Source organism: Gillisella terrae (assembly GCF_004801395.1).
GTDB lineage: Bacteria > Pseudomonadota > Alphaproteobacteria > Rhizobiales > Rhizobiaceae > Allorhizobium > Allorhizobium terrae.
Genome location: NZ_SSOA01000012.1, coordinates 1 through 57,671, shown reverse-complemented (window position 1 = coordinate 57,671; position 57,671 = coordinate 1). Strand labels below are relative to the sequence as shown.

Sequence of the window (57,671 nt, the reverse complement as noted above, 5' to 3'; positions counted from 1 at the left end):
GCGCATGGCCCATGCCTTTGAGCAGATCTCCATTGGTCTCGATGCGCTGTCTCACGGCGATCTCACCGTTCGTATCGGTGCTGTTGATGCCCGCTACGCAGAAATTCGCGATCATTTCAACAAATCTGTTGCAACGCTTGAAGAAGCCATGGGCTCTGTTATCGGCGCGGTTGCCACCATCCGTTCCGGCTTGACCGAAATTTCTTCGGCCTCCCACGACTTGGCACGGCGCACCGAACAGCAGGCCGCATCGCTGGAAGAAACCATTGCAGCGCTGGGCGATGTGTCGCGCGGCGTCAATGGCACAGCCGAAGGGGCTGGCCGCGCCCAACAGGCCGTGACTGCCGCCCGTGACAACGCCACCAAGGGCGGTGATATTGTCGCCCGTGCTGTGGAAGCCATGACCGCCATTCAGGGATCGTCTGAAAAAATCGGCAATATCATCAGCGTGATTGATGAAATTGCCTTCCAGACCAACCTTCTGGCGCTGAATGCAGGCGTTGAAGCCGCGCGTGCTGGCGAAGCGGGCAAGGGCTTCGCCGTGGTTGCGCAGGAAGTGCGCGAACTGGCCCAGCGGTCTGCCAATGCGGCCAAGGAAATCAAGACCCTGATTTCCACCTCCAGCGCGCAAGTGGATACCGGCGTTGGCCTTGTCACTGCCTCTGGCGCGTCTTTGCGCGAAATTGTCGAGCAAGTGGTTGAAATGAGCGCCACCATCACCGACATCGCCAATGCCGCCCGCGAACAGGCCACATCCTTGCGCGAAGTGACGGCCGCTGGCGACCAAATGGACAAGGTGACCCAGCAAAACGCCGCTATGGTGGAGCAGACAACGGCAGCCGCCCAAAACCTGACGCAGGAAACCGAAAATCTGGCCCACATGGTGCAGCGTTTCCGCACCAGCACCGGCCAGCACAGTCACTATCAGCGCTCTGCAGCGGCGTAATTGCTGACCTTAGAGTCTGTCAGGTTCAAATTGAACCAGACAGACTCTCGCTTTCTTTGTTTGAGTTTGTCTGATCAGAAAAACCGGTTTCCACGTTTCCCGGACAAACTCTATGCCTGCTTTCTGTGTGCGGTGCGATTGCATTAGAATTTCGTTAGAAAATCTGTGGCACTATCGCACAATTATAACACCTAGGGGTAGGCACTGAATATGCGGATCAAAACCGTTTCTGGAAAGCTTATACTCGCAGCCGGTGCTGCGATGGCGCTTATTATTGCGTCTCACACCGCATTAACTGGCTGGCAAACCAGCGAACGCGTCAATAGAGAAGTTCTGGAACTGGCTGGCGAAAAAGCGGCATCTGTTTCCAATCAAGTTGCAGTGCAAATTTCCAGCCTGGTGTCGGCAGGAACAACCTTGGCAGGTAGCATTTCAGGCCTGATCGAGAATGGCTCCCACAATCGCACCGACGTGATTGCCCTGCTGAAGGGTGTACCAACCCAATACAAAAACATGTTTGGCGCATGGATGACTGAAGTGCCAGACGTGCCGCAGGATTTGAAACTGCAAGGCACCGAGGGCACCAACAAGGTTGGCATTTTTGCGGCCTACTGGACCAAGGATGACAGCGGCGCACTCGGTTTTTCCACTTGGGTCACCAAGGTCGAAGAACAGTGGTATGCAGAGCCGCTCGCCAAGAATAAAGGCATGATCTCCCAGCCTTATATTTCGACCACGGGCAAGCTTCTGACCTCGATTTCCATCCCTGTTGTGGTCAAGGGCAAGACGGTTGGTCTGGCCGGTGTTGATATCAAGCTCGACGACCTCTCCAACTCCATTACTGCCATGACGCCGTTTGAAGGCGGCCACGTGATGCTGCTGGCAGACAATGGCAATTGGCTGGTCAACACCAATAAAGACAATCTGATGAAGCCCTACGCCGATGTCGGTGCCGCCGATGTCAAGGCCGCCCTTGCTGATGGCAAAATGCGGGTGATCCATGGTTTGCCGGATGGCTCAACACGCCTGGTCTATCCTTTCACGGCTCCGGGCATGAACAAGACATGGGCTGCCGTTCTTGATGTGCCTGGTCAGGTCTTCACCGGTCCCGTCATGAAAGAAGTGACATCAACCGCCACTGGTGGCGTGCTGGTTTTGATTATTGCCCTGGTGATGATTTACGGCGTCTCTATTCTGGTTGTTCGTCGTCCACTGGCCGATGTTGTTGCCAATGTCGAGACGATGGCAGGCGGCAATTATCAGACACCGGTATCGGGCACAGAACGCAGCGACGAATTTGGCGCTCTGGCACTTGCTCTGGATAAATTCCGCCACGATCTGGCTCATGGCCGCACCGTGCAGGCCGAGCAGGAAGCGCTGCGCGCCAGCGTGGAAAGCCAAAGAGAGCAGCAAGCCGCACTGGAAAACAGCAAGGCAGAAGATCTGCGCCATTTTGTGCAACAGGTTCAGGCTGGTTTCGACGGCTTGGCCGCTGGCGATTTGACGGTCCGCATGACCCAGAATGTCGCTCCGGAATTTGAATCGATCCGCCAAAACTTCAACACCTCTGTGGCTGCTCTTGAAGAAGCCATGGGCTCGGTCGTGATCACTGTGGGCACCATCCGTTCAGGTTTGAGCGAAATTTCGCAAGCTTCCAACGACTTGGCACGGCGCACCGAACAGCAGGCCGCATCACTGGAAGAAACCATTGCGGCGCTGGGCGATGTGTCGCGCGGTGTCAATGGTACCGCTGAAGGCGCTGGCCGTGCGCAGCATGCTGTCGCTGCTGCCCGTGACAACGCCGCCAAGGGTGGTGATATCGTGGCCCGTGCCGTGGAAGCCATGACTGCCATTCAGGGATCGTCTGAGAAAATCGGCAACATCATCGGCGTGATTGATGAAATTGCCTTCCAGACCAACCTTCTGGCGCTGAACGCAGGCGTTGAAGCGGCGCGTGCCGGTGAAGCGGGCAAGGGCTTTGCCGTGGTTGCGCAGGAAGTGCGCGAACTGGCCCAGCGTTCGGCCAATGCCGCCAAGGAAATCAAGACGCTGATTTCCACCTCCAGCGCGCAGGTGGATACCGGCGTGGGCTTGGTGACGGCGTCTGGTGAATCGCTGAAGGAAATTGTCGATCAGGTTGTGGCCATGAGCACCACCATCACCGACATCGCCAATGCCGCCCGCGAACAGGCCACATCCCTGCGCGAAGTGACAGCCGCTGGCGACCAAATGGACAAGGTGACCCAGCAAAACGCCGCCATGGTGGAGCAGACCACGGCAGCGGCGCAAAGCCTGACGCAGGAAACCGAAAATCTGGCCCATATGGTGCAGCGCTTCCGCACCAGCACCGGCCAACACGGTCACTATCACCGCTCTGCGGCTTAAACGTCATGACAATAGAATACCAAAAGGCCGGGATCGCTCCCGGCCTTTTGCATTGAAACAAGAGCAAATTACGCAAGCGTTGCCGACACTTCGGTGGAAGTGCGCATGGCGTGGCTGTAAGGGCAGACGATATGGGCGGCGGCGACCAGCTTTTCGCCGGTTTCGCGGTCAATACCGGGCAGATCAACGCTGATCGACACTTCGATGCCAAAGCCCTTGCCATCATCACGCGGACCAATACCAACCGTTGCGGTCACCTTGGCGTCTTCCGGCACCTTCACCTTCTGCTGACCGGCCGCGAACTTCAATGCGCCAAGGAAGCAGGCCGAATAACCGGCAGCAAACAGCTGCTCAGGGTTGGTGCCGGTGGCACCATTGCCGCCCAGTTCCTTTGGCGTGGTCAAGGTGACGTCCAGAACGCCGTTTTCAGAGATTGCGCGACCTTCGCGGCCACCCGTTGCAGAAGCTTTCGTGGTGTAAAGAATAGACATGGCTTTCTCCTTCTCGGTTGAACTCTTTTAGTTGTGAACCTGTGCGGCAGTGCGGTGCCGTTGGCATTTTTAATATCGCACAATTAAATTGCGCGCAACTGTTTTTTGCACATTGCATTTTTTTATCTTTCCATGACAATAACGATCAAAGATGACAATCGTTCCGCCACAGTGAGACCTGTGGTTGGCAACAAGGCTTGTTTAGGGCCAGGCTTAAGGCGGGGCTTGTTGCAGATAGACCAGCAGGATCAGGCAATGGAAGATCATGACGCGTTGAAGAAAGACCTGATATTGGACAAGCAGCTATGCTTTGCGCTTTACGGCGCATCGCTGGCGCTGACGCGCACCTACAAGCCTCTGCTGGAGCCGCTTGGCCTTACCTATCCGCAATATCTGGTGATGATGGTGTTGTGGGAAGAGGACCATCTGGCCGTCAAGTCGTTGGGGCAAAAGCTGGGGCTGGACAGTGGCACGCTCTCCCCCCTGCTCAAGCGTCTGGAACAGGCGGATTACGTCAAACGGCAGCGCGATGCAAAAGATGAGCGGCAGGTCACCGTGTCGCTGACCCCAAAGGGCCGCGAGCTGCAAGATCAGGCTGTCAATGTCATGGCAGAGGTGGGCCATGCTCTGGGATGCAGCCTTGACGAGGTGGCTGCCCTGCGCGAGCAATTGCAAGCCTTGCGCGGCAGGTTGAATGCCGCCGCGCAAGAGTAGTTTTACTGAAGCACAATGATGCGGGCCTTTTCTGGCACGCGGTCATAAAGATCAATAATATCCTGGTTCATCAGGCGCACACAGCCTGATGACATGGCCTTGCCGATGGAGTTCCATTCTGGTGAGCCATGCAGGCGATAGAGCGTGTCTTTGCCATTTTGGAAAATATACAAGGCGCGCGCACCCAAGGGATTCATCAAACCGGGAGCCATACCGCCATTGGCGGCGGAATATTTGGCCAATTGCGGCTGACGAGCCACCATTTCATCCGGCGGTGTCCATTTTGGCCATTTCTGACGCCATTGAATAACCCCCTCGCCCTGCCATGCAAAGCCTTCGCGGCCAATGCCAACGCCGTAGCGCATGGCCGTGCCGCCGCGCTCAATGAGATAGAGAAAGCGGTTTGGTGTATCGACCACAATGGTACCGACCGGATAACCGGCTGGTGCTGTAACCCGCTGACGATAATAACGCGGCGGAATCCGCTCATAGGGAATGGCGGGAATAACGAAACCGCCATCCACCATCTGCCCATACATGGCATCCAGTTCTGCCTTTGAGGGTGCCATAGGCCCCGCCCCCGCACCCGATTGCGACAACGCACCCCCAAGGGTGGGTTCTGCATAGACCGGTGGGCGATAGGGAGAAACGCAACTGGAGAGGAGAGTAGCGGCCCCAAGGCCACCAAGCGACAACAAGCCGCGGCGGGAAAGTTCAGAACGATTCATAAAGGCAACAATATCCTGCTGATCAGAGACACTTATAACATAGAGCAGGCGATTTAGTTCCGCCAAGTTAATTTTAACCAAAACTGCTTGATAATTGTCAATTTAGGCTCGATATCGATCACGTTTACGCCATCACTGGCGACCCGCGGCATAACGTCACAAAACGACAATTTCAGCCTTTGGCGACACACGCTCATACAAATCAATCACATCCTGATTGAACATGCGCACACAGCCCGACGACACCGCCTTGCCCACCGATTGCCAATCCGGCGTGCCATGCACACGATAGAGCGTATCCTTGCCATTTTGGAAAATATACATGGCGCGCGCACCCAATGGATTGCGCAAGCCCGGCTCCAACCCACCTTCTGCTGCCGAATAGGCGCGCAAATCCGGTGAGCGCGCCACCATATCATCGCTGGGTGTCCAGCGCGGCCAGGCTTTTTTGAACTGAATGACGCCACGGCCTTTCCAGGCAAAGCCTTGCTTGCCAAGCCCCACGCCATAGCGAATTGCCTTGCCGTTGCGCTCCACCAGATAAAGATAATGAGCCTGCGTATCGACCACGATGGTGCCGGGGCGCTCATTGGTGGGATAATCCACTTCCTGACGCAGAAAACGGCGATTGACCCGCTCCAGCGGAATGGCGTTCAACGTATGGCCGTCATCAACCATCTGGCCGTAAATTGCCTTTTGCATCGGCGTGGCAAAGGGCGAAGCATACGAGGTTTCATAAAGCTGATCTGGAGATTGACCCGGATATTGGCCCGAGGATTGCTCCAAAGACTGGCTCCGATCCCGGCCAGCAAACGCCGCCTGCGCCGCAGGCCCCCAGACGGGTGCCGTTTCGGCGGCAAAAACCGCAGGATTGACCGGCCGAACGCCCCGCTCAGACTGACAGCCTCCCAACAAAGCAAGCGCACAGGCTGCCACCATCAAGGAGGATGGGCGCAAACTCGCGCTTTGAGCGACAAAGGACTTCAACGACATCAAGCAACCCGCACGGATGACTGCATAATTCTTTAAATCCGAGTGGATTCAAGGCGAAAATTATGCAGCAGATTTAAAGCACGACAGCGAGTTTTGTGTGCCATATCTGGCAACCAATGCTGTCGTTATGCCGCAAGCATGGCAGCTGCGACTGGTGTCAGACTGGACAAGGCGAGAGCCCTATCGGCTGGCCATGTTGGAAACCGGATTTGCAGGGGCCTGCATGCCATAAGTCTGGTGAAACTGTGTCTGATACAGATTGCCAAGACCACTGGGCCTTTGCGGCAAAGGCCTCTCAACGGCGGGGCGATCCCAGACCGGGGCCGTTTGAGCGGCAAACACATCCGGGTCCGTCAGGGTGGTATCGGTGACAAACAAGCAGCCACCCAAGGCGAAAAGCGCCAGCCCCGTCAAAACCAGCAGAGCCGGACGGGCCAGCGCAGACAGGAAGCGAGAGAAAATTTTCAACGACATTGCCTCAATCCAGTTCGAACAGGCTCCCACCATGCCAAAGCCGACTGGCGCGAAGCTGGAGGATTTTCACAAATGCCTACCGCTTAAAAGTGCTACCGCGTCCTTTGTGCGCCATATTTGGTGAGAGGCTCTGTAAGCCAGTTTATCACAGGGTGATATTTCCTGAACACAGTGTTCATCAGAGCGAATATTTTTATTGTGCGCTGCGATTGCCGATTTCAATGGCGCTCCTTACATGGGGCTCATCGACATTTCCACGAAAGGTATTATTCGTGCTTCTTGAAAAATTGAACTGGCGTTATGCCGCAAAGAAAATGGACCCTTCCAAGGCCGTGCCAGAAGACAAGGTAGAGCGCATCGTTGAAGCTGCTCGCCTTGCGCCCACATCCAGCGGATTGCAGCCCTTCACGCTGTTGGTGGTGACCAACAAGGAAATCCGCGAAAAGATCAAGCCGATTGCGTGGAATCAGGGTCAGATTACCGATTGCTCGCATCTTCTGGTCTTTGCAGCCTGGGACAATTACACCGCAGAGCGCATCAACACCATGTTTGATCTGGTCAATGCTGAGCGTAATTTCACCAGCGAGGGCTGGGAAAACTACCGCAAAATGCTGCTGGATACCTATCCGCCCCGCGATGCGCAGGTGAATTTCGAACACGCCGCCCGTCAGGCCTATATTGCGCTTGGTCTGGCCATCACGGCTGCTGCCTTTGAAGGCGTTGATGCCACCCCGATGGAAGGCTTTGACCCGACAGCACTTGACGAGATTCTCGACCTGCGCGCCAAGGGTCTGCGCTCGGTTGCCATTTTGCCGCTTGGCTATCGTGAGCCGGAAAACGACTGGCTGGTCAACCTGAAAAAGGTGCGCCGCGCCCGCGAAGACTTCGTGATCGAGGTAAAGTAAGACAGAAGAACCGCCCCCTTACGGGGCGGTTTTTTTATGCATTGTTGGCAATTGCACGTTCTGCAACAGGCAAGCCGCGACAAAGCCACAGAAAATCAACATCGACATGCTCAGAAACACCGGGCTAAAGGCGTGAGCGTAAGTTTGCGCCACCAGTGCACGGGTATGCTCATCCAGTTGCGCCATGGCGGCCGGTGTCAGCTTTTCAATATCGGTGACGCCGGGGATGGCAGCGCTTTTCGCAATAAAGGCCGAGAGCACTGCGCCATAAATCGACATGGCCAGCGACGCACCACCCATGCGCGTCAGGGTGACTGTGCCGGTCGCGGCACCAAGATCACGCGGCTGGGCTGCATTTTGCACCCCGATAACCGGCACCTGCTGACCGATTCCCACACTGATGCCCTGCATGAGCATCAACATCGCATAGACAAAAATCGGCATGCCGACCGGCAATTGGCTGAAGATGAAAAAGGCAAGGCAACTGCCGCCCGCGCTGATCATGCCGAAGATCTTGTAGCGGCCTGTGCGCGCGATCAGCCTTCCGCTGTTGAGCGAGCCAATGGCAATGCCGCCGGTGACGGCAATGAACAAAAGCCCCGCCATGCTGGGTGACAGGCCGGTGGTGGATTGCAAAAACAGCGCGACATAATTGACCGAGCCAATGCCAACAGATCCGGAGCAAATAGACAGCACCCACAACAGGCAAACCGTGCGGCTTTTGAACAGGCTGAGCGGCACCACCGGCTCAGGCGCGCGCTTTTCCACCTGCACCCACAAGGTTGCACAGACGATGCCAAAACCCACAACGCCGAGACTGGCGGGCGCAAACATTGAGCCGAAAATCTGGCCGCTATCGGCCCAAAAGACCACGCTTGTGACAGCACCGGCCAGCAGCAAAACGCCAGCATAGTCAATTTTTGGGCGGCGCATTGGTTTGCGATAGGGCAGGAAAAAGGCAAGTCCTGCCAGCACGATAATACCTATGGGCAGATTGACCAGAAAGATCGACCGCCAGCCGATTGTATCACTCAAGAACCCGCCGAGCGTTGGACCAATGGCCCCGGAGGCCACCAGCACCAGGCTGGAATAGCTTTGATAACGCGCCCGCACCCGTGGCTCAAACAAATCGGCATTGATGGAAAAGATCGACACCATGATGCCACCGCCGCCAAGACCTTGCAGCACGCGTGCCGCAATCAGCGTGTTCATCGATACCGCCAGCCCGCAGACCAGCGAACCAATGGTGAAGATGAAAATTGCTGCCATCATCACATATTTTCGGCCAAACAGATCACCCAGCTTGCCATAAAGCGGCATGACGGCGGATGTTGCCAGCAGATAGGCCGATCCCACCCAGCCAAAGCGCTCAAGCTCGCCAAACTCACCGACAATGGTGGGCAAAGCGGTTGAGACAATCTGATTGTCCAGCGTTGCCATAAACAACGCCGTCATCAAAAAGCAATAAAGCACCACGCGCAGGCGCGCATCGGGCACCAGCGACTGAAATTCCGGCGCGGCAGGCGCTTTGGCCGCCGCGTGTGTGTGGCTATTGGTATCCATGGGAAAATCTCTCAAGTTGCAGATGCAAAATGCGCAGAGAAAAAATATTTGTCAATTGCATATATATGCTAAAAGCACATATTTTCTTGAACAGATCTTTGTGCTAGGCAGACAGAATGAACGCTGATGATTTGAACACCGAAACCTCACCTGCGCTGGATGCCTCGATTGATGGCATTGCCAACACCATGGGCCATCTGCGCATGATGATGGGCCGCAGGTTTATGTCGCGCATTGCGCTCAGCCAGTTGGCTGAGGGCCACGGTATGGAGTTGTCGCATTTTGATATCGTCAAAATCGTGGCCCACACCGGGCTATATCAGGAGGTCACGGTTGGCTCTGTGGCCGAGCAGATGCGGATTGACCCATCGCGCGCCAGCCGCATTGTGGCTGATCTGGTGCGACAGGGCATGTTGCAACGCGGTGTTTCCCAACAGGATGCCAGACGCGCTATTGTTACGCTGACCAAGCGCGGCCAGGAGTTGAACGCGCACTTTGAGCGGGTTCGCCGAGAGGTTTTGGGCCATACGCTGCAAGACTGGAGCGTAGAAGACATCCATCAGTTTGAGCAACTCTTCAGCCGCTTCATACGCGATCTTGATTGCCGCACCCCAAAGCTGTTCAAGGATATGGGATCAAAAGAACTGCAGAGCGACGAATAGAGCAGACCAGCCATTCTGCCTGAGGCAGCGTGGCCAAAACCTGTCAAACTTGAAATTGATTCCGATTTCCAGAATTATGCCGTAGGAATGACATCGTGGGACCGCGAAGAGATTGGCGCATCCCTCATCATAAAAATACTCGGGGTTCAAAATATAGTCTGGAGACCTTTCGATATGGCTTTTTCCACTGCCAGAACTGCATTTCGCTTCACCTGTTTCAGCCTGACCCTCCTTCCCCTCTCGCCGCTTTATGCCGCCTCCCCTGCCCCGGTGCAGGGCGACAATGGCATGGTGGTCACGGCCCAGCATCTGGCAACCGATGTGGGTGTGGATGTGTTGAAACATGGTGGCAATGCCGTGGATGCGGCTGTGGCCGTGGGTTATGCGCTGGCGGTGGTTTACCCAACAGCGGGCAATATCGGCGGTGGCGGCTTTATGACGCTGCGCCTCAAGGATGGCACAACGGATTTCATTGATTTTCGCGAAAAAGCCCCGCTGGCCGCCACCAAAAACATGTATCTCGATGACAAAGGCAATGTTGTGCCGCGTGCGAGCCTGGATGGTTATCTGGCCGTCGGTGTGCCCGGCACCGTCAAAGGGCTGGAGCTGGCGCGCGAAAAATACGGCACCAAAGACCGTGAGGACTTGTTGGCACCAGCCATTCAACTGGCCAAGGACGGATTTACTCTCAATCAGGGTGATGCCAGCATTTTGGCAGGCGGTGCCGCCCGCTTAGTGAAAGATCCAGAGGCAAAGAAAATATTCCTAAAGGCCGACGGCGCTCCTTATGGTGCTGGCGAAGTGCTGAAACAGCCCGATCTGGCCAAGGTGCTGGAAAGCATTTCCGCCAAAGGGCCGGATGCGTTTTATAAAGGCATGCCAGCCGAGGCCATTGCCAAGGCAAGCGAGGCTGGCAAGGGCATTTTGAGCGTTGAGGATTTTCACACCTATGCAGCGCGTGAATTAAAGCCGGTTGAGTGCGATTATCATGGCTATCACATTATTTCCTCGCCACCGCCCTCGTCTGGCGGGGTGATCATTTGCGAAATCCTCAATATTCTCGAGGCCTATCCGCTGCGTGAACAGGGTTATGGCGCGGCCAGCACGGTCAGCGAGATGGTTGAGGCCATGCGCTATGCCTATGTGGACCGCAATTCGGCCTTGGGCGATCCGGATTTCATCCAAAATCCGCTGTCAAAAATGCTCTCTAAAGATTACGCCGACGAAATCCGCGCCAAGATCACCCCCGGCGAGGCTGGAAAGTCGGCCGACCTCAAACCCTTTGGCGGCAAAGAGAGCACGGAAACCACCCATTATTCGATCATTGATAAGGATGGCAACGCCGTATCGGTGACCTATACGCTCAACGGCTCGTTTGGCGCGGGCGTTGTTGCCCCCGGCACCGGCATTTTGCTCAACAATGAGATGGATGATTTTACCTCCAAGCCGGGTGTGGCAAATCTCTATGGTCTTGTGCAGGGCGAGGCCAATGCGATTGCGCCAAAGAAGGCTCCGCTTTCCTCCATGAGCCCCACCATTGTCACCAAGGATGGCAAGCCCTTTATGGTGATTGGCAGCCCCGGCGGCTCACGCATCATCACCATCACGCTGGAAGCGATTTTGAACGTGGTGGATTTTGGCATGAACATTTCAGAAGCCGTCAATGCGCCGCGCATTCACCATCAATGGCAGCCAGACAAAGTGTATTACGAGCCCTGTGCCCTCTCGCCCGACACAATCGCCAAGCTGAAAGACATGGGCTATACGCTTGATGGCGGTGTTGGCGGCCCGGTTTGGGGTCAGGCCGCCGGTATTCTGGTGGGTGGCAAGAGCCTTGCTGACATTGTCGATGGCAAAGGCCATGGCTATTATGGAGCCATTGACAGCCGTGCGGTTGCTGGTTCTGCCAAGGGCTATTAAGCGTGAAGAACCCCTCCCCAACCCTCCCCACAAGGGGGAGGTAGCACCTCGAATACGTCGTTCAGTTCGTGCTTCTGAATGATTTGTGGTGAGAACTCATGCGCTGGCGCGGGATGCGACAGACTCCCTCCCCCTTGTGGGGAGGGTGGGGAGGGGCCATTCTTTTTGCCCGTGCACGGTTGAGCGCAACCGAACGCCGCGGCAGGCTGAGCGGTGTCATGCCGCGGCCTGCCCGGCTCTGCCCGTTACCGCGGTGCCTTTACTCGTGCCAACAGCGCCAGCGCCTCTGGCGGCGGGCGTTGCTCAACGCGGCGATAAAGACGGCAATCGGTTGAGCGCGACAGCAGCCTGTTGTTGACCATTTCGCGACGCAAAAGCACATGATCACCAAAGCCATTCAGGGCTTTCAATTGCGCATTGACCGCGCTTTCCAAAAGGTCACACTCGGCCGGAAAACCCGCCCACAGCCGCCACAGGCTTAAACGCTGGTGCGAGGTTTTTGACGGCCAGCGCAACAGCACACCGGCATCATCAAAGCAGCGCAACACCGCTTCAACCAGCCGGAAATCGACATTTTGCACCTGGGGTGCAAGCGTCAGCAACCGGCTCTGGGCCGTGCTGGAAGCGCGAAAATGCTGAAAATTGCGATAACCGACCGAGCGGGACAGAATATTCAACATCTGCACATGGCCCGGCTTTTCCGGAGCTTTTTCCAGCTCCCGCGTGATCAGCTTGGCCAGAGCCGAAATATCGGCGGCATGAAAGGGATGGATGGTGCGCGACATAGCTTTCCTCCGTAAGGGACTTGCCCTTCGATAAGCGTCCAATGCCATGCTGGAGGTTACCGGCTTTCCAAGCGGACGCCAAAGCTAGCCGTTGAAAATCATCTATGCAGGTTTAGCTCTCAAAGCCGAGCGGTAACGCCTGGGTGAACTGCTGACCCTTTCAAGATTGATAGTGGCAAATGCATTTTGATGTCAATCCCGTGCTTCCAAAGGCCCCGCGATAGCGCTAACCTGCCCGAACAGGATCACTCTTGGGAGAGCACCATGTTGAAAATTTACGGCTGCTATAAGTCGCGCGCCACTCGGGTTTTGTGGCTAACGGAGGAGCTGGAGCTGGCCTATGAGCATGTGCCGGTCATTCAGGCGGGCAAGCTGGACAATCCGCTGGCGGCAGATGCGCCGATCAACACCCAATCGCCCGCCTTTTTGGCCGTAAACCCGTTTGGGGCCATTCCCGCTCTTGAAGATGACGGCTTGGTGCTGTTTGAATCGCTGGCCATCACCCTTTATCTCGCCAAGCAATATGGCGGCGAAATGGGGCCGAAGGATTTGGAAGAAGATGCGTTGATGATGCAATGGGCGCTGTTTGCCGCAACCGAAATCGAGAGCAACGCGCTGAAAATCTCACGCATTGCTGCCGATGGCCGTCTGGACAGTGAAGCAGGCAAGAGCGAAGCCGCTGCCGCTGCCCGGCTTTTGAAACGCCCGATTGCTGTGCTTGAAAATCATTTTGCCAAAAACGAATTTACGGTGTCGGATCGCTTCACCGTTGCCGATATCAATCTGGCCGAGATTGTGCGTTATGCCCAACCCTATGCGCCGCTTCTGGACGCCAACCCCAATCTCAAGGCATGGCTGGAGCGCTGCCAGAGCCGCCCCGCGTTCAAGACCATGTGGGCGACACGGGCTGCCGAAAAGTGATGACCTATGCCAGCGAACACATCTTCAGACCTTCAGCTCTCGCCCCTTTCAAAGGGCGAGACCATGCCCGTGTTACATCTGGCCCTGCTGCCGGAACAGAGCCAGTTTGTTGCCCCGATTGACCAGATGATCGGTGAGACGGACCCAACCGTGGATTTTCACGTCGGTACCGTGGCGGGCGAAGCTGTCGCCTTTTTCAAGATTGATCGGGATTATAAAAGCAAAATCAGCACGGCACCTCTCGACGCCTGCGGCTTTGAGCCCAATGATCTGGGCCTGCGGGGCATGCTCGTTGGCGCTCAATTTCAAGGGCGGGGTTATGGCAAGGCCGTGATGGCAAAGCTCAAATCCTATTTGTGCAGCCGTTATCAGGCCCGGCATGTGTTCTTGACGGTCAATTGCCGCAACCTCGCAGCCATTCACCTCTACAGAGCCGGTGGATGGGAAGATACCGGCCAGCTCTATCTGGGCGGCAAATCCGGGCCGCAGCATATTTTCAGGCTAACACTCAGATAATGATCCGCCGCTCACCATTGCGTGTTCGGCCTTGAAATTTTGGTGGCGATTTCGATGTTTCTCCATAACTGGTGCTGTCATGATGGTGGTGCCAAAACAGGAAACATTGTCATGACCTCACGTTTGAAACGGACCTCCTCTCTTCTCGTCACCGGCTTCCTGGCTTTAAGCACCGGCATCGCCGCCCATGCGGCAGATAATGTGCGCGTGCGCGGCAAGATCGAGAGTTTTAAAGGCTCGACCCTTGTGGTCAAAACCCGCGAGGGCGACACCGCGACAATCAAGCTGAAACAAGGCTGGAAACCGTCCAGCCTTGCCAAATCATCGGTGGATGCCATCAAGCCCGGCGATTTTGTTGGCGTCACCTCCATTCCCACCGCGGACGGCAAAAACGGAGCGGTGGAAGTGCTGATTTTCCCGGCCGCCATGAAGGGCACCGGCGAAGGCAGCTACGCCTGGGATTTGCAGCCCAACAGCACCATGACCAATGCAACCGTTGCCAAAGCCGTAAAATCGGTCAATGGCCACAGCCTCACCCTCACCTATAAAGGCGGCGAAAAGGTCATTTCCATTGCCGATAGTACGCCGATTGTGACCACAGCCCCGGCAACGGAAGCAGACCTCAAGCCCGGTGCCACCGTGTTTGTGCCCTCCCAAAAAGCGGCTGATGGCAGCCTGACCAGCGGGCGCGTGGTGGTGGGCAAAAACGGCGTTGAGCCGCCGATGTAACAGGGGCGTTATGCCACGCCCGGCACATCACTGAGCGCGTACCACACCGGAATGCCGCGCTCAGTGGCGATTTTCACATCATTGTCGGCACCCTTGGAAGCGCCGGGCAAGCGCAGAACCCCTTCGCATAATTGCAACAGGCGATGGGCAACCGGATGGAAAATTTCCTCGTAAAGGTCATCACCAATGGTCTGCCCGCCGGCTGCATTCCACACCGGCAGTGCCACCCATTCGCCAATCATCGGTACATGCCCCGCCTTGAACAAGGCATAGGATGGCGCTTCCAGCGCCTTCAGGTTGGCCGCCATTTTCACCGGGTCATCACCCGTGCCAGAACGATAAGGCCCCGCAATCAAAATCAGCATTTCTCTCTCCTCAGATATGCATGCCCCCTTTGGCCATGCACGGACATGCGTGAATCTGCACGAAATCACTTGAGAGTCGAGTCATTTTCTTTTACTCATGCATTATCGTAAATTTTCATGCGGTTTCGTGCAATGCTCACCAGCCAACGCAAATCCCTCATCCTCTCCCGCTTGCAGCGAGATGGCCGCGTGCTGGCCAAGGATATCGCCCTTGAACTTGAGGTGTCTGAGGACACAATCCGGCGCGACATGCGCGATATGGCAGCCGCCGGACTTTTAAGTCGTGTGCATGGCGGTGCGCTGCCGATCGCGCCGGATTTGCCAGATTTTTCGACCCGCAAAAGCTTTGCCACCGCCGAAAAGCGCGCTCTCGCAGCAGCGGCCGTGACGCTCATTCAGCCCCAGCAGATGATTTTTCTGGATGGTGGCACCACAAATGCGGAAATAGCCCGGCTGCTGCCGCAAAACGTCGGCCTGACCATTGTGACCCACAGCCCAACCATTGCCATGGAGCTGGAAAATCGCAGCGACATTGAGGTCATTCTGATTGGCGGGCGGCTCTATCGTCACTCCATGGTGGCGGTGGGCGCACTCGCTTCTGAAGCTATTGCAAGGCTGCGACCAGACTTGTTTTTTCTCGGTGCCACCGCCCTGCACCCCCAGCATGGTGCCACCACCGGCGACGCCGAAGAAGCCGCCATCAAACGGCTGATCACATCCATCAGCGCCGAAACCTGGCTTTGCCTGACCACCGATAAACTGGACATGCTCTCGCCGTGTCAGATCGTGCCGCTGAGCGGGCTGTCTGGGGTGATGGTGAAAGACGTGGGCGAAGAACGGCTGATCTCTTATCGGCAGACGGGCCTCGAGATCATGCTGATTTAACCAAACAGCACATCCGTGACCCGAACATCGCCCACATGGCGGCCGTTCCAGTTGTGCATGGGTTTGTTGGTCATGGCCATCAGGGCGGCATGTTCAGTGCTGTCCTTTTCGAAATAGCGGGAAAGCAATGCTGTGACCATGGCTTCAGCGGCGCGGGTGGCTCCGTCTTCGGCTTTCACGGCAATGGACAGGCCTTGTTCGGGAAGGACTGCGCAGAACACGCCTTCGGCTCCGGTTTTGGCAAAGATTTTGCCGGGTGCGGCCTGCATGATCGCTGTGCAGGCGCGTTTGGTGCCAGCCACATAGAAGGGCTCTGCCATGCAGGCATCCATCAGGCGTTTGGAGGCTTTGGCGCGCAAGGGCGCAAGCCCCTGCCCCGTGCCCATTTTGGCAAAGCCATGCGCCAAAGCCTTCAGCGGCACGGCATAGGTGGGAATGGAGCAGCCATCGGTGCCGCAAGTGTCATGATCCAGCACGGCACCTGTCAGGCTCTGCATGGTGTCGCGAATGTCTTGCTGCAAAGGGTGGTCGTATTCCACATAGCCTTTGGGGTCATACCCCATATGGACACACGTGCAGATAAAGCCGCAATGCTTGCCGGAGCAATTGTTATGCAGGGCATTTGGCTTTTCCAGTGTTCTGGCCTGATGAATCAATGTTTGCTGGTGGGACGACCAATGCGCGCCGCATTCCAGCACGGTTTCATCGCGCCCCGCTTTGGCCAGCATGGCCGCCGCTGTTGCCACATGCTCATCCTCGCCGGAATGTGACGAGCAGGCCAGCGCCAGCTGTTGATCACTCAAGCCAAAAGCATCCGCCGCACCGCTCTCAATCAGCGGCAGCGCCTGCATGGCCTTGCAGGCCGAGCGCGGAAAGGTAAGCGCATCGATGTCGCCTGCGGAAAACACAATCTTGCCATCGCCATCAACCACCACGACTGTGCCGCGATGACGGCTTTCCACACGATTGCCACGGGTGACTTCAACGGTGACGGGATTGTTCATGGCTGGCCTCGGCAAAAGGAAGGATGATGCGGGTGTGATAAACGCCTCAACGCCGTTTGCCAATCATCTTCACATAAATGGAGTCTGTCTTGGCGGCAAAGCCGGAACATCCATATGATCAGGCGTAAGCTCTGCCCGCGCCCGCTCCGCCATCATCTCATAGGCCGTTTCCAGATGGCGCGTGAAGCGATCGGTGTCAAACAGCGGCGCTTTGAAACGATGCTCCTCCAACCGCTGCTTTACTGCTTGCAACTGTGCAGGATTGGTTGCCAAGTGTGCCGCCAGCGCCACAAACGCATCGTCATCCTCCGCCACCAGATCACCAAGGTCGATAGCGCGCAGCAGGCTTTCAGATACTCTTGCTGCAAAGCAATTGCCCTTTTTGGTCACCACCGGCAGGCCAGTCCACAGCATATCGGAGGTTGTGGTGTGGCCGTTGTAAGGAAAACTGTCGAGTGCAAGATCGGCCAGCGGCAGGCGGTTGACGTGCAAAGCGTAATCCTGCTTGTCAGCAAAATGCAGCCGCTTGGGATCAACACCATGGGCTTGAAACGCGGCGCGCAAACTCTTTCTGGCAAAGGCATCCCAGCACATGATCCACAACAGGCTTTCTGGCACGGCCAGCAAAATGCGCGCCCATAAGTCCAGAGTCTGAGGGCTTATTTTTTGCACGCCATTAAAGGATGCAAACACAAATGCATCCTGTGGCAGGCCATATTGCTTGCGGCTTAAAGGCCGCGCTTTGGGTCGGCTTGAGGTGCTGTTGGGCTGATAGGTTTCTGGCAGGCGGCAGAATTTTTCACCAAAGAAAGCAGAGGAACTGGCTGGCGTGACAACGGGATCGGAGATCACATAATCCAGATCAACACCGGCAACCGTGCCCGGAAAGCCAAGCCATGTGGCTTTTATCGGCGCGCTGGACAGGTTGACAATGCCCAACCGCGCACCGGGGGTGTGGCCTTTCAGATCGACCAGAATATCAACGCCTCGCCGGTCAATTTCTGCCGCAGCATCGGCATCGGAGAGGTCGCGCACAGAGACAATCTCGCTTTGCAACAGCGCTGGCATCTGGGCTTGGGCGGCTGCGGCCTTGGCATCGGTGTGGCAAAACAGGGTGATATCAAAGCGCGTCCGGTCATGGGCCACAAGGCCATCCAGCATCAGCATCATGGTAGCATGGGCTGAAAAATCACTGGAAAGATAGCCAATATGCAGTCTTTCACCTTTTGGTCGGCAGCGTCGCCGCGTGTTGGGGCGTTGCGCATAGCTTGCCGCCAAAAAACGGCTTTGCAGGTTTGGAGAGGCCAAAAGCGCCTCATTCTCGCACCACAACAGGCGATTCAGGGCATCTTCGCGCTCCAGCACGTCGCGGTTGAAGGGTGAATCGAGATTTTGCATCATCTGCTGATGGCGCGAAATCGTGGCAAAATCGGCCCGCACATGGGCCGAGGCAAGGCGCACACCTTCAATCACCACGTCATCTGCCAACGTCTGCTCAATCTCGCGCAGCAAGCCATCCAACGCCTCCAGCTCGCCATGGAGTTGCAAAAGATTGGCGGCAAAAAACATCGCCGGACCACTTTTGCGATCCATAAACGGCACCAGACTGCACGCCGCCTTTCGCGCGGCCGCATCCCATGGCTCCACCACCACCTGCGCCATGCTCAACACAAATTCGGCATCATCGCGATTGGCAAGCGCTGCTTTCAGGCCAATGCGGCGCAAAGGCTCAATCGCGCTGGCCTGCTGGCACAGGGTTGCCGCCAGTTTGAGAAAGACAGAAGCCTGTGCGGGATTGCCTGCTGCCGCCTGTTCAAAAGCCAATGCAGCCCCCAAGGCATCGCCGCGTTTGGCATATATATTGCCAATCAAAGCCTGGGCCATGGCGTGTTCCGCACGATTTTTGCTGGGCACAGCCTGCGCCGTTTTGAGGGCTTCATCGAGATGGCCCGCCTGATAGGCCTGCACTGCCGCCTGCACTTTGCTCACACCTGTTCCGCCCTTTTCCCTGATCACATTTGCTCAACCGCGTGTAAACCAGAGACTTTGCTTGAAACTGGCGTTGCCAGACCATGCGGGACTTTCGCATGGACGATCCGCTTTGCCGCGTAAATTCGTGCCCGCGTAAATTCGTGATTGTTTAACAACATCTTAAACAGCTCTTCGGCACCGCAGCAGCGAATTGCGGTTGACATTTTTGCGCAATAAGTGAGTATTTGCCCACTGACGAGGCGATTGCTCATTTCAGGCAAGGCGAACGCTCAGGAAAAGCGCGATGAGGATCGTGCGGTATCGGTTGATTGAATTGCCTTTTTTCTTCTGGGAGGAAGATATGACATTGAAAGCTATTCTGCTGGGCGCGTGCTCGGTTTTGGCCATCGCGGGCGTGGCGAGAGCCGAAACGCTCACCATCGCCACAGTGAACAACGGCGACATGATCCGTATGCAAAAGCTGACGGATGATTTCACCAAGAAGAACCCGGGCATTGACGTGAAATGGGTGACACTGGAAGAAAATGTTCTGCGCCAGAAAGTGACCACTGATGTCGCCACCAAGGGCGGCCAATATGACGTGATGACCATCGGCATCTATGAAGCCCCCATCTGGGGCAAGCAGGGCTGGCTGGCCCCGCTGGACAAATTGAGTGCCGACAAAGCTTATGATGTGGACGATCTTCTGCCGCCAATCCGCTCTGGCCTCACGGTCAATGGCAAGCTTTATGCAGCACCTTTCTATGGCGAAAGCTCGATGGTGATGTATCGCAAGGATCTGTTTGAAAAAGCAGGCCTGAAAATGCCGGACGCCCCAACGTGGGATTTCATCAAGCAGGCCGCCGACAAGATCACCGATAAATCCAAGGAAGTCTATGGCATCTGCTTGCGCGGCAAGGCTGGCTGGGGCGAGAACATGGCGTTCCTGACCGCCATGTCCAATTCCTTTGGCGCACGCTGGTTTGATGAAAACTGGAAACCGCAGTTCGATACGCCCGAGTGGAAAAAGACCCTTCAGTTCTACGTCGATCTGATGAAGAAAGACGGCCCTCCCGGCGCATCCTCCAACGGCTTTAACGAAAACCTCGCCCTGTTCCAGACCGGCAAATGCGGCATGTGGATTGATGCCACCGTGGCAGCATCCTTCGTGACCAACCCGAAGGAATCCAAGGTTGCTGATCAGGTCGGCTTTGCTTTGGCTCCTGATAACGGTCTTGGCAAGCGCGGCAACTGGCTGTGGTCGTGGAACCTCGCCATCCCCGCTGGCTCCAAAAAGGTCGAAGCCGCTGAAAAGTTCATCGCCTGGGCAACCAGCAAGGATTATTTGAAGCTGGTGGCTGAGAAAGACGGCTGGGCCAACGTTCCTCCGGGCACGCGCACTTCGCTCTATGCCAATGCTGATTATCAAAAGGCTGCCCCTTTTGCCAAAATGACGCTGGACAGCATCAACTCGGCAGACCCCAAGCATCCGACCGTCAAGCCCGTGCCTTACGAGGGCGTGCAATATGTGGCGATCCCGGAATTTCAGGGCATCGGCACCGCCGTTGGCCAGCAATTCTCGGCAGCTCTTGCTGGCCAGAGCACGGTGGATCAGGCTTTGAAAAATGCCCAGAGCCTGACCGAACGTGAGATGAAGAAGGCGGGTTATCCGAAGAAGTAAGGGAAAAAGACCCTCTCTTCCCTCGCAATACCCCCTCTGGCTGCCGCCATCTCCCCCACAAGGGGGGAGAAACCGATCCGTTAGCCTACAATTCCAGACACGCCGTTTCGCTGTGTCTCATCAGAGCTTGGATAGGGAGCGGGGGATTTCATCCCGGTCTCTCCCCCCTTGTGGGGGAGATGCCCGGCAGGGCAGAGGGGGTATCCCCCCACCACAACATTTCAATTTCCAACACCCCAAGAGGCGCGGCAGACATGGCGACGACCCATACCCATTCCTCGGCGAGACTGATGATGGCCCCTTCCGTTATCCTGCTGTTTGCATGGATGATTGTGCCGCTGGCAATGACCATCTACTTTTCCGTGCTGAACTATAATCTGCTGATGCCGGGCAGTCATGATTTCATCGGCCTGCTGAATTATCAATATTTCCTCACCGATCCGGCCTTCTTTGCGGCGTTGACCAACACACTCTTGCTGGTGGGCGGCGTGCTGGCCATTTCCATCATTGGCGGTATTGCGCTGGCGCTGCTGCTGGATCAGCCGATGTTTGGTCAGGGCATTGTCCGCATTCTGGTGATTTCGCCGTTTTTCATCATGCCAACCGTGGCGGCACTGGTGTGGAAAAACATGCTGATGAACCCGGTGAACGGCTTGTTTGCTTTCGCCTTCCGCGCCGTCGGGTTGCAGCCGCTGGACTGGCTTTCCACCATTCCGCTGCTGTCCATCATCATCATTGTCGCATGGCAATGGCTGCCGTTTGCAACGCTGATCCTGCTCACCGCCCTGCAATCACTGGACGAAGAGCAAAAGGAAGCCGCCGAGATGGATGGCGCAGGGCCGATCTCGAAATTCATCTATATCACTCTGCCCCATATGTCGCGGGCGATTACTGTGGTGGTGCTGATCGAGACCATCTTCCTTCTGTCCGTCTTTGCCGAAATTCTCGTGACCACCAATGGCGGCCCCGGCACCGACAGCACCAACCTGACCTATCTGATTTACAATCAGGCCCTGCTGCAATTTGACATTGGTGGCGCATCCGCAGGCGGCATTGTCGCCGTGGTGCTGGCCAATATCGTTGCCCTTTTCCTGATCCGCCTCATCGGCAAGAACCTGGAGAGCTGATCAATGGCCCGCGCAATTTCAACCAAACGCAAACTGACATTCACGGCCATCGCCTGGATCATCGGTCTTTTGATGTTCTTCCCGATCCTGTGGACCTTTCTCACCAGTTTCAAAAGCGAGGGTGATGCCATCGCCTCGCCGCCGGTGTTTTTGTTCTTCCATTGGACCACGGAAAACTATGTCGAGGTTCAGGGGCGCTCGGATTATTTCGCCCATTTCATGAACTCGGTGGTGATCTCGTTTGGCTCCACGCTTCTGGGGCTGGCCATTGCCATTCCCTCCGCCTGGGCCATGGCGTTTTCACCCACCAAGCGCACCAAGGATGTGCTGATGTGGATGCTGTCCACCAAGATGATGCCACCAGTGGGCGCGCTGATTCCGATCTATCTGCTGTTTCGCGATGGTGGCTTGCTCGATAGCCGCATTGGTCTGGTGGGCGTGCTGACCATGATCAATCTGCCGATCATCATCTGGATGCTCTACACCTATTTCAAGGAAATCCCCGGCGAAATTCTCGAAGCCGCCCGCATGGATGGCGCATCCCTGATCAAGGAAATCATCTATGTGCTGACGCCCATGGCGGTGCCGGGCATTGCCTCGACCATGCTGCTTAACATCATTCTGTCATGGAACGAGGCTTTCTGGACCCTCAACCTCACCACGTCCGTTGCGGCACCGCTGACCACCTTCATCGCCTCCTATTCCAGCCCCGAAGGCCTGTTTTACGCCAAGCTCTCGGCTGCCTCCACCATGGCGATTGCCCCGATCGTCGTGCTCGGATGGTTCAGCCAGAAACAGCTGGTGCGCGGTCTCACCTTCGGCGCTGTGAAATAATAAGGATCAAATATCATGGGCAGTATTCAGCTTAAAAACGTCTCGAAATCCTTTGCCGAGCACAAGGTTATTCCCGGCATTGATCTGGAGATCAACAATGGCGAATTCGTTGTCTTCGTCGGTCCCTCCGGCTGCGGCAAATCCACCCTGCTACGGCTGATTGCCGGGCTGGAAGATACATCCGGTGGCAAGATCTTCATTGATGGAGCTGACGCCACAGATCGCAAACCGTCTGAACGCGGCCTTGCCATGGTGTTTCAGTCCTATGCGCTGTATCCGCATATGAGCGTGCGCTCCAACATTGGCTTTCCGCTAAAAATGGCGGGCGTGGACAAGGGCGAGATTGACAAGAAGGTCACGGATGCGGCCCGCATCCTCAACCTCACAGATTATCTTGACCGTAAACCGCGCCAGCTTTCTGGCGGTCAGCGCCAGCGCGTGGCGATTGGCCGGGCGATTGTGCGCTCGCCCTCGTGCTTTTTGTTTGATGAGCCACTGTCCAATCTTGATGCCGCGCTGCGCGTCAACATGCGCCTCGAAATTACCGAGTTGCACCAGAAGCTGGGTGCCACATCGATCTACGTCACCCACGATCAGGTGGAAGCCATGACCATGGCCGACAAGATTGTGGTTTTGAACAAGGGCAATATCGAGCAGGTTGGCTCGCCGATGGAGCTATATCACAAACCGGCCAATCTGTTTGTCGCGGGTTTTATCGGTTCGCCGAAGATGAACCTGATTTCCGGTGCGACAGCGCAAAAATATGGGGCCGCCACCATTGGTATTCGCCCCGAGCATGTGGCGCTTTCCACCAGTGACGGCGCATGGAAAGGCAAGGTGACAATTGCCGAGCACCTTGGCTCCGACACCCATTTGCATGTTGAGGTCGATGGTGTTGGCACCCTGACCGCCCGCGCTGACGGTGACTTCATGGCCCGCCATGGGGCGACCGTGTTTCTCACCCCCGACGAGAGCCGCATGCATCGCTTTAACGAGCAAGGATTGACACAATGACGTCAGACCGATTGAGCGGAAAATCCGCGCTGATCACCGGCTCTGCCCGCGGCATTGGCCGGGCCTTTGCGGAAGCTTACGTGCGCGAAGGCGCAACCGTTGCCATTGCCGACATCAACATGGAGCGGGCGACCGACACCGCAAATGCCATTGGTGAGCGCGCCTATGCCCTGCATCTGGATGTGACCCACCAAGCCTCCATCGATGCTGCCATCAAGACGGTGGAAGAGCGCACTGGCGGCTTGGACATTCTCATCAACAATGCCGCGCTGTTTGATCTCGCGCCGATCGTCGAGATCACCCGCGAGAGCTATGACCGGCTGTTTTCCATCAATGTCGCAGGCTCGCTCTTCATGCTGCAAGCAGCGGCAAAATCGATGATTGCCCGTGGCAAGGGCGGCAAGATTATCAATATGGCCAGCCAGGCCGGACGGCGCGGCGAAGCGCTGGTTGCGGTCTATTGCGCCACCAAGGCAGCCATCATCTCACTCACCCAATCGGCCGGGCTGGACCTGATCAAGCATGGCATCAATGTCAATGCCATTGCCCCCGGCGTGGTCGATGGTGAGCATTGGGATGGCGTCGATGCGCTGTTTGCCAAACATGAAAACCGCGCGCCCGGCGAGAAGAAAAAGCTGGTGGGTGAGGCTGTTCCGTTTGGCCGCATGGGCACAGCACAGGATCTCACCGGCATGGCGATTTTTCTGGCTTCAAACGAGGCCGATTATGTGGTGGCCCAGACGTACAATGTCGATGGCGGCAATTGGATGAGCTGAGATGGGTGGGGAGTTGTGGAGTGTGGACCCAAAAGAAGCGCTTCGCTTACCCCCTCTGGCTGCCGCCATCTCCCCCACAAGGGGGGAGAAAGCAGGTGGCAATCCTCTCGCTCCTCCTCAACCATTCGCAATATGCGGGGTGGCGGTTGCTGGTAGAGCCGCACGTCAGCCGCACGGCCTCTCCCCCCCTGTGGGGGAGATGGCGGCAGCCAGAGGGGGTATCCCCACGGCCCATTTCCCAAAATTCATTCAGGACAGAACCCAATGACCGTAAAACTTTCTCTTTCAACCCTTCCCGAGGCAGCCGCAAAAGCCGCGGTCCCCACTTATGCCCGCGAAAGCCTCACCCCCGGCATCGTGCATTTTGGCGTTGGCAATTTCCACCGCGCCCATCAGGCCATCTATCTGCATGAGCTGTTCAACCTCGGCAAAGACCTCGATTTTGCCATTGTCGGCGCAGGCGTCTTGCCTTCTGACGCCACCATGAAAGAAAAGCTCGCCGCTCAGGATTATCTGACCACCGTAGTGGAGCAGGATGTGGCCAAAAGTGCAGCCACCGTCACCGGCCCGATGGTGGATATGATCGCGGCACCAGATTTTGACGGCATGATTGCCAAGCTGGCAGACCCCGCCATTCGCATCGTCTCCATGACCATCACCGAAGGCGGCTATTTCATCGATCCCGCCACCGGCCATTTTGACCCCAAGCACCCGGCCATCGTGGCGGATGCGCAAAACCCAACCCAGCCCAAAACCGTCTTCGGCCTGATCATCGCAGGCCTCAAGGCCCGCCGTGCCGCCAATATTCCGCCGTTTACGGTGATGTGCTGCGACAACATTCCCGGCAATGGCGAGGTGACAGAAGCGACCGTGATTGGCCTTGCCAAACTGTCTGATCCCGAATTTGCCGATTGGATTCACCACCACGTCGCCTTCCCCAATTCCATGGTGGATCGCATCACCCCAGCCACCGGCCCGCGCGAGATTGACATTACCCACGACACTTACGGCATTGATGATGCATGGCCGGTGTTTTGCGAGGAGTTCAAGCAATGGGTGTTGGAGGATAAATTCCCGCTGGGTCGCCCTGCCTTTGAAGAGGTTGGCGTCACCTTTGTGGAGGATGTCGCCCCCTATGAGCTGATGAAGCTGCGGATTCTCAACGGCGGTCATGCGGCCATTGCCTATCCGGCAGCACTGATGGACATTCACTTTGTCCATGAAGCCATGGAAAATCCGCTGATCCGCGCTTTCCTTGCCAAGCTGACCCATGATGAAATCATTCCCGTGGTGCCACCCGTGCCCAACACCAGCTTGCAGGATTACGCGACACTGATCGAGAACCGCTTCTCCAACCCCAAAATCGGCGACACCATTCCGCGCCTCGCTCAGGATGGCTCCAACCGTCAGCCAAAATTCATTCTGCCATCGACTGCGGATCGGCTCGCCAAGGGGCTGGATGTTGTCGGGCTTTCGTTGGTGTCTGCTCTGTGGTGCCATTATTTTGAAGGCACAACGGATAGCGGCAAGCCGATTGTGTTTAACGACGCCAGCGCCGAGCGTTTGCAAAAAACCGCCATTGCCTCGCGCCAAGATCCGCTGCTATTCCTGACATTGGATGATATTTTTGGCAGTGTTGGCAAAAACGAGGTTTTCAAAAAGCGCTTTAGCCAAGCGCTCTCCTCGCTTCTCGCTCACGGCACAGCCCAGACACTGCAACGCTATCTGGATGGACAGCTCGCGGCAGGATAAAGGATGACACCATGCAGGATGCGGCCACCAAGCTGGTGATTTTCGATTGCGACGGCGTGCTGGTGGACAGCGAGCCGATTTCGGTTGAGGTCATGGTGGCCGAGTTTGAAAAAGCGGGCGTGGCGATTGATGCCGATTATGTCTATCGCCATTTCCTCGGTCGCAGCATGGCAACCGTGGTGGAAACGGCCCACAAGGAGTTTTCCTTCGCGATTGGCGAGGCCTTTCTGACCGGCCTGCGCACCCATCTCTATGAGCGCTTTCGGAAGGATTTAAAGCCGATTTCCGGCCTGCATGCGGCCTTGGATGATCTGGAAAAAGCAGGCATCCGCTGGTGTGTCGCCTCCTCCAGCCAGCCGGAGCGCATTGCTTTATCACTCAGTGTCACCGGGCTGATCGAGCGTTTTCAGCCGCATATTTTCAGCGCCACCATGGTTCAAAATGGCAAGCCCGCCCCCGATCTGTTTCTCTATGCCGCTGAAAAAATGGCAATCCCTGCGCACCAATGCGTGGTGGTGGAAGACAGCCCCGCAGGTCTTGCAGCCGCCCGCGCCGCAAACATGACAGCCCTTGCCTTTACCGGCGGTGGCCACGCCCTGGGTGAGACGTATGAAAGCCGAATTGCCGCCCAAAATCCCCACGCCCGGTTTGACGCCATGGCCGAATTGATACACCTTGTGCCCTAAGGATGATCCGTTCATCAGGACTTGAGAAACAGGATTTGGGGCGGAAATAAAAACGCATGAGAGATCACGTCATTTCGGTGGATGTTGGCACCGGCAGTGCCCGCGCAGGCGTTGTCTCCAGCACCGGGCAGTTGCTGGCGCGCTGCGAACACCCCATTACCCTGTCACGGCCACGGGATGATCAGGGCGAGCATAGCTCGGAAGAAATCTGGAACGCCTGCTGCATTGCCGTGAAAGCCGCCTTGCGGCAGGCCGCCATTGCCCCGTCTGCCATTGCCGCCATCGGCTTCGATGCCACCTGCTCGCTGGTGCTGCGCGATAAGCAAGGAGAGCCGCTATACCTGCGTGAAGACGATGGCCAAGGCTATGATACCATCGCCTGGCTGGATCACCGCGCAAGCGCTGAAGCTGCCGAATGCTCGGAGCTTGACCATCCCGTCCTGCTCCATCACGGCCGGGCCATGTCGCCAGAGGCGGAAATTCCCAAACTCATGTGGCTCAAAGGGCATAGACCGGATCTCTGGGCCAGACTTGGCCATGCTTTTGATCTGGCTGATTTTCTCACCTGGAAAGCCACCGGCAGCACCGCCCGCTCACTCTGCACCCTCACCTCCAAATGGAGTTTTTTCGGCCACACAAAACCGGGATGGCAGCGGGATTTCCTTGCCGATCTGGGCCTTGAAGACCTGATTGTGCGCGCCAACCTGCCGGAGGTGGCAGTCCATGTCGGGCAAAGCATTGGCCCGCTCTCGCATTCTGCTGCCGAGGCCTTGGGGCTGGAGCCAGGCATTGCGGTGGCGGCTGGCATGGTGGATGCTTATGCGGGCGCGCTTGGCGTCTTGGGGGCTGCCGATCTCACCAATCCCGATAGCCAGCCGATTGCGCTGATTGGTGGCACATCAAGCTGCCTGATTGCGCTCAACTCGAAGCCATATCACGGCTTTAGCCTTTGGGGGCCTTATTTCGAGGCCATTTTACCCGATATGTGGCTGGTCGAGGCAGGCCAATCCGCCACCGGTGCCTTGCTCAACCACCTGCTCCGCAGCCACGCACAGGGTGGAGAGCCGAGCATTGACAATCATCGTCGGGTCATTCAGCGCATTGGAGAATTGCGCGCGCACGAAGGCGCTTCTTTTGGCCATAAAATCAATATCCTGCCGGATTTTCATGGCAATCGCTCGCCCTTTGCTGATCCAAACCTGACGGGCACGATCAGCGGATTGACGCTGGATGCCAGTTTTGATGGCCTGTGCCGCATCTATTGGCGCGCCTGCGTCAGCATTGCCCTTGGCCTGCGGCAAATTCTGGAAGGGATGATTGTCGATCAGCATGGCCCAACCCGGCTGCATCTGACCGGCGGGCATGTTAAAAATCCGCTTTTGGTCGAGCTTTATCGCGATGCCACCGGTTGCGAATTGATGGTCGCAGACGAGACCGACGCCGTGCTGGTTGGCACAGCCATCAATGCCGCAACCGCGGCAAAGCTTTATCCAAACCTTATGACAGCGGGTGCCGCCATGGCAGCCAAGGGACGGCTGGCACCACCCGCCCCTCACGCAAGTGTTGATTTCGAGCGCGATTACCGTCGCTTTCTCGCCATGCAGCGCCACCGGGCCGAGCTGGACAGTCTGTAAGGCTCGCCATCTATGCGACCGCAATGACAGGCACCAACAGCACCTGTTGTGCACTGGTCTTGCATCAGCGGCCAATCCTTTCTATATCCATGTCTAACAGACCGGATGAGACAAGGTGCCTTGTGCAGACACTGCACAGGCGATGATGATGAAGAGCATCGCGGTCTTCTCGCACGTTTTAAGAGATAGAAGCCCCGTGAACACGCTGGATTTTGACAAGAGACCGGAAGATACACGCATTGTCGTTGCCATGTCTGGCGGCGTTGATAGCTCGGTTGTGGCCGGGATTTTGAAACGCGAAGGCTATGATGTGCTGGGCATTACGCTTCAGCTTTACGATCATGGGGCCGCCGTGCATCGGGCAGGTTCCTGCTGTGCCGGACAAGATATTGATGATGCGCGGCGCGTGTGTGAAACCTTGGGCATTCCTCATTACGTGCTGGATTACGAGCAGCGTTTTCGCGATACCGTGATCAATCCATTCATGGAAAGCTATATTGCTGGCGAAACCCCCATTCCCTGCGTGGCCTGCAACCAGACCGTAAAATTTGCCGATCTTCTGGCCACCGCCAAGGAGTTGGGCGCAGATGCGCTGGCCACAGGCCATTATATTCGCTCCAAGGCCATGCCCCTGCCCAATGACCCCGGCCACCGCGCCCTGTTTCGCCCGATTGATAGTGAGCGCGACCAGAGCTATTTCCTGTTTGCCACAACGCAGGAACAGATTGATTATCTGCGTTTTCCGCTGGGTGGCCTTTCCAAGGCCGAAACCCGCGAATTGGCCAAGGAAATGGGTCTTGTGGTGGCGCAAAAGGCCGACAGCCAGGACATCTGTTTTGTGCCGCAGGGCAAATATGCCGATATCATCACCAAATTGAAGCCAAACTCGGCTTTGGCCGGTGATATCGTGCATCTTGATGGCCGGGTCTTGGGCCAACACGATGGCATTTTGCATTACACCATCGGCCAGCGCAAAGGCTTAGGGGTTGCTACCGGCGATCCGCTTTATGTGGTTTATCTCGATGCGCGCTCGCGCCGGGTGATTGTAGGGCCAAAGGAAGCGCTGGAAACCCGCCGCGTCTATTTGCGCGACATCAACTGGCTGGGCGATTATTCGATTGAAGAAGAAGCCGCAGGCGGCCTTGCCTGCTTTGCCAAGGTGCGCTCCACCCGCCCGCCGACACCCGCTACACTCTATGTTGACCACACCGGAATTTATGTGGACCTTGAAGACGGCGAGGCAGGTGTCGCCCCCGGACAGGCCTGCGTGCTCTATTCGGCCCCCGGTGCAGACGCCCGTGTCTACGGCGGCGGCTTTATTGAAAAATCAGAGCGTAGCGCGGATGCACAGGCGGCGCTGACTGCCCTTTTGCAGGACACGCTGGCGGCATAGGCGAGCGCAAATCCAATTTCGCTTCAAGTCGTTGTTTTTAAAAGCATGATGACAAATTTATGATTTTTCTTTTTTGAGCGCTTGACTTTGCTGTGATGCTCGAACTATAAGCCGCCCATCGCTTGCAGCGGCTTTGTTTTCAAAGCGTTTCAGTGAGTGTGGCGGGGTAGCTCAGGTGGTTAGAGCGTGGGATTCATAACCCCAAGGTCGGCGGTTCAAGTCCGCCCCCCGCTACCATTTTCCGCTGCTTCTTTCCTTATCTTCTATGTTTTCTGCGCCAGGCATCCTGCGCATTGAAACGTTTTTCCACACCCCTTTCCTATCGCATACGCCCCCAACTGCATAATTCCTCAAAACGCGATCGATTTGGGGAATGATACAGTAGACGGCCGCGCCTCTCACCAAATATGCCGCTCAAAAGACGCTGTAGCACGTTAAATCTGCTGCATAATTTTTACTTTAAATCGATTCCGATTTAAGGAACCATGCGGTAGACTAAAGTATGAGCGCTCTCTTGTGTTTGATTAGATACAATATTTTGTCGGCTGCTTTCAGAATTTACCCCTAAAAACCACAGGAGAACCGAGTGGTTCTTTAGAATTCCTAAATATGTGTATTTTACTTTGAACTCCGTTCAGCTTGGTACAGTACCTGCACTTCGGATTGCTTTTGCCCGTCAATCAAAGTCAACATACGTGCATGCCTGACGCGATTTGAGGCCAAGTTTAGCCTCGGTTTTTAACTTGTCGCTAGGAGGCGATAACATATGTTTGGCCAGTCCCGTGTTTCACGCATGCAAACCGATTCTTTGAAGGTGATCACCGCCAACATCATGATTTCAGATGCCGATTTGAATATACGGTATATGAATAAAGCCGTGATGGAACTGCTGAAAGAAGCCGAGTCGGACCTCAAGAAAGAGTTGCCACGCTTTGAGTTCAGCAAGCTGATTGGCAGCAATATCGATATCTTTCATAAAAATCCGTCGCATCAGCGCAATATGCTGGCGGCCCTCAAAACACAGCACAAGGCAACAATCTGGGTTGGGCACCGCGCCTTTGACCTGATCGTAACGCCGCTACAGGACGGCGGCAAAACAACAGGTTTTGTGGTTGAATGGGCAGATGCCAAAGAGCGTCTGCAAAATCTTGACTACAGCGGACAGATGGCCGCCATCAGCCGCTCACAAGGGATTATCGAGTTCACCACCGAAGGTGAGATTGTCACAGCCAACGAAAATTTCCTCAAAGCCATTGATTATCGTCTTGATGAAATCAAGGGCCGCAATCACAGCATGCTGGTGAGCCCTGAATACGCCAAATCGCCAGAATACAAAATGTTCTGGGATGCTTTGCGCCGTGGCGAAGTGCAATCTGCCGAATTCACCCGTTATGGCAAAAACGGCAAGGTGGTGGTGATCAATGCCGCCTACAATCCGATTGTCGATGCCAAGGGCAAGGTCACCAAAGTGGTGAAATTTGCAACCGACGTCACGGAGCGCGTCAATGCCGTCAATGCAATTGGTGCCGCTTTGACCCGTCTTGCCGATGGCGATCTTTCGTTCACGCTGGACACTCCCTTTGCGCCAGATTTTGAAGGCTTGCGCCGCACGATGAATGACGCGCTGACACAGATGCGCAACACGCTTGGCTCCGTGGCCCACTCCACCGGACAGATCGACAACGGCACGCGCGAAATCAGCCAGAGTGCAGAAGACCTGTCCAAGCGCACAGAGCAGCAAGCCGCCTCGCTTGAAGAAACAGCCGCAGCCCTCGACGAGATCACCGTCAACGTCAACAACGCATCCAAGCGTGCAGAAGAAGCGCGCCATGCCGCCGCAACGGCCAGCGAGAATGCAGTTCGCTCCGGCAAGGTCGTTGATGACGCCGTGGGTGCCATGTCGCGCATTGAAAGCTCTTCCAATCAGATTTCCAACATCATTGGCGTGATTGACGAAATCGCCTTCCAGACCAATCTGCTGGCGCTGAATGCCGGCGTTGAGGCCGCCCGTGCCGGTGAGGCCGGCAAAGGCTTTGCCGTGGTCGCTCAGGAAGTACGTGAACTGGCGCAACGATCGGCGCAAGCGGCAAAGGAAATCAAGGAACTGATCCGCAATTCGTCCAACGAGGTCAGCACCGGCGTGAAACTGGTGAGTGAAACGGGCGAGGCTCTGCGCACCATTCAGCAGAATATTGTGGCCGTGAACGAGCACATGGAAGCCATCACCAGCTCGGCCCGTGAGCAGGCCACAGGCCTCTCGGAAGTCAATTCTGCCGTCAACCAGATGGATCAGGTGACTCAGCAAAACGCCGCCATGGTGGAAGAAACCAATGCGGCCAGCGCCACACTTGCACAGGAAACCGCCCGCCTGCGTGAATTGATTGAAAAGTTCCGCCTTGGCAACACGGCAGCGCCGCGGCAATTGGCGGTGGCCAACGCCACCCACCGGCCAGCAAGCTCCCCTGCCCGCAGCATGATGGCAAAAGTTGCCCGCGCGGTGGGTGCCCCCGCCCAATCGGATGGCTGGAGCGAATTCTGATAGAGGCTACGGCATAATTCCTTAAATCGGAATCGAGTTAAGACGAAAATTATGCAGCAGATTTAAAGTGTTACAACGCCGTGCGCCATATTTGGCGCACGGCGTTGTCATTTCAGCATCTCAATAACCGCGACGCAGTAGATGCCCTGTGCTGGCCTTGAAAAGCGTACAATTCACAACCATTTGAGAAAAATCTGTGTATCGGGCGCGCTGAAAATAATGGGCAAGCCTTTAAAAATAAAAGATAATTTCCACCCTTGCACACAGGTATCGGAATTATGCAGTCGTAAACAAAATCAAAACTTTTCGTTAAATTTTAGCGAATAAACTGCCTGCTGATAGAAGAGGCAAGTTTGTTATGCGTAAATTCCTCATCATCGCCCTGTTGCTGGCTTTGGGAAGCTGTGCCCGACCGCCAAGTCAAATCCGCAATGCCTGCGCGATTTTTGAGCAGCGCGACGGCGTGTTTGAAAACTGGAAGCGCGCCACGCGCTCTGTCGAGCGCGAATATGGCGTGCCTGTGCCGATTTTGATGGCAACAATTTATACAGAATCGAGCTTCCGAGCGCGGGCAAGACCACCACGCCGCTATATTCTTGGTTTCATCCCATGGAAGCGCGTGTCCACGGCTTATGGCTATTCGCAGGCTCTGGATGGCACTTGGGAGCGCTACCAGCGCGAAACTGGCCGTTATTTTGCCCGCCGCAATAATTTTGCCGATGCGGTCCGCTTTATCGGCTGGTATCACTACCAAAGCCATATCCGCAACGGCATCCCCTACTCGCAGCCCTATAATATCTATTTGGCCTATCACTCGGGACAGGTGGGCTATCAACGGGGTGCCTATCGCGCCAGACCCGAGGCCTTGGCCGGTGCAAAGCGCTTTGCCGCCATCGCCAACATCTATGCGGATCAATTACGGCGCTGCCCGTGATGATATCATCTCTTTCAGGCTTGTCAGGAAAGTGGGTGATGGATGCTGCAAAATATTGCGCCTTTGCGCGCGGCGTCCCAGATCAAACACCAGACACAAAAAAGGGTCGCTCGCGCGACCCTTTCCATGAGTTTGACCTCGCCATAATGGCCCGGAGAGCAATAGCTCATCCGTGAGGAAGGTGTGTTCAGACCGAGGGCTGCCCCTTTCCGTTCATCACTATTCCAAAGCCTCTATTGCAGATCGAAATCTCATTAGACATTGGATCACCTTCCTTTCTGTTTGTTGACGTTAAGCTAAAGGTAGGTGACAAATCACTGCTTCGCAAGGCACGAAAGATAAAACATCGCATTGTTGAGTGATTGATCAAATACCGTCGTTATCGCTGCAATGTCAGCACAATCTTGCCAATGTGGTTGCTCTCTTCCATCTGCCGATGCGCCTCTGCCACCTGCTCAAATGGCAGCACTGCGTGAATAACCGGTGCCACCGTGCCCTGTTCCAGCAGCGGCCAGACCTCGGACAACAGGTCATCGCGGATGGCGCGTTTTTCTTCCAACGTGCGCGGGCGCATGGTGGAGCCGGTCACGGTGAGGCGCTTGACCATGATCGGGCCGAGATTAACCTTTTCAGCCACAGCACCGCCCAGAAAGGCAATAATGGACAGGCAGCCATCCTTGGCCAGCGAGGCAATGTTCTTCTCAAAATAGGCCGCACCAATCATATCGAGGATGATATCAACACCCTTGCCATCGGTTTCAGCCTTGATGACGGCAGCAAAATCCTCGGTTTTGTAATTGATGGCCCGTTTGGCACCCAGCTTTTCGCAAGCGGCACATTTTTCGGCGGAGCCTGCGGTGGTAAACACATCCGCGCCAAAGGCCTTGGCAAGCTGAATGGCAGTGGTGCCAATGCCCGATGTGCCGCCATGGATCAGCACGGTCTCGCCTTCGGTCACGCCTGCCATTTGAAACAGGTTGGCCCAGACGGTGAAAAAGGTTTCCGGCACCGCCGCCGCCTTGATGGCATCATAGCCCTTAGGCCATGGCAAGGTCTGGCTGACCGGCAAAAGACAATATTCTGCATAACCGCCGCCATTGGCCAGACCGCACACCTTATCGCCAATGGCAAAATCACGCACGCCCTCGCCCAGGGCAACAATGGTTCCTGCTACCTCCAGCCCCATGATTGGGCTTGCATCTTTTGGTGGCGGATAGCTGCCCTGCCGCTGGGCAACGTCAGGCCGGTTGATACCAATGGCCTCAACCTTCACCAACACTTCACCTGGGCGCGCGGTGGGCAAAGGGCCATCAGCTAAACGCATAACCTCAGGACCACCGGGAGCGGAAACATCAATATAGCGCATGCTGGTGGGAAGCGTCATTGGCCATTCTCCTCAAGTTCGCCATCACAATGATTGCAGACGTCAGAGATAGGCCATGACGCTACGCATTTAAAGGAGGCTCTTTGACGCGCCCTGCTTTTGCTATTCTTCAAGGCGAAACCTTGAAATATGCAGGCCCGACTGGCTTTCTTTTGCACGCTTCTTGATAGCAGCAATCTCGGACGACAGGCGGCTGACATCATCGATCACCAGCCCCGGCGGCAATTCCAGTACGCCGATGGAGCAGCGCATCAGGGCGAAATCGCGGGTTATGCCGTGGCGGTCCTCGCCGCGAATGCGACCGGATGCCCGATCTTCAGGGGAATACAGCTCGGCGACATCGCCGTGGAAATCCGACAACAGCCGATCAAGAATTTCGGTCAGTTCATCACTGGTCCAATCGCTCAGGCCGATGAAAAAATCATCGCCGCCGACATGGCCTAGAAACACGCCATCGGCAAAGAAATAGCGGCGCATCAAAGCCGCAAACAGCGAGATGGCATGGTCGCCCAGATGGAAACCGTAATGGTCGTTGAAGGGTTTGAAATTGTCAAAATCACAATAGCAGAAATGGCGAAAACCATCGCTGTCGCGGCCCGCAGCCTGCATGAAATCGCGGATGGCGCGATTGCCCGGAAGTCCCGTCAGCGGGTTTTGCTCCTGCGCGCTTTTCAGCTGCTTTTCGTTAATAATGCGGATCAGGGAGGATGCCGAAATCACCCCGGCATAGCGCATGTTTTCGGTCAAAAGCACGCAATCGCTGCCATCGGTATTGGCAAAAATCGCCATCAACCGGTCGGCGTCGGCATCTAGACCCACCACCGGGGCGCGGTCAACAAAATGCGAAATCGTCCGCTCATAGACCTTGTTTTTCAAAAGATCGCGGCCAAAGGGCTGGTAGATATATTCCTTGAGGTGAATCTCGTGAATAATGCCGCGTGGCTCGCCATTGGCGTTCAACACCGGAAAGAACGACTGGCGCGGATTGCGCCGAAACAGATCAAACACGCTTTCAATCGTGTCATTTTCATAAACCGTCGGCAGACGCTCGATCTGTTTGCGAATGAGAATCTCGTCGAGCGACTGGCTGCTGCGGCGCGATTGTCCCACCTCGCGCAAATGCGGATAGGCAGGCAAAAGCTCGGCCAGATGGGTGGTTGGCTTGGCAATCAGCCAGCCCTGCACCAGATCCACGCCCAGCTCCCGGCAAGTGATAAACTCGCCTTCGGTCTCAATGCCTTCGGCAATCACCCGAACACCCAGCACATGGGCAATCTGGACAATGTTTTTCACCAGATGTCGTTTGCGCGGATTGGTATCCACGCCCGCAATGAAGTGGCGATCGATTTTCAGGTAATCGACCGGGTAATCGCACAACAGCTTCATCTCGGCGTGGCCCACACCGAAATCATCAATGGCCAGTTTAAAGCCTGCCCGCCGCAGCCGGTTTACAAGACTTTTAAACTCCGGCACATTGGTGTTGTCAAAGCGCTCGGACAGCTCAAAACAGACAGATGAAGGCGCAATGCGCGCTGCTTTCAAATGGGCCAGCAAACTATCGACCATGGTATCACCATGGGGAATAAGCCGTACATCGAGATTGAGAAACAGTGTGAACGCGGCGTGATCCGGTAATGTCGCAAATTTGGCCAAAGCCCGGCTGGCCACCATTTGCTCCAGTGCCAGAAGCTGGCCTGCCGCCTCGGCCTGATCGAGAATATCCAGCGGCGTTTCAAACCCGATACGCTCCTGGCCCCGCATCAGGGTTTCATAACCAAACACAACGCCGGTCTGCACTTCAACAATCGGCTGAAGTGCATTTTCGACCACAACTTTTGCAAGGGTCAGCAATTGATCACTGGCAAAGCGACGCACTCCGCCCACATCCGCAGCAACGCTCAATGCCATAGCCTGTTCGCCTCAAATTGATAAAATCTGCCCGACGCTGACCTATAATGCTTGAACGAAGTCTTTATGGAAGATGAAACTTTTGTGACATTTGCCGGATTGAGACGCTGCCGCGGTGAAAATCAGCAATCAGGCAGAAGGTTTTTATTGATTGATGAGTCAATTAAAAATAAACTGCCTTTTATCAAGCATGAAAAGCCCAGAATTAGCCCAAGGAAAAGCAATGCCGAAATTGGGAATGGAGCCTGTGAGAAGGAAAGCGTTGGTGGATGCCGCGCTGAAAACCATTGGCCTGCATGGCTCGCTGACGGTCACCATGTCGGAGATCGCCCGCAACGCAGGCGTGTCTCCTGCCCTTGCCCATCATTATTTTGGCAGCAAGGAGCAATTGCTGATCGAGACCATCCGCTCTTTGCTCCGACAATTGCGAACCGACACGGTGGCTGCGCTCTTGAGGGCAAGAACTCCGGTTGAGCGGATTTCCGCAATCATCCACGTCAGTTTTCAGGCCGATCAATTCGCACCCGACACGGTGGCGGCATGGCTTGCCTTTTACTCCGAAGCCCAGCGCTCCGAGGCCACGCGCCGCCTGCTGCTGATTTATGCGCGCCGGCTGCGCTCCAATCTGATGCATGCGCTGACCTCGCTGGCCCCGCCTGTGGATGCCGAGCGTATTGCGGAAGGCACGGCGGCGATGATTGACGGGCTGTATATTCGCCAAAGCCTGCGCGCTGCCCCGCTTTCCATCGAGGCCTCCGTGGCACTGGTGGAAGATTACGTCACCCGCCAACTCCACAGCGCAGAATCGGGAGCTGCCAGCCTATGAGCCCTTCACCCAAGACCAGGCCCAATATTCTGATCATCATGGTGGACCAGTTGAACGGCACGCTGTTTGACAACGGTCCGGCAGACTGGCTGCATGCGCCGCATCTGAAAGCACTGGCGGCCCGCTCTGCGCGCTTTCAAAACAATTACACCTCCTCGCCGCTGTGTGCGCCAGCACGTGCCTCTTTCATGGCGGGGCAACTGCCCAGCCGCACGCAGGTCTATGACAATGCGGCAGAATATGTCTCGTCCATTCCCACTTATGCCCACCATCTGCGCCGCGCAGGCTATTACACAGCCCTGTCTGGCAAGATGCATTTCGTCGGCCCCGATCAGCTCCATGGCTTTGAAGAGCGCCTGACCACCGACATCTACCCCGCCGATTTTGGCTGGACGCCGGATTATCGCAAGCCCGGTGAGCGGATTGATTGGTGGTATCACAATCTCGGCTCGGTGACGGGTTCCGGCGTGGCCGAAATTACCAACCAGATGGAATATGATGATGAAGTGGCCTTTCTGGCCGAGCAGAAGCTTTATCATCTCTCCCGCGACAATGATGACGCGAACCGCCGCCCGTGGTGCCTGACCGTCTCCTTCACCCATCCGCATGATCCTTACGTGGCGCGGAAGAAATACTGGGATTTATACGAGGATTGCGCGCATCTGCTGCCAGAGGTCGGCACGCTGATGGATCAGGACCCGCATTCCAAACGGCTGATCCATGCCTGTGACTATGAGAATTTCAATGTGACGGAAGATGACATCCACCGCTCGCGCCGCGCCTATTTTGCCAATATTTCCTATATCGACGACAAGGTCGGTGCGCTGATCGACACATTGACCCGAACTAGGATGCTGGACAATACATATGTCCTGTTCTGCTCTGACCACGGCGATATGCTGGGTGAGCGGGGTCTGTGGTTCAAGATGAATTTCTTTGAAGGATCAGCCCGCGTACCGCTGATGGTGGCTGGCCCCGGCATTGCCCCCGGCCTGCACCAAACGCCGACCTCCAACCTCGATGTCACGCCAACCCTGTGCGATCTGGCTGGTATTTCCATGGATGAGGTCATGCCCTGGACCGATGGCATGAGCCTGACAGGCATGATCAAAGGAGAGAAGCGCACCGCGCCCGTGTTGATGGAATATGCGGCTGAGGGCTCCTATGCACCTATGGTGTCAATCCGCGAAGGCCGCTGGAAGTACGTGCATTGCGCGCTGGACCCGGACCAATTGTTTGATCTCGATGCTGATCCGCAAGAGCTGACCAATCTCGCGGAGAACCCGGCCTATGCGAATATTCTGGCTGATTTCATCACGAAACGAGAAGCCCGCTGGGACATGGCCCGCTTTGATGCGGCGGTGCGCGAAAGTCAGGCGCGCCGCTGGGTGGTCTATGAAGCGCTGCGCAACGGCTCTTACTATCCATGGGATCACCAGCCGCTGCAAAAAGCGTCTGAGCGCTACATGCGCAACCATATGGACCTGAATATTTTAGAAGAATCCAAACGCTATCCGCGCGGAGAATGATGTATGAAAGCCCAACCCAAAGCCTCCCACTTCATCGACGGCGAATACGTCGAAGACTCCGCTGGCACGGTGATTGAAAGCATCTACCCTGCCACTGGTGAGGTGATTGCCAAGCTTCACGCCGCAACGCCTGCGATTGTCGAGCGCGCTATTGCCTCTGCCAAGCGGGCTCAAAAGGAATGGGCAGCTCTTTCGCCCACGGCGCGTGGCCGGGTGTTGAAAAAAGCCGCCGAGATCATGCGCGCGCGCAACCGCGAACTCTCGGAGCTGGAAACGCTGGATACTGGCAAGCCTATTCAGGAAACCATTGTCGCTGACCCCACCTCGGGTGCCGACTCATTGGAGTTTTTCGGTGGCATTGCGGCCGCTGGCATGAACGGCAGCCATATTCCGCTGGGCGGTGATTTTGCCTATACCAAGCGCGTGCCGCTGGGTGTTTGCGTCGGCATTGGTGCATGGAATTATCCGCAGCAGATTTGCTGCTGGAAGGCCGCACCGGCCTTGGCGGCTGGCAATGCCATGGTGTTCAAGCCATCGGAAATGACGCCGCTGGGTGCGTTGAAAATTGCCGAGATCCTGATTGAAGCCGGTGCGCCCAAGGGTGTGTTCAACGTTATTCAGGGTGATCGTGATACCGGGCCTTTGCTGGTCAATCATCCCGATGTAGCCAAAGTGTCCTTGACCGGATCGGTACCAACCGGACGCAAGGTGGCCGCCGCCGCAGCGGGCCAGCTCAAACATGTGACCATGGAACTGGGCGGCAAATCACCGCTGATCGTGTTTGACGATGCCGATATCGACAGCGCGATTTCCGGTGCGATGCTGGCGAATTTCTATTCCACAGGTCAAGTCTGCTCCAACGGCACGCGGGTGTTTGTGCATCGGGCCATCAAGCAGACCTTCCTTGAGCGCCTGAAAGCCCGCACGGAAGCCATTGTGATTGGCGATCCAACGGATGACGCCACCCAGATGGGGCCGCTGGTGTCGATGGCGCAGCGGGAAAAAGTGCTGTCTTACATCGATAAGGGCAAGGCCGAGGGTGCGACGCTGATCACCGGCGGCGGCATTCCCAATGCAGTGTCCGCGCAAGGTGCTTTTGTTCAGCCCACGGTGTTTGCCGACGTCACCGACGATATGACCATCGCCCGTGAAGAAATTTTCGGCCCCGTCATGTGCGTGCTGGATTTTGATGACGAGGCCGATGTGATTGCCCGCGCCAATGCCACCGAATTTGGCCTGGCTGGCGGCGTGTTTACCGCAGACATCAGCCGTGCCCATCGTGTGGTGGATCAGTTGGAAGCAGGCACGTTGTGGATCAACACCTATAACCTTTGCCCGGTGGAAATGCCGTTTGGCGGCTCCAAGCAATCCGGCTTTGGCCGCGAAAACTCTCAGGCAGCGCTGGAGCATTATTCGGAGTTGAAGACGGTCTACGTCGGCATGGGCAAATGTGAAGCGCCGTATTGAGGGTTGTAAAGACCCCTCCCCAACCCCTCCCCACAAGGGGGAGGGGCTAATCCGTGGTCACCGTCCTGCACTTCTACGACCGCTCATCTTGCGGTGACCTCCGGAAGGAATGCGAACCAAACGGCAAATTAAGCCCTCCCCCTTGTGGGGAGGGTTTGGGAGGGGTTTTTCCCCAGATCTAAAGGCTGGTAACATGCAACAGGCAGATTTCATCATTATCGGTTCAGGCTCGGCAGGCTCGGCCATGGCTTACCGCCTCTCCGAAGACGGCAAGAACACCGTGATTGTGCTGGAGTTCGGCGGCTCGGACATTGGCCCGTTTGTGCAAATGCCTGCGGCGCTGGCCTTTCCGATGAATATGGATCGCTACAATTGGGGCTATCTGAGCGAACCGGAGCCGCATCTCAACAATCGCCGGATGATTGCGCCGCGCGGCAAGGTGGTGGGTGGCTCTTCCTCCATCAACGGCATGGTCTATGTGCGCGGCCATGCGGAGGATTTCAACCGTTGGGATGAGATGGGCGCAACGGGCTGGGCCTATGCCGATGTGCTGCCCTATTTCAAGCGCATGGAAAATGCCCATGGCGGCGAAGAGGGCTGGCGCGGCACCGATGGGCCTTTGCATGTGCGCCGGGGCGAGGTAAAAAATCCGCTCTATCGCGCCTTTATCGAGGCAGGCCGTCAGGCTGGTTTTCCCGTCACCGAGGATTACAACGGCTCCAAACAGGAAGGCTTTGGCCTGATGGAACAGACCAGTTGGCAAGGTCGTCGCTGGTCTGCTGCCAATGCCTATCTGAAACCGGCGCTGAAGCGCGACAATTGCCACTTGATCCGCTGTTTTGCCCGCAAGATCGTGCTGGAAGGCAAACGTGCTGTGGGTGTGGAAGTCGAGATCGGCGGCAAGATCGAAGTGATCCGCGCCAACCGCGAAGTAATCGTGGCAGCTTCCGCCTTCAACTCGCCCAAGCTGCTGTTGCTGTCTGGCATTGGCCCGGCGGCGCATTTGCGTGAGATGGGCATTGAGGTGGTGGCAGATCGGCAAGGCGTGGGCCAGAACCTGCAAGACCATCTGGAATATTACCACCAGTTCAAATCGAAACTGCCGATTACCCTGCATTCCAAAAACAACTGGTTCTGGAAAGGCGTGGTCGGGGCGCAGTGGCTGTTTTTCAAACAAGGCCTTGGCACCTCCAACCAGTTTGAGGCAGCGGCGTTTATCCGATCAGCGGCCGGTATCAAATGGCCGGATATTCAATATCACTTCCTGCCGATTGCGGTGTCTTATGATGGCAAATCCTCGGCAGAAGGCCACGGTTTTCAGGCGCATGTGGGCTATAACATGTCCAAATCCCGTGGCTCTGTCAGCTTGCGCTCACCGGATGTGAAGGACACCCCAGTCTTGCGCTTCAACTATATGAGCGATCCGCAAGACTGGGTGAAATTCCGCCATGCGGTGCGTATCACCCGCGAAATTTTCGCGCAAAAAGCCTTTGATCCCTACCGCGAAAGCGAAATTGCGCCGGGATTGCAAGTCCAGACCAATGATGAGATCGACGCCTATCTTCGCGAGCATCTGGAAGGGGCCTATCACCCCTGCGGCACCTGCAAAATGGGCAGCAAGGATGATCCGATGGCGGTGGTGGACCCAACCTGCAAGGTCATTGGCGTGGAAGGACTGCGGGTGGCCGATTCATCGATCTTCCCGCATGTCACCTACGGCAATCTCAACGGCCCCTCAATCATGACCGGCGAAAAGGCATCCGATCACATCCTCGGCCGCCATCCCCTGCCGCGCTCCAATCAGGAACCGTGGATCAATCCCAATTGGCAGGTGTGTGACCGGTAAAGCCGATTCGATCCTGGAGCATTTCCGGACGGAAAACCGCGACGCACTTTTCCTGGAAATGCTCTTTATTTCTTACGCATTTCCGGACGGAAAACCGCTACACACTTTTCCTGGGAATGCTCTACCGCCGCAGCAGCCCGCGCACGCCGCCGCCGATCAGCAGGGCTATGTCCAGCATCGCTGCCGGAGCCTGGCGTTTATCGGCCACGGCGAGATAGCGGGGCTGCCATTCGGGATGGAACTTGGCTTTGAAGGCCTGAACCCCTTTGAAATTATAGAGCCGCTCACCGTGCTCAAACATGAAGCGCCCCAGATGATGCCACAAAGGGGCACAATTGCGCGCAGACAGGCCTGACAACGGTGCCATGCCCAGATTAAGCTGCTGAAATCCTTCTGCCTGTAGATGCTGAATGATGCGTACAAACAAAAGATCCATTGCGCCGCGATGCACGCCCGGCACATGGCGCATCAGATCAATAAAGGCACTGCCCCGCGTTTCTGTCATCAGGATATTGGCAAATGCCACAATGCGTCCCTCGATGCGAATGATTGCCACCGGATGTGACACGACGTAAGCGCGTTGAAAGGTGCCCAGCGAAAAACCTTTTTCAGCAGCGTTGTGATGGGCAAGCCATGTGTCAGACACCAAAGCCAGTTCATCCATCACCGCCGCCACATCAGCGGGTGGCAGCACCGAAAATTCCAGACCATCGCGCTCGGCGCGATTGATGGAGCGGCGCAATTTGAGCCAATCGCCGCCTTTCAGATCAAACTCTGGCAGGTCCACCACCGCCTGATCTCCGAGCTTGAAAAGCCGCAAACCGGCATCCGCTGCGGTGGGCAAAAATGCAGGCGACACCTGATAAAAAGCCACCCGGCACCCTGCGGCTTTGGCCTTGCGCACCATTTTCATCACCAGCGCTGGCCAAAGTGTTTTCGGCCCCACCGGATCAAACAGCACAATCCATGTGCGACCGCGCCTGCCATACATCACAAATGCGTGACCACAATCGGAAAACAGGATGTGTTTATCACCCAAAGCCACAAGATCGGCGCTGGCATCATCCTGTCTGGCAACGATATCACGCGCCTTTTGCAGGCAGGTTTGTGACACACCGCTTGCAACAAGGCCCTCTGGCCTTTGCGCTATAGTGCGATGCATGCGGGATAAGCCGAGGCTTGCGAAAGCCATGACGGAAAAAGCGATGGCCCCGCCCTGCCCCAAGCCGTGGGTGATGCGATAGGCAAAGCCCATTTGCGCCAATGGCTCTGCCGCCAGTTCCAGCGCGGCCCAAAACAGCGCCGCAGCCCCGAGCAGATAACGGGCGCCGACATCAAAATGATGGCCAGAACGCTGCATCAACCCCGCCAATCGTCGCGCAGGCGAGATTGAATCGCCCACGCCCTGGACCCCCGCCACATCCGCCATCGACAAGCATCCTTTTCGCTATTCATATTAGGTATTTCAAATTAAGCAAGTTCTGCCATGGTCATGTAAACAGGAGGTGAAACGGATCTTTAAAAATGCTCCTGTGCCCGGATAAAATATCATTTACTGGTTTGCGGCAGGCTTACGCTTGCATTCACGGTGCCAAGGTGCTTAGAGCACGGGCATAACCTAAAGCTTGTCGCAGGGCATAAGAGTGACTGCGACACGCCTTAGGTTCTGTTTTGTCGCATGTGCGTTATCGTTTCATTCGAGACACTAAAACGCGACATGCTTTAAAGGTTCCTTGCGCTCGCGGCACCATGCAGAGCCCGCTATAGCCCAACACGGAGAGCACCGTGCAAAGATCAAGACGTTCAAGAATGATGCGCAGGTCCCGCGCGCTCGGTGGCTCATGGCGCGTTTGGAAAATGCGCCTGGTTTTCTGGGCCGGTGCTGCCGCCATTGGTGCCGTCAGTGTCGGTTTTGCCAAGGCCGCCGATGCGGCGCAAGAGTTGTTTCGCACCATTACCCATTCTTCAGATCTGGGCTATCTTTGGCCCCTGCTGATGGCCCCGCTCGGCTTCGTCCTGTGTTGCTACATGGCAGAGCGCTATTTTCCGGCCTCGCAAGGCTCCGGCATTCCCCAGGCCATCGCCGCCCGCCATGTTGGCACCACCGCCGGGCGCGAAAGCCTGCTGTCCATCAAGATCGCAGCGGGTAAAATTCTGCTGACCATCCTCGGCCTGCTGTGTGGCGGCTCGATTGGCCGCGAAGGGCCAACCGTGCAGGTCGGTGCCTCGCTGATGCTGATGTCGGCCCGGATCGGCGGCATGGCGCAAGCCAATGGGCTTATTCTGGCAGGATCGGCTGCCGGTATTTCTGCGGCGTTTAATACGCCCTTGGCCGGTATTGTGTTTGCCATCGAGGAAATGAGCAAAACCTATCACGCCCGCGTCAATGGTCTGGTGCTGATTGCTGTGATCATCTCTGGCCTGTCCGCCTTGGGCATGGTGGGCAGCTATACTTATTTCGGCATCGCCAATCCCGGTGCAAGCAGCCTTGCCGATTGGGCCCTTGTGGCCGTTTGCGGCATTGGTGGCGGGGCGGCAGGCGCACTGTTCAGCTCCATGTCGCTCTACGTGTCGCGGCGCATTCGCCGTTGGGCGCAAACCTCGGCATCGCCTTTGCAGCGCAAAGTGTTGCTGGCCGGGGCCTGCGGCCTTGGCGTGGCAATCATCGGGGTGATCTCCGGCGGGCTGACCTATGGCACGGGTTATGAACAGGCCAGAGGCGCTGTTGAGGGCAATGCGCTGCCCCTGATGTATTTTGCCGAAAAGCTGCTGGCCTCCTTCCTGACCATGGCGTCTGGCATACCGGGCGGTATTTTCGCGCCGTCGCTGTCGGTTGGCGCGGGTCTTGGCAGCACAGCCGCAAGCCTGCTGGGCTCCAGCATCACTTTGGGTGCGGTTTTGGGCATGGCGGGTTATTTTGCCGGCGTTGTGCAAGCGCCCATGACGGCCTTTGTGATCATTCTGGAAATGACGGCCAACCACGATGGCGTCATTCCCATCATGCTTGCCTCCATGCTGGGTTATGCAACATCGCGTGTCCTGTCGCGCGAGCCGCTGTATCATGGTCTGTCGCGCCCGTTTGAAGCGGAAGCCATCCGCGCCAGTCGCGCCGCTGGCCAAAAGCCCGCAAGCGGACATTCTGTGTGAAGGCTTGGCGGTGTGAACGCTTGGCGGTGTGAAGGCTTGACGCCACATCGCTTTGGACCGGAGATCATGCAGCGCATTGCCATGCTGCATGATTTCACCCCACACTCCGGGCCGCAATCGGCCCGGTTTCATATCCATTCAGTTATGAATGTCTTCACATTATTTATTTGCCCGGCGGCCCAACTTCTGTAACGTCATGCCAGAAGTCATATCTGTGTTGATCGCAGATGAAGGGGCATTTCATGAACAGGTGCATTTTGCCGACGTGATTTGCCTCTTGCGTAAGTCGTCGAGCCGGAATCGGTTTGAAGAATTATGCATGATATATGGAGAGTGACAGCGTACCTTTTTGCACCATTCGCGGCGAGAGGTGCTGTCGGGGGAAGTGGCACAGGTTGATGGAGGATCACCGGTGCCGATGACACAAAAAGACGGATTGCGCGACGAATTAATGCGCAAGTCTTTTGGTGTCGGACACGCTTGCCGCAAGGTTTTGATGGCTAATGGGAGGGAAATTTCATGCGTAAAACGATCGTTGCGGGCCTGTGCGGGCTTGGATTAACCTTGATGGCAGGATCGGCAATGGCCGCCGATGTTGTTTTGAAGCTGCACCAGATGCTGCCGCCGCAAGCAACCATTCCTGCCAAGTCCTTGCAACCTTGGGCCGACAAGGTCAAGGCTGAGTCCGGTGGACGGATTGAAGTCGAACTTTACCCAGCCATGCAGCTGGGCGGCAAGCCGAGTGACCTGGTAGATCAGGTCAAGGATGGGGTTGTTGACCTGACCTGGACTTTGCTGGGCTATACGCCCGGCCGTTATCCCAAATCCGAAGCGTTTGAACTGCCATTTGTGGCCACCAATGCCGAGGCCACCTCAGTTGCCTTTTATGATTATTATGAAAAGCACATGAAGGATGAACTGAAAGACTTCCATGTCTTGACTGTTCACACCCATGGTCCTGGCATTTTGCACACCATTGCCTCCAAGCCCATCACATCTTTGGAGTCGATGAAGGGCGTGAAATTGCGTGGCACATCGAAAGTGATCAACCAGATGCTGGAAGCCATGGGAGCCACGCCGATCGGCATGCCGGTCACGGCTGTGCCGGAATCGCTGTCCAAGAGCGTGATTGATGGCACTGTGGTGCCATGGGAAGTGACCCCTTCGATCAAAATTGCCGAGCTTGCACCAAACCACACGTCTTTCTCCGGCAAACACGGCCTCTACACCGCCACCTTCCTGTTTGCGATGAACAAGGACAGCTACAACGCCCTGCCTGACGATCTTAAAAAAGTCATCGACAACAACTCGGGCCGCGAGCTTGCCCGCCAATTCGGCAGGATGATGGATGAAGGCGATGCGCGCGGCAAAGCCATTGCGGAAAAAGCCGGAAACAAACTCATTGTGCTGGATGATGCAGAAACGGCACGCTGGAAAAAGGCTGGCGAACCCGTGACCGCAAACTGGATCCAGGACATGGACAAACGCGGTCTGGACGGCACCACGCTTTATAAGGATGCCGTCGCTTTGGTTGAAAAAGAAAGCAAGTAACGACGCGAAAAGATGCTCAGTCGAGTGCATGATCATGGCGCAATGTGCCGTGATCATGCAGCTTTAAAGCTTGATGCATTGCATAACCCCTGTTCTGCACATGCCATATGCGCGCCTGAACAGGTGGGACAAGTCTCCAAAGGACGCTCCGATGACTTCATCTTCTGCCAGCCCGGCCTCACAGCCCCAGCAAAAGGCAAAAGCCCAACAATGGGTTCATGGTCTGTGCAATCTCCTGGTCTATTTTGGCGGTCTCTGCCTGATCCTGGCGGCGCTTTTGACCGGCATTTCCATTGTTGGCGGGCTCGCCCTTGCCCCCCTGCCCGGCGAGATCGAATTGGTCGAAGCCCTGTGCGGCTTTGCCGTCTTCGCCTTTCTTCCCTATTGCCAATTGATGCGCGGCCATGTGGGGGTTGATTTGCTTCTCAATGCCTTTGGCCCCAAGGCGATGAACTGGTCGCAACTGGTGGGAGATCTGGTGATCGCCATTCTGTTTGGCCTGATCACCTGGCGTCATGCCATTGGGTTCATGGACAAATTGAACAATGGCGAAACAACCTTGCTGCTGCTTTTGCCCGTCTGGTGGGGCTATGCGGTGGCGCTCATTCTTCTCATCGCCAATCTGCTGGTCTGTCTTTATGCACTGGCCACCGACATGCAGGCCATTCGCACAGGCCAAGCCATCAACACAGCGCCGGGAGCCCATTGATGACAAGTATCGAAATCGGCCTGTGGTCTTTTCCTGTTCTCATTGCCCTGATTTTTATGCGCATCCCCATCGGCGCTGCCATGCTGGCCACCGGCATTGTCGGCACCTATCTGGTCACAGGGCGCTGGGCGATTATCCTGTCCCAGCTTAAAGGGATCGCGTGGATCACCAATGCCAATTACTCGCTCTCGATCATTCCGCTGTTTTTGCTGATGGGCCAGTTTGCGGCCCGAGGCGGCATGAGCCAATCGCTTTTCAATGCAGCCGCCGCGTTTCTTGGTCATCGTAAAGGCGGCGTCGCCATGGCCGCCGTAGGGGCCTGCGCAGGCTTTGGTTCTATTTGCGGCTCATCATTGGCAACGGCGGCCACCATGGCGCAAGTGGCATTGCCTGAGCTGAAACGCCACGGTTATGGCGGGGGGCTGGCAACAGCGGCTCTCGCCGCAGGCGGCACGCTCGGCATCCTCATCCCACCCTCCGTGGTGCTGGTGATCTATGCCATTCTGGCCGAGCAAAATATTGCCAAGCTGTTTCTGGCGGCCTTTGTGCCGGGGCTTCTGGCCGCTGTGTCTTATCTGATTGCCATTGCCATTTATGTGCGCCTTCACCCCGATGAAGCAGGCCAAGCCCCCAGAATACCATGGGCACAGCGCCTTCCGGCATTGATTGCCGTTTGGCCAGTGGTTGCCATTTTTGGTCTGGTGGTTGGCGGCATTTATCTGGGCTGGTTTACACCCACGCAAGCAGCCGCCATTGGGGCTGCCAGCGCCGGTCTGGTGGCATGGATCAATGGCGGGCTAAACCGGGAAGCGTTGCTGGACTGCTTCAAGCAAACCGCAACATCCACCGGCATGATCTTTTTCATCGTGCTTGGCGCGTCGGTGTTCAACTCCTTCCTGGCCTTTTCGCGTCTGCCGCAAGTGGGCGCAGAATGGGTGACCGCGCAAGGGTTTAGCCCAATGATGGTGCTGATCATCATTTTGGTGCTCTACATCATCTTCGGCTGCATCATGGATTCGCTGTCGATGATCGTACTGACCATTCCGATTTTCTTCCCCATTGTCACCGCCATGGATTTTGGCATGACACCAGAGCATTTCGCCATCTGGTTTGGTATTCTGGTGCTGATGGTGGCCGAAATTGGCATGATAACGCCACCGGTGGGGCTCAACCTCTTCATCATTTCGGCCATGTCGAAGGGGGTGCCAATCCGTGAGACCTATAAGGGCATCATCCCCTTTATCTCCGCCGATCTGCTGCGGATCATCGTTCTCACCGCATTCCCGATCATCTCGATCTTTCTGGTCTAGAGTTTATCAGGGAAGCGTGGAATCTTTCTGATCTGACAAACTCAAACAAACAATTTTACAGCGCCGTGCGCCATATAGGGCGCACGGCATCAAAGGCTGAATGCCCCAAACCAGGCATTGTCGCAGCACACGTCACCATGCCTACAAGAGCTGCAACACCGATTGCACACTGGTATTCACGATTGACAGCGATTTTATCCCCAGTTGCTCTCGCACCTGAAGCGCTTTCAGACGATTGGATTCCTCATCCATATTGGCATCCACCATGCCGCCAACGCCTTTACTGATAGAGCCCTGCAACTGCTTGGAAAATTCAAATTGCATGTCCACCCGCGTTCCCATCGCGCCGATCTGGGTGGCAACATCGGTCATTCGCTCAGTCATGAGGTCAACAACCTGGATCATCTCATCGATGTCTGTGGTGGAGGTGTTACTCGACAGTCTGATTTCGTTGTAATTGGTGCCAGCATTGGTACCGTTAAACATCACCCAGGTTTTGGCCGTCCCAAGCTCGGCGGAAAAGCCGGAGCCGGTGAGGATTCCGCGCTCTCCTTCGACATCATCAATCAGATAATTGACCTCGGACGTGCCCGCCTTGCCATTGATATCGTAATTGATGGTATTGACCGTCACCATCCCGGAATTATCACGCACAAAAGATCCAACGAGGTCGCGGTTGGCCCTGTCTGCGGTTGATGAGCGTTGCAGCCAATTTTCCTGCGAAAAGCTCGAGGATTCGGCAATGGATCGAAACTGACGCCGCATCTCATCCAATTCACTGTTGATTTTGTTGCGATCCACCCCAGTGTCGCGCGCAGAAATAAGGCGCGCCTTGACGTCGGACATCAAATCGGTTGCAGTGCGCATGCCGTTGGAGGCGGTGTCAATCACGCTCCCGGCCATATTCAGCGCGTCTTGCACCGAGGCAATTGAACGGTTGTCAGAACGCATCGTGGTGGCAATAGACCAATAGGCCGCATTATCGGAAGGCTTGTCCACCCGATAACCCGTTGTCATCCGGCTTTGGCTGGCACTCAGACTCATTCCGCTGTTACGCAAACTCTGAAGCGCAGTATATGCGGTCACATTTGTGTTTTTACTCACCATACGCTTTACTCACATACTCAAAAACAAGACATGGGAAAGCCCTGCGGCAGAGCAAACACCCTGACACCCCTCATGACGCCCACGTCGCTACACAAAACAAAAATCCCCCAACGGAATGAGGTATTTATAGGGGCGTTAACGTTAAGGCGCTGCCAAAGAACATGGTGAAAAATGAATTAAGTGGGAGCTTATGCAATTAAGGATTATATACTCCAACGAGCCTGTTGCCCGTTTCTCAGTAATTAAAGAAAGCTATTTTCGCCTTATTTTCAAACTGCATTTTATTAGAATTTCCTAATGTCGTCTTGTCTACATTGAGACTGATGATTTTTTCTGCAATGTCTTCTACAAGGTGGATGGATATAACATTGACTATATAAACAACTTCAGACAAAAAAACCGCCGATAAGCACCGACGGTGCTAATACTATTAAACTCCTCTCTACTGCGCTATTCTTCTCCCATCAACTCCATTGCGTAAATATCCAGAATCTCCATTCGCCGTTTGAGAAATGAAGGATAATCCATTTTCTCGAATTCTTTGGGACATAAAGCTTCTTCAACATAAATCGGCATATTTGTATTTTTAAATTTCTCAATATATTCTTCCGGAGACTTATCTCGGATAGCGTTATTGTCTGATCGAGTTAGGAAGCATATATTTGCCAATACATTAATAGAATTGCGCGGAACCTCGAGTTTTTCTAGATATTTACGAGGAAAAATATGGTGATACTCGTGTTGGCTGGCTTTTTTGAGTATTTTTGAAGTGTCAATCTTTGCACCACTTACAAAAGAATGTGGCCCTTTTGAATTCAATAGAAGGATTAAGGTCTTGGAATTTGCGTTTCCGGCCGAAAAATTTCCCATAAAGAATACACTATTTTCAGCGCGAGGAAGCCGGAAATCATGGCTCTCATTTTCTTTCAGACGCCGGAATTCGATGATGTCGGCTGCCTGCCGCTCATTGACGTCGGATGAAAAACGTCTTGTGAACAGAGCACGCCAGAACCATTTGATGATGACATTCTTTTGTTTATCGGTGTATGGATGCCCTTCGGCCTTATCCGTCGCAAAGAAGGCACTCAGCGGGACCATAATGCCCGGAAAGGGTAACAGTTTATACTGCTGAACATCGAGCTCCCGCTTCAGGAAATCGATTGCGCCAATGATTCCTCGTTCAATCTCTTGGAAACGTTGACGTATGTCCTCGCCTTTTAAACCAATGATGTCCGAGGGCGTTGTCCGCCCGTGAATGACACCCGCGCAAATTCTTAACTGCAAGTCTTGATCGTTACACAAGTCCTCGTAGCCATGTTCTGCGATTTTGACTTGGAGCGCCTTGAACTTCTCAACTAAATCGAAATCGTCCGACCAACTCCACGCTGTCAAAAGTTCGAAAATTTCTAGGGGAGTTCCGGCTCTGTTGATGCGTTCGAATACAATAGCCACCTTGTTTCGATCACCAGACTCAAATGTCTCGTTTGGAATGAGGTACTCTTTAAACCTGTCTTGCAACAAAACAACCTTAGTTAGATTCTCCTCCGACAATTTCAAGGTCTCTATCCGATAAGTGGCTGCATCAAACAACGTTTTCACAGAAAAATGTCGAGTTTTGTCAACCTCACCTTCGGACAAACATAGAAAAAGAGACTCCTGCATATCATCTTCGGCTAGCATATCAAAATATACATCTGTAAATTCAGAATTCACAGGCTTCAGTTCCGTCTGAAATACACTAAACAAGCTAGTTATTCTTTGCTGACCATCCAACACATAGTTTACGGGATAGTCTTTTTGAGGCTCTGGCAATACAAATGACCCAAGCTTTTTCTCTGATTTCAATCTATTATCAGTTTTCCAAAGAATTATAGTGCCAATAGGGAATCCTTTGTATATGCTGTCTAATAAAAACGCGACTTGATCAGCCTCCCATACGTAATCCCGTTGAAAAGCTGGAATACGTATATCACCAATATTCACACGATTTATAAGCTTTCTTATAGTTAACGGCTCACCCATCTACATCCCCCTTATAAGCATTCAGAAGGAATGCAGGTTCAACAAAAGGTTGTCAATATTTTTTGACTAGACTCGCGATACAGCGAGGATAACGGTGAAGATGCGCCACGTAAACTTTTACGTGCCATCTAATTGGATTATATAACTAAAATGAAAGTGGCTGGGGCGCCAGGATTCGAACCTGGGCATGCCGGTACCAAAAACCAGTGCCTTACCGCTTGGCTACGCCCCAACACGAAAAGGTGGAGGCAAATCGCTCAACCCTTCGGATGGGCGGTCATTAGCAAAACTGGACGCGGCCTGCAATGACCCTTTTTATCTTTTTAACCGAAATTGCCGCGTAACGGCAAAAAAACAGTTCGAAAAACTATGGAACGATCTGCTGACCCATCGGTTATTTCAGCGAGACGCACATGTGAATGTCACCGAATATGCGGTGACGAAGATCAGGTTCGGTGCGTTTGTCTCACGATCGATTCGCAAAACAGCCTGTCTGTTTTCATGATCGGCGTGTGTCCTTCACAAGATATGGAAAGGAACGACAATGACCAAGATGAATGAAGCCAAGATTCTCATTCTTGCCACCGATGGCTATGAACGATCCGAGTTGCGCGTTCCGCTTGAGCAATTGCGGGCCAAGGGCGCAACTGTGAAAATTGCCTCTTTGAAAAAAGAGCCGATCAAAAGCTGGGATGACAAAAACTGGGGCGACACGGTGGATGTCGATCTGCTGGTCGGCGATGCCAAGGTCGATGATTTTGACGCGATTGTGCTGCCGGGCGGTCAGATCAACCCCGATATTTTGCGCACCGATCAGGCAGCCGTGAAGCTGGTTCGTGATTTTGTTGCCTCGGGCAAGGTTGTTGCGGCGGTCTGCCACGCACCATGGCTTCTGGTTGAGGCCGATGCGCTGCGCGGTCGCAAGGCAACATCCTATCACTCGATCAAGACCGACGTGAAAAACGCAGGCGCTCAATGGGTTGATGAAGCTGTCGTGACCGACAAGGGCATCATCACCTCGCGCAATCCCGGCGATCTCAACGCGTTTGTTGCCAAGATTGTCGAGGAAATTGGCGAAGGACGCCATGAGCGACGTGCGGCCTAAACCGCAGTGACCAACACCGCCTAAGCCAAAGCCTTCTCTCCAGCCGGGGAGAAGGCTTTTTTGCGCTTTACTCGGTCGGATTTTATGTCAACTGTGGATATGCAATCATAAAAAAGGATCACCCATGCCCGGTTATTCGGCCCGACCACCTGCCATACCCACCATTGTTTTGGATGATGCCGTGACACGCATTGTGCGCTGGGATTTTGAGCCGGGGGCTGCCACTGGCCATCACGTCCACGGTCTGGGCTATGTTGTGGTGCCGATGACTGATTGCCATTTCCTGATTGAAGACGAAACAGGCGAGCGCCGCGTTACCAGCCGCGCTGGCGAAGCCTATCGCCGCGATGCGGGCGTTGCCCATAATGTTATCAATGGGGGTGACCAGCCCATGAGCTTTATTGAAATCGAATACAAATAGCGCTCTGCCATCCCCTTCCTGATAAAGGCCTCTCTTACCGTGAATCGTGCTCTCGCCTCCTCCATATCCGCCGATTATCAGGCGGCCCATGGTCAATGCCTGTCGCTTGCGCCTCTGGTGCAGCGGGTAACGGCCAATAATCCCGGCATGATGACCTTCGAAGGCACCAACAGCTATATCATCGGCGATCAATACGTCTGCATTATTGATCCCGGCCCGGCCGATGAGGCGCATTTTGCTGCTCTGCTGCGGGCCTTGCAGGGCCGCACCCTCACCCATATTGTCGTCAGCCACACCCACCGCGACCATTGTGGATTGGCAGTGCAACTCCAGCAGGCAACGGGTGCCTTGCTGGTGGCCGAGGGGCCGCATCGCTTGTCACGGCCATTGCATGACGGGGAGGCCGATGCCTTTGGCGAGAGCAGTGATTATACATTTGCGCCAGACATCAGCCTCAAGGATGGCGAGATGCTGCGCGGCGATGGCTGGGCACTGGAAACTGTCCTCACTCCCGGCCATGCCGCCAATCATGCGGCCTTCGCGCTTGAAGGCTCGGGCGTGCTGTTTTCAGCCGATCACGTGATGGCATGGTCAACCACGGTGGTTGCGCCGCCGGATGGCTCCATGCGCCACTATATGGCCTCGCTGGACAGGCTGCTGGCACGGCAAGATACCGTCTATCTGCCGGGGCACGGCGGAGCGGTGCTGGAACCCGCCGCCTATGTGGCCCACCTCAAAAACCATCGCTTAACGCGGGAAGCCTCCATCATTGCCAGCATCCAGGCCGGTGATCGCACGGTGGACGCCGTGGTCGCTACCCTCTATCGCGGCCTTGACCCCAAGCTCTATAGAGCCGCAAGCCTGTCGGTGCTGGCGCATCTGGAAGATCTGGTTGAAAGAGGCATCCTCAACAGCAGCGGCCCGGCCTTGCTGACCAGCACCTATACACCGAATTGATGGCCACCTGACGTCTGCGCCGTTACTCGGCGGCAATGCCCAAAAGCGCACCGTCCATCGCGGTCAGATAACGGTTGGCAATGGCGGCTGACAGGCCCAGATCGTGCGGCCCATAGCGGCTGGCCACGCGCATATCCACCAGCACACTGTCTTCCTCTTCCCGCAAGCGAATGACGATATCAAAGGGCAGGCCCGTGATAAAATCGCGGCTGGTGGCCTGAATGCGAATGGTGCCTGCCGGTTCATTATCCGTATCCGGCATCTCCTGCTCTGGCTCAGGTCTCGCCAAAGGCACCGGAGCCTTAACGGCGGTACCATCGCCCAACAGCTCTGGCCGCATGGGGGTGGCGGGAAAATCCGGACGCGCATAGGCCGCACCTGCGGTTTGCGTTACCTTGAAGCGCTGGTCTGACGCAACTTGCCGCGCCGTTTGATAAACCCTGTCCAGCGCGCCATTATAGCTGCGCACCGTCAGGGTCGGATAGGCCGCGGCTTGAAGCCGCGCATTCGACGCCGGATCAGACTTGGGCCTTGGCATCCAACCTTGTACCGCCTTGGGCGGCGCAATCCAGGCCGCAGGCTCTTCTGTATCCGTTACAATTTCAAAAATCTGTGGGCGCGTTTCATAATAATGCGCCGCCACGCCCAACACGCTGAGTGGCAACACAGCAATAATCAGCGCCTTGCTGGCGGCAATGCCGCCTTCTGCCCCAACCTGCCATAATCGCCACAGCCCCCAGAGCGCCAGGGGCACCGTTAAAAGCGCCAGCCCGCCAGATAAAAGCGACAGCAAAACGAATGTGGGCACCTGTAGAGAGCCGAGCCGAAAAGCCGCGAAGCTTCCAATCAACAGCAAAAAGGACACAATGGCCAAGCGCAACGCATACCGGGCGCTTAAGGAAACAGGACGAATAAAACGGATGCTCATGCGGGGCGAGTTGGCTCCAGCTTATATTGGGCCTTGTGTACTCTGCTGATGCGCACGGCGCAACCGGCTGTGAAGCCAGCAAATCACCTTGCTTCGGAAGACCCTCAGCGCCTCTCACCAAATGTGGCGCACCGGCAACGCCCCCCTCTTTTCAAGAGTTGCGTAATGTAGACAACAAGGATAATAAATTCTCAACGAAAGATTGACTTTATGAATGAGACAACCAAAATCGCGAAAATTCGTTTTAGATATTATAAAACACGAATGATCTGACGGGGCGTATGGCACTATAATGGGACGTATCAATATAGATCTCAGCAAAATCCATACCTATCCTTGGATAATAAACATATTTTCCAAAGAAGACAGATTTTCTCTGTCACGTGTCAATTTTAGTCGTTGAAGTGAGATTTTTCACTTCAAAGATTCCTTCTAAAAATGAGTTTCTCTCAAATATAGAAGCTGTACTGCGTTGAAAAATGAGGCGAAAGAGCGCCGCCTCTCAAGGGATAACTGTGGCGTCCCACAGATTTTACTGGCAATAAATATGAAATGAACCGCCTGTGGAGGATCCGTGAAAGGAAAACGTAGAGGAACAAGCAATAAGGTGACGCTGACGGATGTGGCGCTTAAAGTGGGGGTCAGCCCCATCACAGTATCACGCGCCCTCAACCGTCCGGAAAAAGTGACGGACGAATTACGGGAAACCATATTGGAGGCCATAGAAGAGCTGGGCTATGTGCCCGATTTGGCCGCAAGGGCCCTGGCCAGCCGCCACAGCAACATCATTGGGGTGCTGTCATCCATGTTGGGCAGCAGCATTTTTCCACCTGTCATGAAGGGTATCGAAGACCGCATGCGCAACAGCGGCATGCACACTCAATATGTGAATACCAGTTTCTGCGCCGACGAAGAGATCCGCCTGCTAAAAGAATTTTTTGCGCAAAACCCGGCAGGCATCATGATTGGCGGGGTGCAAGTGGACCCACGCGTCACGGACCTTTTGCGGCAGGCCCCCTGCCCTGTCTTGCAATTTATTGATATCAGCTATCCCGCCATCGACATGGCCATCGGCGTGAACAATAGAGCGGCAGGCACGGTTGCCATTGATCATCTTCGGGCCAAAGGCTATCGCCGCATCGGCTTTTGCTCTGGTCGGCTTGATATTCCTGTCACAATGCGACTTGACAGCTTCAGGCAGCGCCTCACGCAAGACGGCCTCTACAATCCTGATCTGGTTATTTCCGTCAATGCCGCAAATCCCTTCAGCCTCGGCAGCGAAATTCTGGATCGGCTGCTGGCTGTAGATCCGCAACTGGATGCCGTGCTGTGCGCCCATGATGATCTGGCCATCGCCGTGCTGTTTGAATGTCAACGCCGTGGCATTGATGTGCCGCATCAATTGGGTGTCTGCGGCTTTTCCGATATTGATTATTCAGCCTATGTTGTGCCCTCTTTGACCACTGTGCGCATGCCGCTCTATCAACTGGGCTTTAGTGCCGCCAACATGATTTTGCGCGTCAACGAAGGCCGCAAGCACACAGAGCCGGTGGATCTGGGCTTTGAGCTGATCGAGCGCGACTCCACCCGCCGCAACATAAAATGAGTGCGAACAGCCGCCACCGGCATTCGCGCTTGCCCTCACAGCTATTGGCGCTTGATTACAGCGCAAAATACGCTAGACAACCCTTTGAACGCGATTGCCGTTATCTATAGAACGGGATCGGGCGGCCGATTGACGTCACGCTGCTGCCACGAGATCACGTGGCCGTTCCTTTGGCTTCAAGAAACATGATACAATGTGAATGTGCGAATTATATTGAGCACTTGACACTACAATTATTTCCTTTTCTGAATATCTTTTTCCATTGTGAGGAAATCCGCGTGTTTAGTATTATCATGGCCAGCGATGACTCTGAATGGGACGTCAAAAAACACACACCAACAGCGGGTACTTTTTTACTTTCACGCTTCTTAGAATACACGGACCCGACGATAGCCAGGCCTATCGCATATGGTGAATGAGCTCGAGTAGGTATTTCTCGTTCCATGCGGCCTTTTTGAGTTTTCGTCGCATGGGAACCCTTTCTGGATGCATGGTGGCAATGTTGAGTGCGAGCCGTCGCA

The 57,671-nt window shown here is 55.4% G+C and carries 48 protein-coding genes and 2 tRNA genes (1 of these 50 running past the window's edge); 34 read left to right on the top strand and 16 right to left on the bottom strand.

From position 1 onward, the window contains the following. On the top strand, positions 1-946 hold the 3' portion of the coding sequence (locus E6C51_RS17550; protein ID WP_230987414.1) for a methyl-accepting chemotaxis protein. 1,196 nt of this gene lie to the left of the window's left edge; 946 of the gene's 2,142 nt are visible here — the last part of the coding sequence; its start codon lies beyond the left edge, outside the window; the stop codon is at positions 944-946. A 210-nt stretch (positions 947-1,156) separates the two neighbouring features. Continuing rightward, positions 1,157-3,331 (top strand): methyl-accepting chemotaxis protein, encoded by a 2,175-nt coding sequence (locus E6C51_RS17545; protein ID WP_190236949.1) that lies wholly within the window; start codon positions 1,157-1,159, stop codon positions 3,329-3,331. A 68-nt stretch (positions 3,332-3,399) separates the two neighbouring features. Here the strand turns inward: E6C51_RS17545 and E6C51_RS17540 are convergent, their stop codons facing one another. Further along, the gene (locus tag E6C51_RS17540; RefSeq protein ID WP_190236948.1) at positions 3,400-3,822 is read right to left on the bottom strand and encodes an organic hydroperoxide resistance protein; all 423 of its coding nucleotides are present in this window, start codon (positions 3,820-3,822) and stop codon (positions 3,400-3,402) included. Positions 3,823-4,077: 255 nt separating this feature from the next. Between E6C51_RS17540 and E6C51_RS17535 the strand changes: the two genes are divergently transcribed. Next, entirely contained in the window at positions 4,078-4,536 is a 459-nt protein-coding gene (locus E6C51_RS17535; RefSeq protein WP_190236947.1) for a MarR family winged helix-turn-helix transcriptional regulator, read from the top strand. Positions 4,537-4,538: 2 nt separating this feature from the next. On the opposite strand, the gene E6C51_RS17530 is transcribed toward E6C51_RS17535, so the two are convergent. From E6C51_RS17530 to E6C51_RS17520, 3 genes are all read right to left on the bottom strand, one after another. Next, on the bottom strand, positions 4,539-5,264 hold the full coding sequence (locus tag E6C51_RS17530) for a L,D-transpeptidase (RefSeq protein ID WP_146936526.1): 726 nt from the start codon (positions 5,262-5,264) through the stop codon (positions 4,539-4,541). 156 nt (positions 5,265-5,420) lie between these two features. After that, a complete protein-coding gene (locus E6C51_RS17525; protein ID WP_230987411.1) occupies positions 5,421-6,257 on the bottom strand; it encodes a L,D-transpeptidase in 837 nt (278 codons plus the stop codon). Positions 6,258-6,437: 180 nt separating this feature from the next. Continuing rightward, on the bottom strand, positions 6,438-6,731 hold the full coding sequence (locus E6C51_RS17520; protein WP_190236946.1) for a hypothetical protein: 294 nt from the start codon (positions 6,729-6,731) through the stop codon (positions 6,438-6,440). Between the two features lie 272 nt (positions 6,732-7,003). On the opposite strand from E6C51_RS17520, the gene E6C51_RS17515 reads away from it, so the two are divergent. Beyond that, positions 7,004-7,636: an NAD(P)H-dependent oxidoreductase gene (locus E6C51_RS17515; protein ID WP_190236945.1), complete on the top strand. Its 633-nt coding sequence runs from the start codon at positions 7,004-7,006 to the stop codon at positions 7,634-7,636. Positions 7,637-7,654: 18 nt separating this feature from the next. Here the strand turns inward: E6C51_RS17515 and E6C51_RS17510 are convergent, their stop codons facing one another. Further along, complete coding sequence (locus tag E6C51_RS17510) at positions 7,655-9,199, bottom strand: MDR family MFS transporter (protein ID WP_190236944.1); 1,545 nt, start codon at positions 9,197-9,199, stop codon at positions 7,655-7,657. Positions 9,200-9,315: 116 nt separating this feature from the next. On the opposite strand from E6C51_RS17510, the gene E6C51_RS17505 reads away from it, so the two are divergent. Both E6C51_RS17505 and ggt read left to right on the top strand, forming a co-directional pair. Then, a complete protein-coding gene (locus tag E6C51_RS17505; protein ID WP_230987410.1) occupies positions 9,316-9,861 on the top strand; it encodes a MarR family winged helix-turn-helix transcriptional regulator in 546 nt (181 codons plus the stop codon). A 174-nt stretch (positions 9,862-10,035) separates the two neighbouring features. Then, a complete protein-coding gene (gene ggt, locus E6C51_RS17500; RefSeq protein ID WP_190236943.1) occupies positions 10,036-11,781 on the top strand; it encodes a gamma-glutamyltransferase in 1,746 nt (581 codons plus the stop codon). Positions 11,782-12,026: 245 nt separating this feature from the next. Here the strand turns inward: ggt and E6C51_RS17495 are convergent, their stop codons facing one another. Beyond that, on the bottom strand, positions 12,027-12,566 hold the full coding sequence (locus tag E6C51_RS17495) for a DUF2087 domain-containing protein (RefSeq protein ID WP_190236942.1): 540 nt from the start codon (positions 12,564-12,566) through the stop codon (positions 12,027-12,029). A 264-nt stretch (positions 12,567-12,830) separates the two neighbouring features. Between E6C51_RS17495 and E6C51_RS17490 the strand changes: the two genes are divergently transcribed. From E6C51_RS17490 to E6C51_RS17480, 3 genes are all read left to right on the top strand, one after another. Continuing rightward, entirely contained in the window at positions 12,831-13,487 is a 657-nt protein-coding gene (locus E6C51_RS17490; RefSeq protein WP_146936514.1) for a glutathione S-transferase family protein, read from the top strand. A 6-nt stretch (positions 13,488-13,493) separates the two neighbouring features. Next, positions 13,494-14,003: a GNAT family N-acetyltransferase gene (locus E6C51_RS17485; RefSeq protein ID WP_190236941.1), complete on the top strand. Its 510-nt coding sequence runs from the start codon at positions 13,494-13,496 to the stop codon at positions 14,001-14,003. 111 nt (positions 14,004-14,114) lie between these two features. Further along, positions 14,115-14,732 (top strand): hypothetical protein, encoded by a 618-nt coding sequence (locus tag E6C51_RS17480; RefSeq protein ID WP_190236940.1) that lies wholly within the window; start codon positions 14,115-14,117, stop codon positions 14,730-14,732. An 8-nt stretch (positions 14,733-14,740) separates the two neighbouring features. Here E6C51_RS17480 and E6C51_RS17475 read toward each other — a convergent pair whose 3' ends face one another. Then, on the bottom strand, positions 14,741-15,097 hold the full coding sequence (locus tag E6C51_RS17475; RefSeq protein WP_190236939.1) for a DUF4406 domain-containing protein: 357 nt from the start codon (positions 15,095-15,097) through the stop codon (positions 14,741-14,743). A gap of 132 nt (positions 15,098-15,229) precedes the next feature. Between E6C51_RS17475 and E6C51_RS17470 the strand changes: the two genes are divergently transcribed. Further along, a complete protein-coding gene (locus tag E6C51_RS17470) occupies positions 15,230-15,982 on the top strand; it encodes a DeoR/GlpR family DNA-binding transcription regulator (RefSeq protein ID WP_190236938.1) in 753 nt (250 codons plus the stop codon). Here the strand turns inward: E6C51_RS17470 and E6C51_RS17465 are convergent. Both E6C51_RS17465 and E6C51_RS17460 read right to left on the bottom strand, forming a co-directional pair. After that, positions 15,979-16,986 carry an asparaginase gene (locus E6C51_RS17465; protein ID WP_190236937.1) on the bottom strand — a complete coding sequence of 336 codons (1,008 nt, stop codon included), beginning with the start codon at positions 16,984-16,986 and terminating at the stop codon, positions 15,979-15,981. The two genes, E6C51_RS17470 and E6C51_RS17465, sit on opposite strands and share 4 nt — an antisense overlap. Positions 16,987-17,055: 69 nt before the next feature. Continuing rightward, entirely contained in the window at positions 17,056-18,975 is a 1,920-nt protein-coding gene (locus tag E6C51_RS17460; protein WP_190236936.1) for an O-linked N-acetylglucosamine transferase, SPINDLY family protein, read from the bottom strand. A gap of 343 nt (positions 18,976-19,318) precedes the next feature. On the opposite strand from E6C51_RS17460, the gene E6C51_RS17455 reads away from it, so the two are divergent. From E6C51_RS17455 to E6C51_RS17400, 12 genes are all read left to right on the top strand, one after another. Then, a complete protein-coding gene (locus E6C51_RS17455) occupies positions 19,319-20,638 on the top strand; it encodes an ABC transporter substrate-binding protein (RefSeq protein WP_190236935.1) in 1,320 nt (439 codons plus the stop codon). 254 nt (positions 20,639-20,892) lie between these two features. Then, on the top strand, positions 20,893-21,765 hold the full coding sequence (locus E6C51_RS17450; RefSeq protein ID WP_190236934.1) for a carbohydrate ABC transporter permease: 873 nt from the start codon (positions 20,893-20,895) through the stop codon (positions 21,763-21,765). Positions 21,766-21,768: 3 nt separating this feature from the next. After that, complete coding sequence (locus E6C51_RS17445; protein WP_190236933.1) at positions 21,769-22,599, top strand: carbohydrate ABC transporter permease; 831 nt, start codon at positions 21,769-21,771, stop codon at positions 22,597-22,599. A 15-nt stretch (positions 22,600-22,614) separates the two neighbouring features. After that, positions 22,615-23,613, top strand: coding sequence for an ABC transporter ATP-binding protein (locus tag E6C51_RS17440; protein WP_190236932.1), 999 nt, complete (start codon positions 22,615-22,617; stop codon positions 23,611-23,613). Next, positions 23,610-24,389: an L-iditol 2-dehydrogenase gene (locus E6C51_RS17435; RefSeq protein ID WP_190236931.1), complete on the top strand. Its 780-nt coding sequence runs from the start codon at positions 23,610-23,612 to the stop codon at positions 24,387-24,389. The genes E6C51_RS17440 and E6C51_RS17435 overlap by 4 nt, the downstream gene beginning before the upstream one ends. 264 nt (positions 24,390-24,653) lie before the next feature. Continuing rightward, positions 24,654-26,141 (top strand): mannitol dehydrogenase family protein, encoded by a 1,488-nt coding sequence (locus E6C51_RS17430; protein ID WP_190236930.1) that lies wholly within the window; start codon positions 24,654-24,656, stop codon positions 26,139-26,141. Positions 26,142-26,152: 11 nt separating this feature from the next. Then, entirely contained in the window at positions 26,153-26,827 is a 675-nt protein-coding gene (locus tag E6C51_RS17425; RefSeq protein ID WP_190236929.1) for an HAD family hydrolase, read from the top strand. 56 nt (positions 26,828-26,883) lie between these two features. Beyond that, on the top strand, positions 26,884-28,461 hold the full coding sequence (locus tag E6C51_RS17420; RefSeq protein ID WP_190236928.1) for an FGGY-family carbohydrate kinase: 1,578 nt from the start codon (positions 26,884-26,886) through the stop codon (positions 28,459-28,461). Between the two features lie 196 nt (positions 28,462-28,657). Continuing rightward, positions 28,658-29,854, top strand: coding sequence for a tRNA 2-thiouridine(34) synthase MnmA (mnmA, locus tag E6C51_RS17415; RefSeq protein WP_146936488.1), 1,197 nt, complete (start codon positions 28,658-28,660; stop codon positions 29,852-29,854). A gap of 160 nt (positions 29,855-30,014) precedes the next feature. Then, positions 30,015-30,091 (top strand) — tRNA-Met (locus tag E6C51_RS17410). A gap of 529 nt (positions 30,092-30,620) precedes the next feature. Continuing rightward, the gene (locus E6C51_RS17405) at positions 30,621-32,393 is read left to right on the top strand and encodes a methyl-accepting chemotaxis protein (protein WP_190236927.1); all 1,773 of its coding nucleotides are present in this window, start codon (positions 30,621-30,623) and stop codon (positions 32,391-32,393) included. Between the two features lie 358 nt (positions 32,394-32,751). Further along, positions 32,752-33,327 (top strand): transglycosylase SLT domain-containing protein, encoded by a 576-nt coding sequence (locus E6C51_RS17400; protein WP_190236926.1) that lies wholly within the window; start codon positions 32,752-32,754, stop codon positions 33,325-33,327. A gap of 379 nt (positions 33,328-33,706) precedes the next feature. On the opposite strand, the gene E6C51_RS17395 is transcribed toward E6C51_RS17400, so the two are convergent. Continuing rightward, the gene (locus E6C51_RS17395) at positions 33,707-34,711 is read right to left on the bottom strand and encodes an NAD(P)H-quinone oxidoreductase (RefSeq protein ID WP_190236925.1); all 1,005 of its coding nucleotides are present in this window, start codon (positions 34,709-34,711) and stop codon (positions 33,707-33,709) included. Positions 34,712-34,813: 102 nt separating this feature from the next. Further along, the gene (locus E6C51_RS17390; protein WP_190236924.1) at positions 34,814-36,619 is read right to left on the bottom strand and encodes a bifunctional diguanylate cyclase/phosphodiesterase; all 1,806 of its coding nucleotides are present in this window, start codon (positions 36,617-36,619) and stop codon (positions 34,814-34,816) included. A gap of 223 nt (positions 36,620-36,842) precedes the next feature. Here E6C51_RS17390 and betI point away from each other — a divergent pair, with 223 nt between their 5' ends. The 4 genes from betI (at position 36,843) to betA (ending at position 42,287) form a co-directional block, all read left to right on the top strand. Continuing rightward, entirely contained in the window at positions 36,843-37,445 is a 603-nt protein-coding gene (gene betI / locus E6C51_RS17385) for a transcriptional regulator BetI (protein ID WP_190236923.1), read from the top strand. Then, positions 37,442-38,974, top strand: coding sequence for a choline-sulfatase (gene betC / locus E6C51_RS17380; RefSeq protein ID WP_190236922.1), 1,533 nt, complete (start codon positions 37,442-37,444; stop codon positions 38,972-38,974). The genes betI and betC overlap by 4 nt, the downstream gene beginning before the upstream one ends. 3 nt (positions 38,975-38,977) lie before the next feature. Beyond that, the gene (betB, locus tag E6C51_RS17375; RefSeq protein ID WP_190236921.1) at positions 38,978-40,441 is read left to right on the top strand and encodes a betaine-aldehyde dehydrogenase; all 1,464 of its coding nucleotides are present in this window, start codon (positions 38,978-38,980) and stop codon (positions 40,439-40,441) included. 193 nt (positions 40,442-40,634) lie between these two features. Then, complete coding sequence (gene betA, locus E6C51_RS17370) at positions 40,635-42,287, top strand: choline dehydrogenase (protein WP_190236920.1); 1,653 nt, start codon at positions 40,635-40,637, stop codon at positions 42,285-42,287. A 121-nt stretch (positions 42,288-42,408) separates the two neighbouring features. Here betA and E6C51_RS17365 read toward each other — a convergent pair whose 3' ends face one another. Then, positions 42,409-43,716: a phosphatidylglycerol lysyltransferase domain-containing protein gene (locus E6C51_RS17365; protein WP_190236919.1), complete on the bottom strand. Its 1,308-nt coding sequence runs from the start codon at positions 43,714-43,716 to the stop codon at positions 42,409-42,411. Positions 43,717-44,096: 380 nt separating this feature from the next. On the opposite strand from E6C51_RS17365, the gene E6C51_RS17360 reads away from it, so the two are divergent. The 4 genes from E6C51_RS17360 (at position 44,097) to E6C51_RS17345 (ending at position 49,004) form a co-directional block, all read left to right on the top strand. After that, positions 44,097-45,434, top strand: a complete 1,338-nt coding sequence (locus E6C51_RS17360; protein ID WP_146936469.1) for a chloride channel protein — start codon at positions 44,097-44,099, stop codon at positions 45,432-45,434. Positions 45,435-45,953: 519 nt separating this feature from the next. After that, positions 45,954-46,985, top strand: a complete 1,032-nt coding sequence (locus E6C51_RS17355; protein WP_146936467.1) for a TRAP transporter substrate-binding protein — start codon at positions 45,954-45,956, stop codon at positions 46,983-46,985. Positions 46,986-47,136: 151 nt separating this feature from the next. Beyond that, positions 47,137-47,694, top strand: coding sequence for a TRAP transporter small permease (locus E6C51_RS17350; RefSeq protein ID WP_190236918.1), 558 nt, complete (start codon positions 47,137-47,139; stop codon positions 47,692-47,694). Then, positions 47,694-49,004 (top strand): TRAP transporter large permease, encoded by a 1,311-nt coding sequence (locus E6C51_RS17345; protein ID WP_190236917.1) that lies wholly within the window; start codon positions 47,694-47,696, stop codon positions 49,002-49,004. The genes E6C51_RS17350 and E6C51_RS17345 overlap by 1 nt, the downstream gene beginning before the upstream one ends. A 141-nt stretch (positions 49,005-49,145) precedes the next feature. Here E6C51_RS17345 and E6C51_RS17340 read toward each other — a convergent pair whose 3' ends face one another. The 3 genes from E6C51_RS17340 to E6C51_RS17330 all read right to left on the bottom strand — a co-directional run bounded on the left by E6C51_RS17340 (position 49,146) and on the right by E6C51_RS17330 (position 52,365). Further along, a complete protein-coding gene (locus E6C51_RS17340; protein WP_146936461.1) occupies positions 49,146-50,111 on the bottom strand; it encodes a flagellin N-terminal helical domain-containing protein in 966 nt (321 codons plus the stop codon). 450 nt (positions 50,112-50,561) lie between these two features. Next, positions 50,562-52,133, bottom strand: coding sequence for a GmrSD restriction endonuclease domain-containing protein (locus E6C51_RS17335; RefSeq protein ID WP_190236916.1), 1,572 nt, complete (start codon positions 52,131-52,133; stop codon positions 50,562-50,564). Positions 52,134-52,290: 157 nt separating this feature from the next. Continuing rightward, a tRNA-Gln gene (locus E6C51_RS17330) sits at positions 52,291-52,365 on the bottom strand. A gap of 312 nt (positions 52,366-52,677) precedes the next feature. Between E6C51_RS17330 and E6C51_RS17325 the strand changes: the two genes are divergently transcribed. The 3 genes from E6C51_RS17325 to E6C51_RS17315 all read left to right on the top strand — a co-directional run bounded on the left by E6C51_RS17325 (position 52,678) and on the right by E6C51_RS17315 (position 54,616). After that, positions 52,678-53,238, top strand: coding sequence for a DJ-1/PfpI/YhbO family deglycase/protease (locus E6C51_RS17325; RefSeq protein WP_146936459.1), 561 nt, complete (start codon positions 52,678-52,680; stop codon positions 53,236-53,238). 124 nt (positions 53,239-53,362) lie between these two features. After that, entirely contained in the window at positions 53,363-53,659 is a 297-nt protein-coding gene (locus E6C51_RS17320; protein ID WP_146936457.1) for a cupin domain-containing protein, read from the top strand. 39 nt (positions 53,660-53,698) lie between these two features. Then, positions 53,699-54,616: an MBL fold metallo-hydrolase gene (locus E6C51_RS17315; RefSeq protein ID WP_230987406.1), complete on the top strand. Its 918-nt coding sequence runs from the start codon at positions 53,699-53,701 to the stop codon at positions 54,614-54,616. A 22-nt stretch (positions 54,617-54,638) separates the two neighbouring features. Here the strand turns inward: E6C51_RS17315 and E6C51_RS17310 are convergent, their stop codons facing one another. Beyond that, the gene (locus E6C51_RS17310) at positions 54,639-55,544 is read right to left on the bottom strand and encodes a DUF1499 domain-containing protein (protein ID WP_190236915.1); all 906 of its coding nucleotides are present in this window, start codon (positions 55,542-55,544) and stop codon (positions 54,639-54,641) included. Positions 55,545-56,118: 574 nt separating this feature from the next. Here E6C51_RS17310 and E6C51_RS17305 point away from each other — a divergent pair. Further along, a complete protein-coding gene (locus E6C51_RS17305) occupies positions 56,119-57,150 on the top strand; it encodes a LacI family DNA-binding transcriptional regulator (RefSeq protein WP_190236914.1) in 1,032 nt (343 codons plus the stop codon). Positions 57,151-57,671 lie beyond the last annotated feature (521 nt).

Coding starts and splice junctions, on each gene's coding strand:
- E6C51_RS17545 (WP_190236949.1), top strand. CDS start 1,157: ATGCGGATCAAAACCGTTTCTGGAAAGCTTATACTCGCAGCCGGTGCT.
- E6C51_RS17540 (WP_190236948.1), bottom strand. CDS start 3,822: ATGTCTATTCTTTACACCACGAAAGCTTCTGCAACGGGTGGCCGCGAA.
- E6C51_RS17535 (WP_190236947.1), top strand. CDS start 4,078: ATGGAAGATCATGACGCGTTGAAGAAAGACCTGATATTGGACAAGCAG.
- E6C51_RS17530 (WP_146936526.1), bottom strand. CDS start 5,264: ATGAATCGTTCTGAACTTTCCCGCCGCGGCTTGTTGTCGCTTGGTGGC.
- E6C51_RS17525 (WP_230987411.1), bottom strand. CDS start 6,257: ATGTCGTTGAAGTCCTTTGTCGCTCAAAGCGCGAGTTTGCGCCCATCC.
- E6C51_RS17520 (WP_190236946.1), bottom strand. CDS start 6,731: ATGTCGTTGAAAATTTTCTCTCGCTTCCTGTCTGCGCTGGCCCGTCCG.
- E6C51_RS17510 (WP_190236944.1), bottom strand. CDS start 9,199: ATGGATACCAATAGCCACACACACGCGGCGGCCAAAGCGCCTGCCGCG.
- E6C51_RS17505 (WP_230987410.1), top strand. CDS start 9,316: ATGAACGCTGATGATTTGAACACCGAAACCTCACCTGCGCTGGATGCC.
- ggt (WP_190236943.1), top strand. CDS start 10,036: ATGGCTTTTTCCACTGCCAGAACTGCATTTCGCTTCACCTGTTTCAGC.
- E6C51_RS17495 (WP_190236942.1), bottom strand. CDS start 12,566: ATGTCGCGCACCATCCATCCCTTTCATGCCGCCGATATTTCGGCTCTG.
- E6C51_RS17490 (WP_146936514.1), top strand. CDS start 12,831: ATGTTGAAAATTTACGGCTGCTATAAGTCGCGCGCCACTCGGGTTTTG.
- E6C51_RS17485 (WP_190236941.1), top strand. CDS start 13,494: ATGCCAGCGAACACATCTTCAGACCTTCAGCTCTCGCCCCTTTCAAAG.
- E6C51_RS17480 (WP_190236940.1), top strand. CDS start 14,115: ATGACCTCACGTTTGAAACGGACCTCCTCTCTTCTCGTCACCGGCTTC.
- E6C51_RS17475 (WP_190236939.1), bottom strand. CDS start 15,097: ATGCTGATTTTGATTGCGGGGCCTTATCGTTCTGGCACGGGTGATGAC.
- E6C51_RS17470 (WP_190236938.1), top strand. CDS start 15,230: ATGCTCACCAGCCAACGCAAATCCCTCATCCTCTCCCGCTTGCAGCGA.
- E6C51_RS17465 (WP_190236937.1), bottom strand. CDS start 16,986: ATGAACAATCCCGTCACCGTTGAAGTCACCCGTGGCAATCGTGTGGAA.
- E6C51_RS17455 (WP_190236935.1), top strand. CDS start 19,319: ATGACATTGAAAGCTATTCTGCTGGGCGCGTGCTCGGTTTTGGCCATC.
- E6C51_RS17450 (WP_190236934.1), top strand. CDS start 20,893: ATGGCGACGACCCATACCCATTCCTCGGCGAGACTGATGATGGCCCCT.
- E6C51_RS17445 (WP_190236933.1), top strand. CDS start 21,769: ATGGCCCGCGCAATTTCAACCAAACGCAAACTGACATTCACGGCCATC.
- E6C51_RS17440 (WP_190236932.1), top strand. CDS start 22,615: ATGGGCAGTATTCAGCTTAAAAACGTCTCGAAATCCTTTGCCGAGCAC.
- E6C51_RS17435 (WP_190236931.1), top strand. CDS start 23,610: ATGACGTCAGACCGATTGAGCGGAAAATCCGCGCTGATCACCGGCTCT.
- E6C51_RS17430 (WP_190236930.1), top strand. CDS start 24,654: ATGACCGTAAAACTTTCTCTTTCAACCCTTCCCGAGGCAGCCGCAAAA.
- E6C51_RS17425 (WP_190236929.1), top strand. CDS start 26,153: ATGCAGGATGCGGCCACCAAGCTGGTGATTTTCGATTGCGACGGCGTG.
- E6C51_RS17420 (WP_190236928.1), top strand. CDS start 26,884: ATGAGAGATCACGTCATTTCGGTGGATGTTGGCACCGGCAGTGCCCGC.
- E6C51_RS17405 (WP_190236927.1), top strand. CDS start 30,621: ATGTTTGGCCAGTCCCGTGTTTCACGCATGCAAACCGATTCTTTGAAG.
- E6C51_RS17400 (WP_190236926.1), top strand. CDS start 32,752: ATGCGTAAATTCCTCATCATCGCCCTGTTGCTGGCTTTGGGAAGCTGT.
- E6C51_RS17395 (WP_190236925.1), bottom strand. CDS start 34,711: ATGACGCTTCCCACCAGCATGCGCTATATTGATGTTTCCGCTCCCGGT.
- E6C51_RS17390 (WP_190236924.1), bottom strand. CDS start 36,619: ATGGCATTGAGCGTTGCTGCGGATGTGGGCGGAGTGCGTCGCTTTGCC.
- betI (WP_190236923.1), top strand. CDS start 36,843: ATGCCGAAATTGGGAATGGAGCCTGTGAGAAGGAAAGCGTTGGTGGAT.
- betC (WP_190236922.1), top strand. CDS start 37,442: ATGAGCCCTTCACCCAAGACCAGGCCCAATATTCTGATCATCATGGTG.
- betB (WP_190236921.1), top strand. CDS start 38,978: ATGAAAGCCCAACCCAAAGCCTCCCACTTCATCGACGGCGAATACGTC.
- betA (WP_190236920.1), top strand. CDS start 40,635: ATGCAACAGGCAGATTTCATCATTATCGGTTCAGGCTCGGCAGGCTCG.
- E6C51_RS17365 (WP_190236919.1), bottom strand. CDS start 43,716: ATGGCGGATGTGGCGGGGGTCCAGGGCGTGGGCGATTCAATCTCGCCT.
- E6C51_RS17360 (WP_146936469.1), top strand. CDS start 44,097: ATGATGCGCAGGTCCCGCGCGCTCGGTGGCTCATGGCGCGTTTGGAAA.
- E6C51_RS17355 (WP_146936467.1), top strand. CDS start 45,954: ATGCGTAAAACGATCGTTGCGGGCCTGTGCGGGCTTGGATTAACCTTG.
- E6C51_RS17350 (WP_190236918.1), top strand. CDS start 47,137: ATGACTTCATCTTCTGCCAGCCCGGCCTCACAGCCCCAGCAAAAGGCA.
- E6C51_RS17345 (WP_190236917.1), top strand. CDS start 47,694: ATGACAAGTATCGAAATCGGCCTGTGGTCTTTTCCTGTTCTCATTGCC.
- E6C51_RS17340 (WP_146936461.1), bottom strand. CDS start 50,111: ATGGTGAGTAAAAACACAAATGTGACCGCATATACTGCGCTTCAGAGT.
- E6C51_RS17335 (WP_190236916.1), bottom strand. CDS start 52,133: ATGGGTGAGCCGTTAACTATAAGAAAGCTTATAAATCGTGTGAATATT.
- E6C51_RS17325 (WP_146936459.1), top strand. CDS start 52,678: ATGACCAAGATGAATGAAGCCAAGATTCTCATTCTTGCCACCGATGGC.
- E6C51_RS17320 (WP_146936457.1), top strand. CDS start 53,363: ATGCCCGGTTATTCGGCCCGACCACCTGCCATACCCACCATTGTTTTG.
- E6C51_RS17310 (WP_190236915.1), bottom strand. CDS start 55,544: ATGAGCATCCGTTTTATTCGTCCTGTTTCCTTAAGCGCCCGGTATGCG.